This is a genomic window from Sporosarcina sp. P2 (assembly GCF_002743255.1).
Classification (GTDB): domain Bacteria; phylum Bacillota; class Bacilli; order Bacillales_A; family Planococcaceae; genus Sporosarcina.
This window is the reverse complement of the sequence record NZ_PDYY01000018.1, coordinates 1-57,671: the sequence shown is the minus strand read 5'-3', so window position 1 is coordinate 57,671 and position 57,671 is coordinate 1. Positions and strand designations below refer to the sequence as shown.

Genomic DNA, 57,671 nt, shown 5'->3' with positions numbered 1-57,671 from the left:
GCATACATGTACAATTCGCTCTTTCTCAATGGAAGAAGTGGACGTATAACTTTACCCAAGTCAATTGCCCGCTGTATTGGCATACCATTTAATGATTGCCCCTTACTCAATTGAATCATCACCGTCTCTAGTTGGTCATCTGCATGATGGGCCGTTGCGAGAACCGTGAACCCCTCGCTTTTCATCGTTTGTTCGAAACACGCATAACGCTGTTGCCGACACACTTGTTGCATATTACCGCCCTGGCTTTCCAAGATAGCCGGAATAGGTACTTGTTCAGAATAAAAGGGTAGCCCGAATTCCTCGCACAGTTGCTTCACAACAAACGCATCTTCAGCGGATTCAACTCCACGCAACATGTGGTCTACATGGATGGCCGCTACTTCAATGACCAGAGGTTGCTGATGCGTTGCAAGAAAGTGAAGCAGTGCCATGGAATCCACACCACCCGAACACGCGACCAATACACGAGAGCCGGGAGGAATCAACGTTTGCTTGTCAATAAACTTTAATACCTTCTGCTGCAAACTTTTCATGATCCATCTCCCTCCTCTCTCTATTCTACCATTGTTTAGCTAGAAATGATTCGAGGTTGCTTATTAGCTTTTGCCCACTTTGGTACAATATGACCGACTTTCATTACGAGAATCGTCCGATCATCTTCTACTGACTCAAATACCCGTTCCATCTCCATCATTACTTGATCGGCAATCGTCCGGCAATCCATATCTTTAAAACGTTCTATCGTTTGATTCATCACGTCTTCTTGAATATCAAGCGGTATATCCCCATTAAATATGCCGTCCGTCATCATAACGACGATATCACCGGACTTGAGCTTTTCGTTTTTCGCCTCTATAGAAAATGAAGGCAAGAAGCCAAATGGTACTGTTTTGCTGTCTAACCGGATACAATCATCACTTCTTTTAATGTAGGTACTCATCGAACCTGCCTTCCACGACCACAGTCGCCCTTCTTGTAAATCAATTAACGCCAAGTCGAGCGTTGCATACATATCATCCAGTCCATTTAACGCCATCATATAATGCAAGGTGTGGATCGCCGTTTCCGGATCCATTTTTTGACCCAGACATTCCCGCATCAGCCGGATTACCTTTCTACTTTCGTGGTATGCATTGATATCTTGTCCCATTCCGTCCGACAACAATACAGCCGACAAGCCTTCGTGAATCTTGAATAACTCATACGCATCGCCACCATTGAACGATCCCTTCCCGGCTGTTGTGACGATATCATAATCAAGTGAAAAGCGAACAGCGGAACTAAAGGTTAATTGCACATGTGGGAACGGGAATGGCTGATAAGTCGATTTTGAAATATGCATCGGTTCATCGTACATTTGCTCCAAGATGGGCAGTAATAAATATTCTCCAACCGTCGTTTCCGCTTCAAAATCCGCCTTTTTTTCCGGTACAGAAATCACAATTCTGCAAGCACCCCGTTCTTCCGATAATATATCTATTTGAAAAAACTCTATGGCTTGTGATTGTAAACGATTCGCAAGCTCTTCTTCAGCCAACTTATACGTAGTCAGATCTTCCTTTACTTCTCTCATAACTTTTTCGATATGCGTACTCATATCGCGTAATTGCAATGCTAGCATCTTTCGACCATGCTGTAACTGCCCCATCAATAATTTATTGGCCCCTCTCTCCTCCAATTCATTCATTAACCCCTTAAAACGTAGACATTTATATTTCATCTTCTGTTCAACACGTACACGAGCAGCTTTCTTCGTTGCAGAATAGGTGGTTTCCCATTCGTCAATCAACGGTTCTATACTGTCCTCTTCACTTTCCCAACACTTGCGGTAACGAAAACAGGATTGACAAATAGATGGTACTTGACTTGTCGCTGCCACTTCCTCTTCGGGGGACAGACGATCATTCACGAGCGTTGACATGAAATGAGCAAACTGTTGGAACTCCTCTAACTGCCCATCCAGTTTATCCGCGAGCCATTGCTGTCGTTTTTCTGATATTCCTTCTTGTTTCGGTAATAAAACTTGTCGTATTTGACTTAATTTGCGCGAAGGTATCAATATAAACAGTAAAGCTGCGGCGCCAACTGTGGAAAAATGAACGGTATCAAGAGGCAGCGTCGCATCATATAGAAGGAAAAAGAGCGAAACAAAGACACTGCCGGTGATGACCCCAAGCTTTCCAAAGCGTTTTAGTGAACCCGCCAACAAACCAGTCATACCATATAACGCCATCATGCCCGTAAAGGACAATTCTGATACACCTATGATCAACGCGATAATCATTCCGACGGTTGTAGCGAACGGCACTCCCCCAACAACTGCAGCTACAAATATCGCTAAAAACAAGAATACCCCAGCAACCGATACTGTACCGATTTGGAACCCTCCCATTCCGGTGGCTGCAAGCGCTCCCACAATACACATCGCACTGATCTGCTCGGGATTCCACGGCCCATACAGCATTCTTTCTATAGAAGGAAAAGCTAGTAACATGAAAATGGTCATAAACAATGCAAGCAATGCTTCTAACCCTATTGACAACTGAACCGCTAAAGGTAACATCCCGTCGCCGTATTTTACGAGCTGCCAGATTAATTGCGGAATAATCATTCCTCCAGCCACAGCGATTGGAATAGACCTTTTCACGACTGGAATCTTTATAATTGAATGAAACAGTAATAATTGCGCCAAATGAATGACAGCTTGTCCCACCCCAAGAAACGCGCTGCCCGCCATTCCACCTATAAATACGTAGATCATGTGTTGACGGTAGCGCATACTTGCTAATGCCCAGATTGGCAAGAAGAATGGTACTGCCATATCGAATACTACTGCTTGTGATAGAAAGAATGATCCTACCAAGAACAGTAGGGCAGTTAGCAAGTATACTTTACGATTCATAAATTCTTGCCAGTATGCCCTAAACATCTGCAAAATTGGTCGCTCCATATTGTCAATCATCTTCATTTCCCATACCCCCTATGTTCTCTTACGTAAAACTATACATGGGGTTCACGAGAAAATTTGTCTGTTTGTGGCGGCATATTCACAAAACATTTCGACGTATTCCGTATGTATATTTTTTAGTAAAAGATATGTTGACACTTCTCCAAATGCCTAGTATGATAAGAGACGTTGCGTATGGAATTACCTCATTTCATTGCATCAATATCTTGGCGGCGTAGCTCAGCTGGCTAGAGCGTTCGGTTCATACCCGAAAGGTCGTGGGTTCGACCCCCTCCGCCGCTATAATAGTAAATCAAAAAATCCTCTGGCTTAGGCAGAGGATTTTTTGTTGAAAAAAATGATCCGAGGAACGCTTATGAACTTTGGTTAACGTCGATTTAGTGCGATTTGGATTACGATTCTTTTATGGGTGCGTGAGGGGCGGTGTTAAGTTTTGTTTTGCCGACTACGAGCCAGAACATTAATCAAGTGTGCCTAGCTCTCAACTCCGAATTTCGCGCATAAAAAAACGCATGCTCCATAATAGGGAACATACGTGTAGGATGTCATCTGATTTTAGTTTACAGTTGAAACAGTCAGCAAGTTATCCTCTTCTGGCTCCACGACCGCCACGCTTGGACTCTGTTGCTCTCTTTAAGGTAGTTAGACGTTCTTCGCTGTCCTTCATGAACTTTGCCATCTTCTGTTCAAAATTCTCTGGTCGTTCAAAGCTCGGTTTGCTTCCTTGACGAGGTCTAGTTGGACGTTGTGGACGCTGTGGACGTTGTTCTGACTCAGGTTTCGCCTTACGGATGGAAAGACCGATTTTACCGTCAGATCCCACATTCATTACTTTGACTTCAACCATATCGCCGACTTTTAAATGATCATTAATATCTTTGACATAATTGTCAGCTACTTCACTAATATGGACTAATCCTGTGGACCCGCTTGGCAATTCAACAAATGCCCCAAAATTTGTGATCCCGGTTACTTTACCTTCTAACTTGCTGCCTACTTCAATTGACATAAAAAAAATGCTCCTCCTTAAGTTTTAAGCGGCTCGTAAGCCTATCAACCATATTGGCAGTGCCTGTATTTTACAGGCTCCTACTTATATTATAGCCAACAAAAAAAGAGTGTCAACATGACTACTCTTTTCTTATGTCTTTTTCTGACTCTTTTTTCTTATCAGGAATTGAAAAAATGATCTCATTGGACTCTGAAAGAAAATATTCTTTCCGCGCGAGTTTAGCAATATACTCGTCATCGTCCAATCGAATCAACTGTGTTTTCAGTTGTTCTTGCTGTTCTTTTAAATCCTCTAGTGTAGCCGTTGCTTGGGCTTTTTCCTTATGTTTGGCTGCCAAGATTTCTTTTTGACCAGCATTCATATTGAATAAACTTCCAGCAACCACACAGACGATGACAAAAAATACGGCCAACCGATTACGCAAGCGTTTTTGTTGTGCTTTTTTAAAATTTTCTTTTTTTTGCATAGAGCGCACATAGTCTGTATCGATTGATGTCACATTCTTTGTTGAAGGGTTCTGTGTTTTTTTCATGGCGCACACACCTTTCTGGCGTAGTTCTACTATTGCACTCTATTATATAGTACTCTGCATTTATTTTGAAGGAATTTCCCTATGTTCTTTACTAATCTTAGAAACGGTGATGTGATGAATGACAGAATAGAGACAATTACAGAGAAAATCCGTTGAATCGTTAGGTAGACAAGACGAATGATGAGCCAAATCGGCCTAAGCACCACAAGTAACAGTAGTCTACCTACGAATCTCACAGGATAATGGAAGATGGCTGCATACAATAACAGGCCACTAACCTGTGCGACGGGGTCATACATTCTCCATGCCCCGTCGCGTACCATCATTAATACCCAAAACGACATAATGCCTAACATAATCCAGATAAGGCATTCAAACCAGAATGCCCACCTTCTAGTGAACGAACGTTTATCGCACCCGGCGACAATGGTTCCGAATAAATCCAGTACAATTCCAGCAGTAATTCCTGTCCCGATCATCGCCAACAGACTGAAGAACTGGACGGATAGGCTCATCCGAATAGTTTATGGAGGAAATTGCGTGAGCCTGCTTCTTCGTCATCATATTGAAGTGTTTGGACTGTGCCTTCAAGCGTTAGCAGGCCCTTGTCCACGTCTAAATGTACAATACGCAGTTCCTCCCCACGGATTTGCAGTACGCCTAGCGATGTTCTAACGAGAAATTCCTCCTGGTCAAAGCGGTCGATCGTTTTCACGGATGTGAGGTCCATTCTTTTGCGATTGCGCATCGTCACTACGTGGTCTCCTGATGGAATAGTATACATGGAGCTGTCTGTTTGAATCTGCATATGCGTCCCCCTTCTCTAGTACGTTCCCCTTATCATATGCAGAGGCTTGGCCAAACATGACAAGCCGTTTTTAAGTTGAGGTGCAAATTCTATATTCTAAACCCTTTAGTCTGTCTCGTGGTTAATTAGTTTGCCTCTTCGTCATCCACAAACTCAGGCTCCACTTTCTCTAAGCGCTCTTCGCTAGTGATTGTGTACATACCTGCTGCATCTTCTTTTTTCGTTGACGCCTTCAGCTCATTTACCGTAGCATTAACGATCTTTTGGCCGAAACGTATTGAAAGTTCATCACCTGGTTTGACAACGGACGATGCTTTGGCTACTTTTCCATTAATCGTAATTCTACCTTGGTCAGCCACTTGCTTCGCAAGCGTTCGGCGTTTTATAAAGCGTGATACTTTTAAAAACTTATCGAGTCTCATTTAGTTCCTTCCTTTCGTTTAGCCTGTTTCCAGAATTCTTCTAGTTCGTCTACTGTATAACTTTCAAATTTTCCGCTTCCTTGCTTCACGGATTGCTCTACGGACTGAAAACGGGATTTGAATTTTTCGTTGGCATGCCACATGGCTTCTTCTGGTGAGAGCTTCAGGAATCTTGCGATGTTGACGATAGTGAACAATACGTCTCCGAGCTCGTCTAGCTGTTGCTCAGGTCCACCACTTTTTACTTCTTCCTGAAATTCTTGCCACTCTTCCTGGAACTTGTCGAAAGCCCCTTCTATAGATGGCCAGTCAAACCCCACTTTGGCTGCAGTCTTTTGGTAATTATAAGATGTCAGCAAGGATGATGCCAAACGTTCTTGTCCTTCTAACAGCGTAGGCGGTTTAGGTTTTTCCTGCTCCTTGATGGCTTGCCAGTTCGTCAACACTTCTTCGGTTGTATCAGCTTGCGTTTGCGCAAATACGTGTGGATGACGACGTATCATTTTGGACCCTACAGTTTCGAGTACGTCTTCCATCGAGAAGTACCCATTGTCTTCCCCGATTTGTGCATGAAGAAAGACTTGTAGTAAAACATCTCCCAGTTCTTCGATAATAGCGTCATCATTTTCTTCATCGATGGCCTGGATCAACTCAAAGGATTCTTCGATTAAATAGCGCTTTAAGGATTCATGCGTTTGTTCACGATCCCAAGGGCAGCCATTCGGCCCACGTAACGTTGCGATGATGTCCCTGAACGAACTCCACTCTTTTAGTCGTTGTTGGTGATCAGGTAGCGGTGGTACATATACAGTCGTCAAATTATTCAATGTTACTGTACGGTCAAGCTCAAACAGTGGGATTTCAGTTAATTTTTCATCTTGGGAACCGGCTGACGTAACAATGGTGACAACGTGATGATCGGGATATTTCTCCATCAAAGACAATTTCACATCTGAAGCGACGAATGCGTCATACACTTGTCCTATTAATACGTGCTGATCCATCCGTACATCGTCACGTTTCATGTCAGTCCCATCCAGCAACTGAAATCCTTCAATTGGATCAATACGCAACGCTGTAAAAATCGGATCTAAAAAGCTACTACCACCTGCGATATGAAGTTCAATATCACCTGCACGTTCTTTTTCAATTAATAGTTGGACTGTACGTTCCGCTACGAGCGGGTGGCCTGGCACAGCGTATGTAATCGGCCGATGCGTACTCAGTTCGAGAAGTTTATCAACAATTTGCCGATAGACGTCTTCAAATGCATCATTTGCTTCATAGATTGAATCAAAACTTTCCATCTTTAGCCCTTCCGAACGCAATTCTGCAATTACAGGATGTTCTTCCGTGCGAATATAGAGATGGTCCGCTTGTTTCAATAATCGGTACGTGCCTAGCGACAATTGCTCTAAATCACTTGCGCCAAGTCCGATAACAGTTATTTTGTTCACATAATTCACCTTCTATTTTTAGTTAGCCATAGTTGAGCAGTCGCCAATCGTTTTCCGAAAGGCAGTAAGTACCACTCTTTTTCTTTCATTATACGTGATTTCAAGATGACGAAAAGGAATATGATTGCTCCAATTGTAACAGCAGAAAATGCAGTGAACATTGAGCTAGTGCGTGAGGATAATCCATCAAATAGCCATGAATCGGCTAGAAGCATCCAAGGAATTAATACCCCCGCCATTGCCACGCCGGCAATAATCAGCACGATATAAAAACGTCGCGAAGCTAGTGGGAATCTCCAACATCTCTTAAAGTAGAGAATCAATAACACAGCAACGACTGCGAATGAAATAGTACCCGATGCAGCGGCACCTTCAATTCCATACTGGCGAACCATCAAAGGTGTAGTTGATAGTTTTATTACGATTCCAAGCAGCATGAGTAGCAACGGCCCACGCACTTTACCACTTCCTTGAAGAATTGCTGTTAGCGGTAAAATAATCGACAACCAGAAAATCTGTATACAGAAGATGATTAGCGCAACAGAGCCTGCTCGTGATTGAAATAGCATTTCATTGACGAAAGGAAGTACAAGAACCAATCCGATCGTCGCTGCCCAACCGAATAAAATGGATGTCCGGAACGTCAAGCCAATGAACGGTAAGGCACCCCGTCCATCATTTTTAGTGGCATGGTGCGCGATTAACGGCACGAGTGCTAGCGCCAATGTAGATGCTAGCAAAATACCCATTTGCGCAAGCGGCTGTCCCCTATCATAAACACCTTTCATTTCCATGGCGGTCTCACTCATTGCCCCTGCCTCGACTAATGCGTTATAGATCGTAAAAGAGTCCACCAATTGAAATACCAGTAAAATTAATGAACTTGCACTGACGCCAATGCTAATCTTGGTCAAATCTTTCATCACTTGCCATGGCTTTACAGTAGCTACCGCCAAACTTTCCCGCTGTAGGAAGAACCAAGTCAGGATCAAAACACCCACCACTTCTCCTGCAACCGCCGCCCACATCGTAATTTCCCCTATTTTATAAAGAGATGTTCCTGCACGTATCGCAATCCACGTACCTGCAAGTACGATGATCACCCTAAACAACTGCTCCGAGACGTTGGAAATCGCTACAGGTATCATTTGCCCTTCTGATTGAAAGACGCCCTTCAGTACAGCTAGGAACGGAAGTACGAGAACGATATACGCACCAGCCTGCAAAACGGGCGCCAATGCGGTATCTCCCATTAGTTCAGCAAAGAAAGATGAACCTGAACGCAATAATAGATAGGTTCCTACTGATAAAACGAGAAGATATGCGAGTGACACACGTAAAATCCCACGTGCTTCCCCAGGATTTTTGCTTTCTGCAAGCATTTTAGACACCGCGACAGCAAAACCCGAAGACGTCCAAACGATAAATATTCCGATAAACGGATACACTTGCTGATAAATATAGAAACCTTTATCTCCAACTAAGTTTTGAAATGGCACACGATAGACCGCACTCAGCACTTTGACGATGATGGCGGCAATAGTTAGAATCGATGCACCTTTCATAAACGACTTCATATTCCATTTAGTCAACGCCATATACGCGCCTCTTTCATTCGATGATGATTTCTAGTATACCATTTCATCACGTCAGAATAGGCGTGTGACCGCAATCAATAAAATAATAACTCCACTCATGAATGTTCCGAACTGCCCTACTGACATCTTGCCAATCCGCACGCCTGCCAGTCTTGCGCCCAGTCCTACGCCAATAGATAATGTAATATAACTACCGACAGCCGCTGATAATGCGATTGCAATCGGCGACAATGTTAGAAGACCTGCTCCGACACCATTCGTTAGTGCATTCGCGGAAAGCGCAATACCAAGCAATAAAGCTTCCCCAATACTAATATGTGAAGATCCGTCAAAGTCCATTTTTTCCGGTTCACTAAATACATTTGCTTGATGTTTTCTTGGTTGACGAAAGGCCATAACCATAATACGTATTCCGATCATGCTAAGTACAGCAAATGCTATAAGATCGGGTAGTAGGCCCGGTAACATTTCAGCCAGCCACGCACCGGCGACAATGCCTATTAAACTAAAGATAAAACAAATTGCTGCAATGAGTGCATTCGATGTAAATGGAATCCGGACTTGCTGTACACCATAAGAAAGTCCAACTCCAAAGTTGTCAATGCTAGATGAAACTGCAAAGCCTGCAATCAGTAGCCAAGTCATTTCGCTCCCCCATTTGGTTTTATCATACTATACGCGCGCAATGAGGCAGGCGTGTGTGCGCTAGGCGCGTAATAGAACCGGACTTTTCCATGAACGTGGGTAGACTGTGTGGTAAATGTAGATAGAAGGGGACGAATTTAGGTATCCGCTACAAACTATGGGTAATCTAGGACTTTATTATAGGTACCGCCTAATTTTACGACATGTAATTACTCGTTTACGGTCGGGATCTAATACGTTCATAAACGCATTGAGCGGTTACCAAACAAGTATGATCGCTTATAGAGTATGATAGAGCGCTTTGAATGTGGATAGAGCGGAATTTACACACTATAGGGCGCTTAACCATGAACTATGAGTGCTTGCAAGAATTTATGAGCACCGCTACCCTGCACTTATTCCTAGTCTGTGAGCCAATAACCAACGGTCCACCCAGAACGTCAAACAACGCCCCGTCCGCATCAACCACTCACTTTACAAATTAAAAAACGTCTTCCCTATACGTGATAGGGAAGACGGGTCTCTATTCATCTTCATCTGGGTGTAGGCAAAACAAATTCCTTCGCAACAGATACACCTGTACGCATCGCTGCCTTTCCTACTGCGTGCGCAACAATTGTCGGAATACGGTCATCAAATGGATCCGGAATGATGTAATCATCACGTAGGTCCTCATCTTTGATCAAATCAGCAATCGCATATGTTGCTGCAAGTTTCATCTCTTCATTGATCTCAGTTGCTCTAACATCTAGTGCTCCACGGAAGATACCAGGGAATGCCAAGACATTGTTGACCTGATTAGGATAATCAGAACGGCCTGTCGCGATAATACGTACGCCATACTCATCTGCCAATTCGGGCTTTAACTCGGGCATTGGATTTGCCAGTCCGAATACGATAGGATCTGTATTCATTAGCGCTATCAATTCCTTCGTCAGCAAGTTCGCAACAGATACACCAACGAATACGTCAGCACCCTCCATTGCAGCCTCTAATGAACCCTCTATTTTTTCTAGGTTTGTGATACGTGACATTTCATGCTTAATGTCATTCATCGCATTCTCGCGACCTTCAAAAATAATGCCTTTGGAATCACACATAATAATGTTTTTGAAGCCCATACTCAACAATAATTTCGTAATCGCAACTCCAGCGGCACCTGCACCATTTAATACTATTTTTACATCTTCTTTTTCTTTTCCTACTACTTTTAATGCATTTAGTAAACCTGCACCTACTACAATTGCCGTTCCATGCTGATCATCATGGAAGATTGGAATATTACATTCTTCACGCAATCTACGTTCAATTTCAAAACAACGTGGAGCCGAAATATCTTCGAGGTTTACAGCACCAAATGTCGGGCTCATAGCTTTTACGATATTGACAATTTCATCTACATCTTTTGTATCCAGACAAATCGGGAATGCGTCAATCCCTGCGAATTGCTTCAGCAATAGAGCTTTCCCTTCCATTACCGGCAAAGCTGCTTCGGGGCCGATATCTCCAAGACCTAGTACAGCTGTTCCATCTGTTACAACTGCAACCAAGTTCCCTTTGATTGTATATTCATACGCAAGTGATGGATCATGAGCAATTTCCACACAGGGTTCAGCAACTCCCGGTGAGTACGCCAAACTCAAATCCTCTTTATTCTCTAGTGGCACTTTCGAAACCACTTCCATTTTTCCATTGTGAATTTGATGCATGTGTAAAGAAGATTTGTATTTCCTGTTCATAATATCGCTCTCCCTGTCTGGTTTTTTATTGTTCATTCGTGTTGGTAGTGATTATAAGCGCAAATGCGAAGTAATTACAAGCATCAATTTTCTATTAACTCCAAAAATTAAAAATTCGTAAGCGGTTACATTGCCTTTGCCTGGGGTTTTTCAGGACATCAAAAATTTTTGAAAAAAGTTTTGACTTTTATGCTTTTTCGTAGTATGTGAAACCTTTCACTTTTCAATTTATGCCTTGTGAAGCCCTTCACTAAAGGTTTTTGTGAAAAGCTTCACGTAAAGAAAAGTGATGCCAAAAAGCGGTGTATGGATGTAGTATGTGAAAAACTTCACTTTTTAAGTGTTGGAAAATAGTAACTTGCATTTTGGTCACACGGACCAAATTAGGAACTATATTCAAGTAAAATTATTGCCTGACTACCAATTAATGGGTTAAACAATGTTCCTTTACATATCATGATTCTGATAATAAGATGCACAATTTAATTTATAGTAAATTACACATCAAAAAAACTCACAATAGATACATCTATTGTGAGTTTTAATTAAAAACTTAATATTTATATCAAATCCATTTAGCTTTCCATCTGTTTTGACAGGAAGTTGGCTGCCGTCTCTGCCGCTTTTTGCTCGACCTCTCCGACAAAATGAACTTTTGACAGCAAATAGACCGCACCGATTGCATCACCATTTGTAATGATTGGTACAATACAATAAGACTTAATCTGCTCTACTTGACCTGGCACCCATTCTACCGTCTTCTCATGCTTTTCCACGACAGTAGATCGGCCGTTCAGGATTTCTTCGCATATCGGGGCTAATTGTCTGTTCATATAGTCCTTTTTTGCAAGACCTGCTACCGCTAGCATCTCATCGCGATCACTGATCAGTGTAGGTGTACCAATTGTTTCATAAAGTGATTCTGCATATTCTGCCGCAAATTCGCCAAGCTCTGAAATAGGTGAATACTTCTTTAAAATGACTTCCCCTTCTCGATCAGTGAATATCTCCAAAGGGTCCCCCTCACGAATGCGAAGTGTCCTTCTAATTTCTTTTGGTATAACTACTCTTCCCAAGTCATCAATCCTGCGGACAATACCCGTTGCTTTCATGTATAATGCCTCACTTTCTCGAAATTAAATGTATTTCTGAGAATAGTATGCATCAACATTGGTCATTTTATGCAATCGAGGTGTTACGAGGCATCTGTAGATTCTACTTCCTTTGCTGTTTCCTGCATTGTGTGTACCATATCTTCTACCATGTCGAATTCCGTAAACTGATTAGATTTTTTTTCATTCACGGTTACGGTTATTTGCCCGTTGTCAATTGTAAGTCCAACCGCATGACCAAACTTCAATGAACGTTCCATCAGTTTTGCACCGTCAGCACGAGCCGTTCCCTCTGCCGACAAGCGGATCTCCACTATTCCTTGTACATTTTTAATGGATATCACACCAGCATCACGACCCCACGCTTTCATACGTCCAACACGGAGCAATAAATCAGCTTCGAATGGCATATCACCGAAACGGTCGATCATCTCGTCAACAAGCTCTAGATAATCCTCATCGCCTGTAATTGCTTTTACGCGTTTATACATTTGAATTTTTTGATAACCGTCTTGGATGTATGATTCAGGGAGATATGCATTGATAGGCAAGGAGATTTCAACATCCACCTTGTCTTCTTTTACAACACCTGTCTGTCTTTCTTCAATCGCTTCTTGTAGTAACTGCGAATACAAATCGAAACCAACAGAGTCAATGAATCCATGTTGTTGTGAACCAAGTAAATTCCCTGCTCCCCGAATGGATAGATCACGCATAGCAATTTTAAAACCCGAACCAAGCTCAGTGAACTCTTTGATTGCCTGTAAGCGATTTTCCGCGACTTCCGTTAGCACTTTATCGCGCTGATAGAGCATATAACTGTATGCTACGCGATTGGAACGACCAACCCGACCACGTAATTGATAAAGCTGTGAAAGTCCCATGCGATCTGCATCATGGACAATCAACGTATTGACGTTCGGAATATCGATTCCGGTTTCAATAATGGTCGTCGTAACAAGCACGTCAAATTCCCCTTGGAGAAAACTTAATATTACTGCTTCGAGGGCGGCCTCCCCCATCCTACCATGGGCAGAGGCAATACGTGCTTCTGGCACCAAGTCACGAATTTCCTGAACTTTGCGATCCATATCTTCTACACGATTATATAAATAGAAAACCTGGCCGCCACGTCCCATCTCCCGCTCAATCGCCTCACGAACGAGCCCTCCATTATGCTCCATGACATATGTCTGGACAGGGAAACGATTGGCTGGCGGTGTTTCGATTACGGATAAATCGCGCACCCCGACCATCGACATATGCAAAGTCCTTGGTATCGGTGTTGAAGTTAATGTCAGTACATCTACGTTATTTTTCAATTGCTTCAATTTTTCTTTATGCGTCACGCCAAAACGTTGCTCTTCATCAACTACGAGAAGCCCAAGATCCTGATAGACTACGTCCTTCGACAATAAGCGATGTGTACCGATGACAATGTCAACAGTCCCCGCTTTCAACCCTTTGATCGTTTCATCCTGCTCTTTCTTAGTACGAAAACGATTCAGTAATGAAACCGTCACAGGATAATCTGCGAAACGCTCTTTCATCGTCTCGTAATGTTGCTGTGCCAATATCGTAGTCGGCACTAAGAACGCCACTTGTTTACCGTTCGTTACCGCCTTAAACGCTGCACGGATTGCAACTTCTGTTTTCCCGTACCCTACATCACCGCATAATAATCGATCCATAGGTCGTATACGTTCCATATCTTTCTTAATTTCCTCGATGGATTGTAACTGGTCCTGTGTCTCTTCGTAAGGAAAAGCATTTTCGAATGAACGTTGCAAGTCATCGTCTTCACTGAAGGCAAACCCTTTTTCCGCTTCTCGTCTGGCATATAATTTGATCAAATCATCCGCAATATCCTGAATAGCCGCGGTTACTTTACGTTTGGTTTTTACCCAATCCGTGCCGCCAAGTTTATGTAGCTTTGGCTCTTTCTCTCCTGTAGCAACGTACTTTTGAATCAAATCAATTTGGTCAGCGGGTACGAAAAGCTTATCCTCACCGCGATAACGAATATCTAGGTAATCTTTCTGGATACCTTTAACATCTAATGTAACGACGCCATAATATTTTCCAATACCATGATGAACATGGACGATATGGTCGCCTGGCTTGATCTCTGAATAACTTTTGATCCGTTCGGCATTCGTTAGTTTAGGGGGACGTGCTTTGCGTTTTGGTTTGCCAGTAAACAATTCCGCATCTGTAATGACAGCAAGTTTCTGGAACGGCAATTCAAAGCCTACTGATAAATCCCCTTCTATAATGGATAACACACCATCTTTATTCGGCTTGCCGTCTATCACTGCTTCTATATCATACTCTCGTAAAATATCTTGGATTGTCTTCATTCTCTCGGTTGACGAAGCCAGAAGAAAAACATTATAGTTCCCCTGTCGCCAACGCTCAATTTCACTTTTCAATAATGGCATCTGACTATGAAACTGTTGCATCGGCTTACAAGAAATTGAAATAGACTTCTTGATAGTGAAGCCAGGTACTGAGCGTGTAAACAAAGACAAGTAGAGTTGCTGCTGATTAATATTTTCAAGTACTTGCTCGTATTTCCATGCCAGTTTCGCGTCATGCAACATTTTTCCATCTTCGAGCATCGCTAGCTGGTATTCTTGCTCCTCCGACTCCAATGTAGCTACAGACTCTTGTATTCGCCCCAATTCGTCAAATATTATGACACCATTAGCGGGGAAGTAGTCCGTTAACATGGCATTAGCTTCAGAAGAAAATGAGGCATATTTCTTTATTGTGTCTGGCACTATCCCATCTTTCATCATGCCGATATCTTGCATGATTGTCATCAATAATTGCTGTTGTAATTCTTCACTTTTGATTTTGGTCAAGCTCTCGCCAAGCGCTTGTTCCACTTTTCGTGAAACTTGCTGTAATTCTTCAGGCGTCCAGATGAATTCGGTCGCTGGCAATAACGTAATAGATTCCAATTTTCCTGTTGAACGCTGATCTTCTGCTGAAAATGTACGAATGGAATCAATTGTCGTATCGAATAACTCAATACGAACAGGTTCTGCCATTGTGAGCGGATAAATATCCATTATTCCACCGCGTAACGCAAATTCACCCGGTGCACTCACCAGGTCTTTTCGTATATAGCCCATAGATACTAAGTTCTCTAGCCAGACACCTATATCGATCTCTTCATCCGTTGAAGCGGTTACGTAGTGTGTCAACCACCGTTCCTTTGACGGCAACAACTTGCGCAAACCTGCAACAGGTGTGATATAAATACCACTACCAACACGCGCCATGTGATCCAATGTATCAATCCTGCCAGCACGTAATTCATAACTCGCGAATGAAAAGTCAGCGGCAACAAGTTCTTCTGCTGTATATAAGTGAAGATGTTCATCATTGACCAATTTGCTTAGATCTTCATACGTTCGCTGTGCTTGAAGCATATTTGGTGAAACAATTAGGACAGGGCGTGTCAGTGACTGCTGAATCAATTTAAAGAAGATCGCTTTGGATCCTCCTGCAAGGCCTGTGATCAACTGCCGATCCAGCCCATCTTCCAAGTCGTTCAGCAAGCCTTTAATCTCTTTCTCTTCTAGAAAAAGCTGTTCTATTACTCCCACTCAACTACTCCTCCTTATCTATTGACTAAGTGTATCTATCTATTGAACAGGATGCTTTATGCACAAAAAGCTTTGGCTATCAGCGCCAAAGCATCTGTTACTTATTGTAACCATTTTTTTAAGGTGTAATAATCCGGGAACGCCTGCAATGATTGCTCACAGTGTTCACAAATACATCGTATATGCAGGCCACCATCCGGATCTACAGACAAAAACGTGTTTTTATCAGCACCGTTTATTTGACTCAACGTATCTTTTGCCGATTCGAATGGAATGGAGCCGATCTCCGTATGACAGTGATTGCAAGAATAACGGATCATATTCTCTTCACCTTCCTTTTTCAAAGTATAGGCAAAGAATTGATATATTATGCTTTTCCGTTAAATTTATTCATCACTTCAAGAAATGGCATCTTTTTTATTGTCCATTCTTCACAGGCGTCTGCACTCTTTTGTATCGCATCTTCAATCAACGGTTGCTCGTCCTTGCTAAAAGGAGATAATACATAATCAGCGACCTTCATACCGCCCGCAGGACGATCGACACCCATACGAATGCGATTGAATTCAGAAGTACCTAGATGTGCAATGAGTGACTTCATACCATTATGACCGCCCGCACTTCCTTTTTGACGAAGTCGGATCTTCCCCGCAGGTAAATCCAAGTCATCGTATAACACGACTATTTCTTCATCGTCCACTTCAAAGTAATCCGCTAAGGGACGGACACATTCACCGGATAAGTTCATATAGGTCATAGGTTTTAATAATATTATTTTACCTTCAGCTGTATGGACAGTTGTAAATTGGCCATTGAACTTTTGCTGGAATGGTGGAGCTTGCCACCGCTCAGCCAATTCGTCAATGACTTGAAAACCAATATTATGCCGCGTGTTTTCGTATTTTTTTCCGGGATTTCCGAGACCGATTAGTAATTTCATGTTCTTCTCTTCCTTTTCTAAATGATATATATACATAGAAAAGGAGCGCACGATTCAAACACGTGCGCCCATTTTGTAACTTATTTCTCTTCTTTATCTTCGCCAATTACTTCCGGCTCAGCTTCAGTGCTTTCAGTTGCTTCATCTAATGCTTCCATTTCTTCTTCAGTACGTGGAGCAGAAATAGTTACTAACCCTACTTCGTCCTCAGTCAAGATTTCAAACTTCACTTTGTCGCGGATATCGCTAACAAGAATTGTTTCACCAATTTCAAGTTCTGAAACATCTACGTCGATATGATCAGGAATGTCAGATGGCTTTACGCGAATTGTAACTTCCCATACCGGTTGTTGAATTGTTCCGCCTGCTTTTTCACCTGGCGCGTTCCCAACAAGGTTGATCGCTACGTCTACTTCAAGCTCTTCTGTCATATTGATCGCCAAGAAGTCAGCATGTGTAAGGAAACCAGTCAAAACGTCAGATTGATAATCGTTTAATACGACGTTTACATCGTTGCCGTCAACAGTCAATTTGATTACGCCGTTTCTTCCTGTTTCACGAAGTGTATCTAGAAGATCACGCTCTTTTACTGCGATTGGCGTGCTTTCTGTTTTATAACCGTATACTACTGAAGGAATCCATCCGCTTTTTCTTAATTCGCTTACTGTCTTCTTGTCAGTTTCTCTTAAGTTCGACTTAATTGTGCTCATTTGTATAGTCACCTATCCCATCAAAAGTTTTTTATACATCTTTGGATATTCAATATCAGAAGATATCAGTTAACTTATTATCACTCAAATAATGTACTTACAGACTTGTTCTCAAACACACGAATGATTGCAGATGCCAACAATGGCGCAATCGATAGTTGTTTGATTTTTGGAGATTGTTTACTTTCCGGCAATTTAATAGAATTCGTAATCACTAATTGCTTGATTTGAGAATTATTAATACGCTCAATCGCTGGTCCGGATAAAACAGGGTGTGAACAACAAGCATACACTTCTTTTGCTCCACTTTCAATTAGAGCGCTCGCAGCAATTGTTATAGTTCCGGCTGTATCGATAATATCATCAATTAAAATAGCCGTTTTTCCTTCTACATTGCCAACAATATTCATCACTTCCGCTACATTCGGACGCGGACGACGCTTATCAATTATTGCAATTGGTGCCTTCATACGATCTGCCATTTTACGTGCACGCGTAACACCGCCATGGTCAGGTGAAACGATAACAAGATCATCGCTTGCTAATCCTTGACTCTGGAAGTATTCCGTTAGGATGGGTTCTGCAATCAAGTGATCGATTGGAATATCGAAGAATCCTTGAATTTGTGGCGCATGTAGGTCTACTGCGATTACACGGTCAGCGCCTGCTTTTTCAAGTAAGTTTGCAACTAGTTTAGCCGTTATAGGTTCACGTGAACTCGCTTTACGGTCTTGGCGCGCATATCCATAATAAGGCATGACCACGTTAATCGTACGTGCAGATGCACGCATTAAGGCATCCAGCATAATGAGAAGTTCCATTAAGTTGTCGTTGACCGGATTAGAAGTGGATTGAATAACAAATACTTCACAGCCACGGATGCTTTCGTCGATATTGATTTGAATTTCCCCGTCACTAAAACGTTTGACTGAGAGCTTGCCGAGCGGAAGCCCGACTTGATCTGCTACTTCTTTAGCAAGTGGTTCGTTCGCAGTTAAAGAAAAGATTTTCAGTTTGTCGTTTGGATATTGATTTGCCATGATGGCCCTCCTGTTGGTTGGGTAAGATTAGTTTTTTACGTATCCTTCTTTATTCTCTTGCCGAACACGTCCAATTGCAAGTGAATTTTCCGGGACATTTTTTGTGACTGTGGACCCCGCTGCCACAATCGCATTCTTTCCTATCGTGACCGGTGCGACCAAGTTGGCATTGCAGCCAATAAAGGCATTGTCTTCTATCTCTGTTTTGTGCTTGTTTTTACCATCGTAATTCACTGTAATCGTACCACAGCCAACATTAACATTCTTACCTATTTCTGTATCCCCTATATAACTAAGGTGGGAAACTTTACTAGCGTCACCAAGCTGAGATTTTTTCACCTCAACAAAATTGCCTACTTTTACATGGTCACCGAGCTGTGTTTCGGGACGTAAGTGCGCAAATGGACCAACTGCTGTCTGACTTCCCACTGTACTATCACGAACAACTGATGAATGAATCGTCGTGTTGTCGCCCACTGTACTGTTTTGGATGTGACTGTTCGGACCAATGACACATTGTGATCCAATTTTCGTAGCGCCCTCAATGAGTACACCAGGTTGGATGACAGTATCACGTCCAATTTCAGCCTCCGCACTGATCACTGTCTGATCAGGGCTAATAATGGTAACGCCGTTGCGCATATGCTTCTCCGCAATCAATTGACGCATATTTTTTTCTGCTTGTGCCAGCGCTACACGGTCATTGACACCCAGCGTTTCATGGAAATTCGGCGTCGTATAAGCTGAAATCCGCTGTCCTTCAGATTTTAAAATCCCCAATACATCCGGAAGATAATACTCGCCTTGCGCATTTTCGTTAGTCACTTTTTTCAGTGTGTCGAATAACACGCGATTGTCGAAGCAGTATGTGCCTGTATTAATTTCCTTAACGAGGCGCTCTTCGTCATTCGTGTCTTTATGTTCGACGTTTCGCATTACGTCACCGTTCTCCGCACGAATGATGCGGCCATAACCAGTTGGATCATCTGCTATTGCAGTAAGTATGGTCGCCTTTGCTTCCGTTTCATGGTGGTGTGCAAGAAGCGCTGCCATTGTCTCAGTACTGATTAACGGTGTATCACCACAGACGACGAGCGTAGTACCTTCAAGATCCGCAAGTACCCTCTCAGCTTGTTGCACGGCATGTGCTGTGCCCAACTGTTGTGTCTGTAGCGCATATTCGCTTTTGTTGCCCAGCGTCTGCTCTACCGTCTCGGCACCATGACCGACGATCGTGACAATCCGATCTGAGTGAAGATCGCGAATGTGGTCGATCACGTGCTCTACCATCGGTTTGCCACAGACTGGATGAAGCACTTTATAAAGATCCGACTTCATTCGCGTGCCCTGTCCCGCTGCTAGGACGATCGCATATGTATTTGTCATCTGTCAGCCTCCATCCTTGTTTGATAAATTCATAATTGACTATATCGGAAATGACTGTTTTTTTCAAGCATACCCCCTTGACAATTACATAACTTTATTTTATGATTGTTAATCTTTTTGCGATTATATTGGTATAGGAATAAGAGCGGTAGGTAAATATAGATGATGTGTTCAAATGCAAGTGATTAGGAGTGGTGAGCCTACTAGTCACTACGTTCCTTTAGTTGTCTCGCCTTATCAGTCTGATCTCCTCCCCCATCCAGCTGCCAGCTTCTCCACTTATATTTCAAGACGATAAAAAGGCCATCGAATAGATGGCCTTTTTATGAATATGAAGAATGGAAACGCTTTCCCAAACGATATAAAATTATAGAACAGCCTCTTGCAATTCCCCTTGCTGTTCGTCTACTTGATGATAAGCTGCCAGGATGGACTCCTGTACTTTTGTTCGTGCATCTGAATTAATCGGATGCGCCACATCGCGGAACTCCCCATCCGGTGTGCGTTTGCTCGGCATTGCCACAAATAATCCGTCATTCCCCTCGATGACTCGGATATCATGGATGACAAATTGATCGTTAAGCGTAATGGAAGCAATTGCTCTCATCCTACCTTCTGTGTCTACCTTGCGTAATCTCACATCTGTGATTTCCATTTTCCCCACTCCCTTGTTGTCATTTTCACACTAAACGTATTCTAGGTTAGTTGGTATGATTACTTTTTTAACCATAATACTGGTGCTCATTCTATAATACTAGTTTTCACCTCGAATGAAAATAGAATCTTTTGTGAATTTTTAAAATTTGTATATTCATTTACACATTTATCTACTTTCTACCTATTCTTTTTCTACTCACGAGAAAAAACCGCCCTGATCTAGATGCTGTCAGGGCGGGCAACACATTCAATTACTTACAAATTGCAATCGCTTCGATTTCTACTCGTACATCTTTAGGAAGACGGGCCACTTCCACTGTCGAGCGTGCCGGTTTATGCTCTCCGAAGTGTTCTTCATAAATGGCATTTAGCGCTCCAAATTCATTCATGTCTTGAATAAATACTGTGGTTTTAATGACTTGTTGTAAACTTGAACCCGCTTCCTCAAGTACTTTGCCCAAGTTTTGAAGAACTTGGTTTGTCTGTGCCTCTATTCCGCCACTAACTACTTCACCAGCAAGCGTCAGAGGAATCTGTCCTGACGTGTACACTACCCCGTTCACTTTTACAGCTTGTGAATAAGGTCCAATCGCTTGTGGTGCATTTTCTGTTTTTACATATTCCATAATTCATTCCCGCCTCTCGTGAAATAATTCCCTTCTTCCAACTCAATCTTACGGCGCTTTTCATCAACTGCATGTAGTTTCACTAATGAAAGATAATCATCTACTAGTACTTCCTCAAGATGTTCGGCTTCTACTAAGACTGCCACACCACCAAGTTCGCAGTTGAATTCTTCAAGTAAGCTTTTCATGCCTTGCATGGTGCCGCCAACTTTCATAAAATCATCTGTTAACAATACTTTTTGACCGCTCTGCATACTTCTCTTTGACAGCACCATTGTCTGGATCCGGCGAGCAGAACCAGATACGTAATTAATGCTGACGGTAGGACCTTCCGTCACTTTGCTGTCCCGTCTAACCACGATGACAGGCACGTTTAAATGACGTGCTATCGCATGAGCAATCGGAATACCTTTTGTTGCAACTGTCATGATTGCATCGATTTCTCTATCAAAGAAAGCTGTCGCAATTACCTTACCGATTCGATCAAGAAACCGGGGATTTCCCAATAAGTCAGTCATATACAAATAACCGCCAGGAAGTAATCGATCCGATTTCCTTAGTTCATTCATTAATGAATGAATAACTTCCTCTATCTCCTCACGGCCGGCTAACGGAATATATTTAATACCGCCAGCAGCACCTGAAATCGTCACTAAACGACCCGTGCTACTCTCTTCAAATGTCTCTTTCAAAATACCAAGATCTTCACTAATTGAGGACTTGGCCGCTGAATACCGGTTTGAAAAAAACGTCAAAGAAATGAGTGTGTGCGGATTCTCCAGCAAATGACGTGTCATATCGACAAGCCTTTCACTTCTTTTCCATTTCATATAATACCGACTCCTAAACCCGAATGTTTTATAAGTAGGTTATCATAATCGTCCGGCATTAATCAACTACAATAGGTTCCCCAAGCATACGCACGGCATGTACGTCCTGACAAAACCCTTTCAACGCATTGACAATTTTCGGTACACGCGATTCATGTTTCACTAGTCCAAATACCGTTGGACCGCTACCGCTCATTAAAACAGCATCCGCACCAAAACGCTCCATTTGTTCCTTGAGTGTGACAACTTCCTCATGAATACCCATTGTTACAGGCTCCAATACATTCCCTAGTGATGCGCACATCTTGTCATAATCACTCTCTTGCAACGCTTCCATCATACGGTCCGTTTGCGGATGTACGATAGAAGACAAGTTCAACTGACCGTAGATATTTCCGGTCGATACACCGATTGTTGGTTTCGCCAGCACGACCCAGCAGTTAGGTGGAGCAGGTAGATGTGTAATGTCTTCTCCTCGCCCTCTCGCAATTGCAGTGCCGCCGTACACGCAAAATGATACATCTGATCCTATTTCCGCACCCAGGGTTGCTAACTCGTCTAAAGTTAAGCCTAGTTCCCATAGACGGTTTAATCCACGAAGTGTCGCGGCTGCATCTGAACTACCGCCAGCCAGCCCCGCCGCAATCGGAATGTTTTTATCCAGAGTAATTTCAACTCCGTAATCCAAGCGATAGCGTTTGCGTAATAAATCTGCTGCTTGGTACGCCAAGTTTTTGCGATCATTTGGCACAAATCGATGAGATGACTTAATCGTAATGGCATGATCCGTCGTAGGACATAGCCAGATACGATCAGCCAAATCAACCGTTGTCATAATCATCTCGACATCATGATAGCCATCCGGCCGTTTACTTAACACATCTAATGTTAAGTTGATTTTCGCAGGCGCCTTTTCGTAAATCATGATAAAAGCTCCCTCCCCACTGCATTGTTCTTGCTCATATATTACCACAGAATGGATAGAACATAAGAGGATTAAATAAAAAAGACCTGCAAAAGCTTTGCAGGTCTCTTTGTCACGTGAAATTCCGTACCACAGTTCTGTAGTAGATGATTCCTACAGTTACTTTTGCATGCCTAACATTTCATTCGTTATTTTCGCAAGATTTTATCCATCGCTTTTCCCTTTGCCAACTCATCAATCAGTTTATCCAAATAACGTATTTCTTTCATCGTTGATTCTTTCATTTCTTCCACTCTAATCCCACATATAACACCTATGATTAGCGTCCGTGAAGAATTCAACTTAGGAGCCTCCGCAAAGAACGTTTTGAAGTCTGTCTGTTTTTCCAACTGTGCTTCCAGCTCTTCCTGGTTGTACCCTGTCAACCAACGAATGATTTCATCGACCTCCAGTTTCGTGCGCCCTTTTTTCTCCGCTTTGTTAATATAGAGCGGGTTCACTTTGGCAAAACTCATTGTATATATTTTATGTGTAGTCATCGTTACTCTCCAATCATCTGTTACTTAGGATAGTTTCTACTTGAAAAACGATGTGCGACAGCAAATCCGCGGCATTTCGTCTCGCACTTAAGCGAGGTGACTGGCCGCTCCAAAGATGAATCCATTCGGGACGATTTTGCTTGGCAGCTTCACTACGAATCCCTGCCGTCAATGTATTCATTATAGGATAATCCGGTAGTTCTTCTTCGTAAGGTTTTATGTCACGGATAAAGGCATTTTGAATACCTCTTGCTGGTTTACCGCTAAATACTGACGTGACGACGGTTTGGTCTTCTGTACTTTGGAGAATGGCATCAATATGTTGTGTTTTTGCACCACTTTCGATGGCCGTCACAAAAGCGGTCCCCATTTGAACCGCTTGCGCTCCTAGTGTGAGAGCTGCTAAGACACCTCTTCCGTCCATAATTCCTCCTGCAGCAATAACTGGAATCTGCACATGGTCCACTGCTTGAGGAACAAGCGACATCGTTCCGATCATGGAATCATCGAAGCTTCCTGAAAATGTACCACGATGCCCGCCCGCCTCGCTTCCTTGCACCACGACCAGATCAACCCCGTACTTCTCATTGATCATAGCTTCTCTCACAGTTGTGGCAGTCCCCATAACGACGATATTCTCTTCTTTTAATCTTTGGATATTCTCTTTAGATGGCACGCCGAATGTGAAACTGCAAATCGCTATCTTCTCCTCAATTATGACTTCCACTTGTTTATCAAAGTTCGCGCTAGATGCTTGCTTTACTTCAGGCTCAGCTACGTGTAACTCTTCACGATAAGGTCGTAATAATTCATTGGCCTTTTTAATCTTATCTGCGGATACCTCTGACGTCTCCGGAATAAACAAATTGACACCGAAAGGCTGATCCGTTAATGCCTTTATCTTCTTAATCGCTTCTCGCATATCTTCCGCCTGCATATAGCCTGCCCCAAGCGTACCCAGACCACCTGCATTGGAAACAGCAGCTATTAATTCAGGCGTGGTCGTACCGCCAGCCATTCCTGCTTGAATGATTGGGTATGTAATTCCAAGCTTTTTTGTTACATCATTTTTATTCCACATCTTTACTACCCCCTCGAAAGATTATGTAGTAGTTTTACTGTTTCTCTTTTCCTCATGTCTCATCAATACTTTATTTCCCAACCAATAACCGATTAAAGCAGCTGCTACCATAAGTGCAATCGAAAAAAATGAATTCAAACCCGAAAAAAACAACTCCTTGATCAAGCTGATGATACCGACAAAAACGCCAGTGAATAGCCCTCGAACTATATTTCCTTTCTTCACACTTTCTCCTCCTACTGCCATTCTAGAGACCTACAAAGGCCCTAAGAATTCGAATACGTATAATGAATGTTCACTCCATCATATCGTAAATCATAGAAGATTGAAGTTTCCACCATCATTCTATGTATTAGAAAGAGTTACAAAGTTATTTCACTCTGCAACTCTAATAATTCATCTGTTACTTTATCATCGAATTCGGTAAGTATACTAAGTTCGCCGTTGTACTTACATTATCATCGTTCACTGTCAGTATTACCACATAGCCGGTCTTTTCCCATCCCGAATTAAACGTGGTTTCATAGTCAGTTTCAGAATAATGGTCCACTCCAAATTCACGTTGCGCGTGCTCGTTTAATTCATTGTACATCGCAAACATTTCATCCGAAGTATGATAGTGATCCTCGCCTCCCATAAAATCATAGGTTATAAACTGCAACTTGTTGTTTTCGAAGTAATAAATTAAATCTGTATAGTAATTATATTTTGTAGTTCGATAAATCAATAATCGTTTATTTCCTTCACGTAAATTAGAAAGTAATATTGCCGGTGACTTCGATTCAACACTCATCACTTGAGCCGGGTCCATTCCAAAGTGAATTCCTCTTGTCACCATGACTGGCGGTGCAGGTCGGAATGCGGGATCCATGGCTCTTGCTACGAAAGCGGCAATATGAGACCGGGTTAATGTTTCATTTGGTTTAAATGTACCGTCTGGATAGCCTGAGGTGATGTTTTCAAAAGCCAGTTTACGCACCGCATTATAAGCAGTAGAACCCTTTGGTACGTCTTTAAATCGTATGTCTTTTTCTTTCGTCAGTTTGAACGCATTCGCAATGAAAGCAGCCATATGTCCACGTGTTACCTTTTGGGTAGGTTTGAAAGTACCGTCTGGATATCCATTAATAATTCCCGCATTCACCGCGGAATTGATATAGCCAGAGGAATATCTGCTAGAAGGAACATCTTTAAACTTCGTCTTCGTTTTCTTTCCATTAAGACCCGTAGCTTTAGCCACCATGACCGCTACTTCTTCACGTGACACTTTGTCATTCAATCCAAAGCGCGCGCTAGGTTCAATCACTTTGTTTTCTAACAAATACATAATTGCAGTATAATTCGGATGATTTTTCGGTACATCCGTAAATACTTTAGTGGAAGCCTGTGTTTTAGGAGCTACTGAAAACGTTAAAATAAGTAGTAGAATTACTGCAAAAACTTTCTTCATACGTGTTGATCTCCTTTTCGCCATAAGATGTAATGACTATATCACGTTCATTAAGTGAAAAGTTGAATACGTTAAAAGACGTTGTTTTACTACACAAATGTACCAAATTCGCTAAGTGCAAAATCATAATTTATCTATATACATTGACGCAGTTCTATTATCTAAAGACTTCAACAGTACACTGCTATCACATAAAAATTTAGTAGTCAGAATTAACTTTCTATAATGTGTTGTGCAACACAACGCTAAAAAAGTAGTCGAGCATAATATCCTATTTTCACTCAAATTGTAAATGAAACTTCTATATATATAGACTCCTAGTCGTAGGTATATAGTGTTGACTATTATCCATTTTTACTGTTAAAAATTTCTTTCACGCCATATTTACGTTAATTACTAAACAAGTCTCCCATACTAGTGCTGTTTTTCAAACATTGATTCTTAAAAGAAATGCTTCTATGATGAATCTATATTGAACCTAGTTATTCCAAACTACAAGGAGGAAGAAAGAAATGAAGTTACGAATGCCCCATATAACTATCGTGCCTATACTATTCGGTGTACTTTTTGTAATAGTATTCACTTTTCCATTTACAAATCAAGTCTCTGCACACGGCTATGTAAGCCAGCCAGAAAGTCGAGCACTACTATGCAAGCAAGGCGATAATAGGAACTGCGGGAGAATCATCTATGAGCCACAGAGCCTAGAAGCGTCCGGGAACTTTCCAATTGGCGGACCAGCCGATGGTAAAATTGCCAGCGCAAATATTTTCTTTGAGTTAGATACACAAACCCGCCTTCGTTGGCACAAAGTCGCATTGAAAAGTGGTGACTATCAATTCAAATGGAAATTCACAGCACCACATGTTACAAGTTCATGGGAATATTACATAACACGTACAGGATGGGATACGAACCAACCGTTAAAACGTGCAGATTTTCAGAAGTTTTGTGCAGTAGATGGCAAGAAACAGAAACCCCCTTCAGAAGTAACGCATACTTGCAACTTACCTGAACGTACGGGTTATCACGTGATCCTCGCTGTATGGAATATAGGCGATACACAGAATGCATTCTATAACGTCATTGACGTAGATTTCGGTGGAAAGCAAGCATTACCAACCGAGTTGGACAAGACTTTGGAGATGACTCCTATTCTACCTAGCAAACCAGTACCTGAAACGAAGCCAGAAAAATCTACTATAGAGAAGCCAATCCAACAAGTGGGCAAATGGGATAAAGGCATGGTTTATGTTGAAGGAAATCAAGCACGATTTGAAGGTTCTTTATATGAAGCGAAATGGTGGACCCGCGGAGACCTTCCCGGTGATTCGGCTGTATGGAAGCTAGTAGAACCTGCCAACTCAAACTTACGTGACTGGAGGATGAAAAATGTTTACACAGTTGGTGAGCAAGTGGTTCACGAGGGTATCGTATACGAAGCACAGTGGTGGACGAGCGGTGACACTCCAGAAAAGAAAGATGTTTGGAAATTCATTAAGATCATTAATGCCAATGTGAAGAACTGGGAAAAGAAACTTGTTTATTTAGTAGGAAATCAAGTATTGTATGAAAATAGTTTATATGAAGCAAAATGGTGGACTCGTGGTGATCTTCCAGGAGATTCGGCAGTATGGAAACTAGTAAAATCCGCCACTACCGGCGTACCGCAATGGCGCACTGCGAATGTATACGTTGCTGGCGATCAAGTAATCTATGACGGCAATCTATATGAAGCGAAATGGTGGACCCGCGCGAATGTTCCGAGTGATAGTAAACAGTGGAAACGTAAATAATTCCATATGATTGCAGGGCTATCTACCAGTTATAATGACTGGTAGATAGTCCACAATTTTATCGTAAAAAAGAACTGCAAAGTAATTTCTCCTTTGCAGTTCCATTTGTCAGCCTGTTTTGGATTCTACGGACATCGGTTGGATTATTTTCTTTCCTCCGCTTGTCTACTTGCCATTTCAATTGCATGTTTTACCATGTTCCCTGCATCACGAGAGCGGATACCGCCCCAGCCTTCTTTCTGTACTACATCATAAAAGCCAAGCTCTTTCGCGATTTCAATTTTCAATTGATCTGACATGACGCCTTTTCTCGCCATTTTAGTTTCCTCCTTTTCGGCTGACATCTATAGTGTGCGCCAAACAGAGAAAATTACACTCCAATTAGTTAACGTAATAAAAAATCCGCCTGAACGTTCTGGGCGGATTCACTAGGAAATAAATTAAAATAGCATGATAAATTATTTGATGATAAAGGCCGTTTGGTCTGAACCATCAAGGACTGTTATTTCAACCGCTTCGGTTAAAATATCAGCATAGCTGTAAGAAACTCTTTCAAACGCATTGTCATCCTGGTCCAACTCTACTACGAAAACGGCACGATACGTATCGCGCAAGACTCCAGCATGTTCGATCGTCTTCTTACGACCACCATTTGCTTTCAAGTGGAGACGTTTCCCTAAATGAGCGTCCAGTGACTTTTTAATGTCTGCTAATGTTTTTGGCATGTTACTTACACCTCACTAAATACAAGCATAACATTTTCCCAAGCGTTTGTCAACAAAATTTTTATTTTAACAGTTTGTATATGTCTTTGTCAATCACTTTATGATGAAATTCACTATTTTTTCGTATGAAATTGTCATTAATTTTATTCCAGTTTTGTCTTGCCAAAGTAAGGGTATAGTGCATTGGCCAGTTTGATGAATTCCGGAATCGATAATGTTTCCCCTCTTCTGACTGGATCTATTCCAGATTGTTCAAACGCTTGCTGAATCAATTCCTTTTTTTCCTTACCTTCAGGAAGTGAGGACTGGAGATTGTTCCACAGCGTCTTACGACGATGCAAGAACGAACCTTGTGTCACAGTGAATAAGAAGTCTTCATCCACTACAGGAGCGTGTGCCACTTCTCTGCGCGTCAGACTAAGTACGGCAGATTCGACATTCGGTTGAGGAATAAACACCGTCTTAGGCACAATCATAGATACTTCTGCATCCATATAGTACTGGACAGCGATTGACAATGACCCATATGCCTTTGTACTTGGTACTGCTGTGATTCGATCTGCTACTTCTTTTTGCATCATGATGACAAGCTGACTTACGCGGGCTTTTTCCATCAGGAACTTCATGATGATTGGTGTTGTTATATAATACGGTAAATTGGCGACAACCACGATATCCTCATAGTCTGCAAATTGCTCTTCAATCACTTGATGAATATCCGCTTTTAGTACATCTTGGTGAATCACAGTGACATTCGAATAAGGAGACATCGTATCTTCGAGTACAGGTAACAGTCGACCGTCTATTTCAAATGCCACAACTTTCCCTGCTTGTCGTGCGAGATGTTCAGTTAATGCACCGATTCCCGGTCCCACTTCAATGACACCTGTCTCTTTCGTGATCGCTGCGTGAGAAACGATATTATGCAATACGTTCGAATCTACTAAGAAGTTCTGGCCTAAACTCTTCTTGAAGGAAAACCCGTGTTTCTGTAAAATTTCTTTCGTTCTCACTGGCGTTGCTATATCTTTATACATCTGTTTTCATTTCCTCCTCATCAAGAACTTGTATCGCTTCATTCAACTTTACGATAGAAATTCGGAACATCTCCAGTCGTTTCTTCAATCCTTTGCCGTTTACCTGCCCAATATTTAATAACTCCGACAGACATTCTCTACGCTTTCTTGAGTCGGTGTGACCGATTAATTTAGCTTCCAATAATATTGCCATCGGTATCACTTCTATTGTATGCTCACTCACCGTATAAACAGAAGCCAACGCTTGACGAATCGCTTCATCGTTCGCATGTTCAATTCCTACTCCCCGTCCATTTCTTGCTATAGTTTCTTTCTTTGGTAAAAATGCATGCTTCACATCGGGAATCTGTTCTTCGATAATTGCCCGAATACGTCGGCCCGGAAAGTCGGGGTCAGTAAATACAATGACTCCACGCGTCTGCTGTGCATGGCGTATGCGCTGGATCGTCTTATCTGAAATCGCTGAACCGTTTGTTTCAATCGTATCTGCTCCTGTCGCTCGTTTGACAGCAATAGTGTCGGATTTCCCTTCCACCACGACTACTTCTTCTATATTCACACTATTCCTCTTTTCTTACGATATCATTCTTCCCATTTTACTGTGTTTTTTCAATTCTGTACATCCATACCGGTAGGAAACAGAAAAAACCGACAAGAGAGAGAGTTTTTCTCTTCTTATCGGTACATTGCTATTAGTTAATAACTTTAATTTTCACTTGACGACGACCAAATGAGTAAGCCGCTTCTTTGGTAGGCATGTGTAAATCGATACGGTTTCCTTTGATAGCGCCACCTGTATCTCCAGCGATGGCATAACCATAGCCTTCCACCCACACTTTAGATCCTAATGGAATCACTCGTGGATCGACTGCGATTAATTTCATATTCGGGTTCGCACGCAAGTTAATACCTGTCGCTGTAATACCCGAACATCCATTACAATAAGCCGTATACGCACTTGCATTGGCGTAGAATTCTTTGCCGCCGCTTGGTTCACCATCGTTACCACGTGATACTGCAACTTGCGCCCGTGCTGGTGTACTTGAAGATTTTGCTGTTGTATTGGTAGATGCTTTTGCTATAGCCGGCGTTGCAGTTGCAACTTCTACTTTCGGCGCTTTAGCTCCTACGTGAACTACTTTATGTGTAGGTTCTTCTACCATTGTCTTACCAATCAATTCACGAGAAACTACTTTTCCATTCTTTTTCGTAATTTGGAATTTCTTTTGTAGTTTACCCTTTTTACCATTCGTGACAACTTTCTCTTTACCTTTGAGCATAGTCATATCTGTTTTTCTTTTTGTTTTGAAGTCCGCTGTTTCTTCAATTACATCTGTGATCTTTTCAACACGTGCAATGTTAACCACTGCATTAGATGCCGTCAATTTTGCATTTGTGTCGCCTTCTACTTTATCCAAGTTTGAAAGACGGATTTTTTGATCTGTCAAAAACTTTCTGACGGTTGTTTGTGTTGACCATACAGTATGCTCTTTACCGCCGTCTTTAACAATCACAGGGAATGCTTTAGCAATCGTAATTGGTTGATTTTCCGTAATCTTCGTCTCTAGAGCGGGTTCAATTTCGTCATGTGTAGAGACTTCAATTTTTGCTGTTTTAAGTACATCATTCACTGTAGCTTCTGTTGTCCAAAGTTCTTGAGTTTTGCCATCTACGTCAATTACTACTTTGTTTGCTTTTTGCCATTTGATCTCTGTATCATTTTCAATGGGTGTGTTCACTGTTGGTTCTACTAGATCATGCTTTTGTACGTTTACATCATTTGCTGCTAGTACTTCTCCGACTGTAGCCGCTGCTGTACGTAATTCTATTTGCTTGCCATTAAGATCCATTGAGATATTCTTCTTTTTTCCGTCAATCAGTACGAGTGACGTTGTGGTTACGAATAATGCTATCGCCATAAATAAAAGCGCAATGCGCATAACCTTTGTATTCTTCTGAGACATGTTAAAAAATTCCCCTTTCATTACACGGCTGAGTATAAAGCGTTTGTTTTACACTGTCAAACTTCTAAACTACTAATCATTCTTAACTTGAGGCATTCCAGATTTATTAAATAAATAATTGCCGTAAGTCGTTCACTGAATCTTAAACAGTTGTAATGCATTCGCAGTCGTTTGTTTTGCTACTTCTTCAACCGACACTTCTTTCAACCGCGCGATTTCCTCCGCCACTAATGGGACATAGGAAGGTTCATTGCGCTTCCCTCTATAAGGATGTGGTGCCAAATACGGTGCATCCGTTTCGATCAGCAACTTGTCTAGTGGTATCTTTGTTGCTACTTCTTTTGGCATTCTAGCATTCTTAAACGTTACAGGTCCGCCTAGCGAAATAAGAAAGTTCATTTCTATACATTGTGCAGCTGTTTCAACACTACCGCTGTAACAATGCATAATCCCACCGACCTCTGCCGCATTTTCTTCTTGCAAAATCCGAACTACGTCTCCTGTCGCATCGCGATTGTGAATGATGATTGGCAAATCTACTTCTTTTGCTAGTTGGATCTGTTTACGAAACAACTCTTGCTGTATATCTTTCGGTGATTTATCCCAGTAGTAATCGAGACCGGTTTCTCCAATGCCGACGACTTTCGGATGGGCCGACAACTCTTTGATCCATTGTAGATCACTTTCCGTGCAATCTACTGCATCAACAGGATGCCAACCAATAACACCATAGATGAATGGGTATTGTTCTACTAATTCCATAGCCTTGTTGATAGTCTTTGTATCAAACCCAACTACGACCATTTTTTCTACGTTTGCATCAATTGCACGTTGAATGACTTCTTCCACGTCTTCTTCGTATTGATCTGCATTTAAATGAACATGTGTATCAATAAACATAGTATCTCTCCTAACACTGTTTTCTATTCTATTGTCTTTGATTGTGTCTTTCATCTCATTTATATTACAGTTGTGTAACAAATAGTTTGTTTATTCCGTCTACTGTTTTCGAAACGCTTTACTACTAGACGTGCAAAAGTATTAGGGGGTATATGGAAGAATTTTGACATTTATAAGTTTGTTGTAACATTTGCGACATAAAATCAAGTAAAGTGGGTATATCGCTTTCTAGGTTGAGTGAAATTGTTTTTTTCTAGACCAAGAAAGTGCGATCGAAAAGGTAAACACTTCTTCCATTTCTACACTAGACACATCGCGTAAGTCTCCCGGCAGAACCAGTATCCTTGTAAAAAAACTAGTCTGAGGATTCATCCGACAACTGTCTCCTACTTGCCAAGTCTCCAAACCATTACAGGACAGGCATAATCACTCATGCGCAACAACATAACTCCGCATTCTACTCTCCAATGACCTAATTGATACCTAAACGCAAAAAACTGCCACCAGAAGTCGTTGATTCCGACCTCTAATGACAGCTTTATTACGCGATCAATTATTTTACTTGTGCGCCATTCTCTAATGCTGGATCAACTGTCGCAAGTTTTAGCACGCCATCTTTTTCGCCTGCCAAAATCATGCCTTGTGATAATTCACCACGTAGTTTAACCGGCTTCAAATTCGCAACGACAATGACTTTCATGCCTACTACATCCTCAGCATTGTAATATTGTGCAATGCCAGATACTACTTGACGCTGCTCATAGCCTAAGTCTACTTGTAACTTTAACAGCTTGTCGGCTTTTGGTATTTTTTCACACGCCGTGACAGTCGCTACACGCATGTCTACGTTCATGAATTCTTCAAACGTGATTTCATTTGTTTCTTCTTCCAGTTTCTCTTCCATTTCAGCAGGTGCAGTAATAGCCATTTGCTGGCGAATGTACTCAACTTCTACTTCTGTCTCCAGACGCGGGAAGATAGGAACACCTTTCTTGATGACTGTTGTGCCTGCTTTGATTGCATAGCCTTCATCTAAAGTATTCCATCCTAATGAATCTTCGGACAGACCTAGTTGTTCGATCATCTGTTTCGGTGCGTTTGTCATGAATGGCTGTAAGAGAACCGCTGTATGATGAAGGGATAGCGCTAAGTGATACATAACTGAAGCCAATTTCATGCGATCTTCTTCTGACTTCGCCAATATCCACGGAGATGTTTCATCAATATATTTATTTGTACGGGAAATTAATGCCCATACATCAGAAAGTACGACGCTAAATTGCATCTTTTCCATAGAAACCTCATATTTCTTCACTGTATGCTGAATCATGTCGCGTAATGGTGCATCAAATTCAGTTGGTACAAGACCTTCAGTCAGAACCTCGCCATCAAAGTATTTATTGATCATTGAGATGGTTCGGTTCAATAAGTTTCCTAAGTCATTCGCTAAGTCATAGTTAATACGCTCTACAAATGCTTCCGGTGAAAATACACCGTCTTGACCAAATGGTAATTCACGAAGCAAGAAATAACGTGTAGCATCAAGGCCATATCGTTCAACAAGCATTTCTGGATAAACTACATTGCCTTTAGATTTCGACATCTTGCCATCTTTCATCATGATGAAACCATGTGCGAATACTTTCTTCGGCAATGGCAAGTCAAGTGCCATCAGGAAGATTGGCCAATAAATCGTATGGAAACGAACGATATCCTTACCTACCACATGAACATCCGCAGGCCAGTACTTATCGAATAAAGACTCGTCATCGGACATATAACCAAGTGCTGTAATGTAGTTCGTCAATGCATCGACCCAGACGTAAATAACATGTTTTGGATCTCCAGGCACTTTAATTCCCCAGTCAAATGACATACGGGAAACAGATAAATCTTCAAGACCTGGTTTAATAAAGTTATTGATCATTTCATTTTTGCGTGATTCCGGCTCAATGAATGTAGGATTCTCTTCATAATACGCAAGCAGACGATCTGCATACTTTTTCATATTAAAGAAGTATGACTCTTCTTCTACTCGGTGAACTGGACGACCACAGTCTGGACAGTTTCCATCTACCAGTTGCGATTCGGTGAAATATGATTCACATGGAACGCATTTCCATCCTTCATACTTTCCTTTATAAATATCTCCATTATCAAGAAACTTCTTAAATATCTTTTCAACGATTGTCTTGTGACGATCTTCCGTCGTACGGATTAAGTCATCATAAGAAATATCCATCAGTTTCCACAAATCTTTCGCAATATCTGCAATGCCATCGACGTATTTAATTGGTGACAGACCTTCTTCTTCTGCCTTTTCTTGAATCTTCTGGCCATGCTCGTCCATTCCAGTCAGAAATCTGACATCGTAGCCACGTAAACGCTTATATCGCGCCATTGCATCCGATGCAATTGTCGTGTATGCCGTTCCTATATGAAATTTCCCACTTGGATAATAAATAGGTGTTGTGATATAAAATGTTTTTGATTGATTCTCCACGCGTAATTCCTCCAAATAATTAATGTATATTTTCATTTTATAGGATGTTGCACGAAAGTGCCATGTTCTCCTCCGAACCTTATATTTTTATAACTTCTTTCAGCTTGCTCATTGGCTACGATCCCCATACCTTCAGCATCTCTCATTTTTTACCTATCAAATAATTAATAAATATTAATAGTGTTTATTTGAGTTATGATGATTGACGGTTATTGGAAGAGTTGGTATGATATTTAACAGGCAAGAGAATCCTGTCGAATTTTGACGAATGTTAAATCTGGAGTGTAGGAGGAATTTTTTCCATGAAGTCTACTGGAATTGTGAGAAAAGTTGATGAGCTAGGTCGTGTTGTGATCCCGATTGAACTTCGTCGTACGCTCGGTATTGAGCAAAAAGATGCGTTAGAAATATACGTGGATGACGACAAAATCATCTTAAAAAAGTACATGCCTAATATGACATGTTCGATTACAGGAGAAGTGTCGGATGATAATCTTCGTTTGATCGATGGTAAGTTAATTTTGAGTCCTGAAGGTGCAAAGCAATTGATGGATGAAATTCAAAATAAAATCAATTAATTTGTAAAAATCCTGAACGTGTACACGTTCAGGATTTTTTCTTACCCTACATGATAGGCTTGATAAACATCTCGTTTACTCAACTCACGGACATCTGCCACTTCTTTGATCGCATCTTTCGAACGAATTTCCTTTTCTTCTATTATACGTTCTACATGTTCCTTAATGGATAGGTCTGTCCACCAAGCAATTGCGGCTTCGTGTTGCACGTTCTGATTACCTTCCACAATCAAACAGAACTCCCCTCTGATTTCATTGGATTCTGCCCACTCTATTGCTTCTGCAATCGTTCCTCTCAAGAACTCTTCAAATCGCTTCGTTAATTCACGGGCCATCACAATTTTTCGTTCATCTCCAAATTGTTCTACTAAACCGCGCAATGTCTGTTTTAAACGATGTGGAGCCTCGTAAAATATTATTGTTTCCTCATAGTGCTGTAAGTTCTCAAGCTGTGTTTTTAATTCCTTTTTTTGACGCGATAGAAATCCAAAAAACAAAAACGGTTGCGCTGTAATACCTGAAGCTACTAATGCTGTAATAGCTGCGTTCGGTCCCGGAACGGGAACGACAGCGAATCCCTGTTCAATCGCTAATTCTACAAGATCTGCGCCGGGGTCTGAAATACATGGCATCCCTGCGTCACTGACAATAGCAATGTTATTCCCATCTTGAAGGAGTTCTATTATTTTTTCTCCCGCCACACGTGTATTATGTTCGTGATAACTGATCATTTGTGTAGTAATCTCAAAATGATTACATAATTTAATCGTATTACGCGTATCCTCCGCCGCAATATAATCTGCTTCCTGTAAGATCCGAACTGCACGGAATGTCATATCTTCGAGGTTGCCGATTGGTGTGCCTACGATGAACAACTTCCCGAACTCTGTTGCTTCAGCACTCTTTTGTGACGTAATCATGTGGACCGCTCCTTTTTTATATATTGTTCTTTTTGTTTTCGGGTTAATTGCTTAAACTGATACTCTGCTTGCATCGCTTGCCGTTGAGTTTCAAATAATTCTTGATAAATATACTTTACAGGTAGACGCCCTCTCGTATACTTTGCGCCTTTTCCTTCATTATGTACACGTAAGCGGCGTTCTAAATCATTCGTATATCCAGCGTAATATGATCCGTCATTGCATACTAGTACATAGAAGAAGTGCTCAATTTTCCCCATACAATAGCCGCCTTACTTCATCCGTATATTCTCCATTTTCACGGTAGACATATAAAGGAGGTAGAATTTTAAGATCAGGTTTTCCATCCTTAATTGCTTCGATTAATAGTGTATTTGCTTCTTTCCCTTCTTTCGGATAGACGAAACGAATACGCTTTGGTTCTAAACGATACTGCCTCATGGATGTGATGATGTCAAGAAGTCTACCGGGACGGTGAACAAATGCTGCTTTCCCACCTTGTTTCAATAATTCACTTGCAGATTTCACTGCTTGATCTAGTGTTAGCTCTACTTCATGCCTAGCGATCGTGTAATACTCACTTTTGTTTCTAGCACTTTTTTCATTTGCCGGGAAATAAGGAGGATTGCATGTAACCGTATCATATAACTCATAACCAATTTTTTTTGCAATATTTATGACGTTTCCATTTTCAATCGTGATCTGTTGTTCTAGACCGTTAAGCACTACACTTCTATGCGCCATATCCGCTAGGCGTTCTTGCAATTCAATACCTATGATTTCGCCTTTCGTCCGGGCACTCATGAACAAAGGGATTACACCGTTACCTGTGCATAAATCAACAATCTTTCCTCCTCGGATCGGCATATAGGCAAAACGTGCCAACAGCACTGCATCTAGTGAAAAGGAAAAAACAGAAGAGCTTTGAATGATGCGCAAGTCCTCTGCCAATAAATAGTCCATTCGTTCATCATTTTCTAAGTTCACAATCTACACTCCTTCAATCAAAAGAAAAAGCCAATACCTAAAAATAGGAATTGACCTCTCAACCGTTCTGTTTATTTAAGAATGACAGGCAGAATAGACAATCTTCGCCTTTACGGCTGCTGCCGTAGTGCACATTGCACACATGAAAACCTTCATTGTACAAACGAGCTAGATTGTCTACGCCTTCGCCCACGTCAAGCTTCTTTGGACGTTCATCACGCGCGGCCTCTTCTATTTCTTGTGTAATCTTATCGATTTCATCAAGTCGCGTTCGCAGATGATGGTTTTCCAGACGAAGCGAGTGGTTTTCTTCAGTCATCTTTGCAACAAATCCAATGAGTTCCCGGAATTGTTTTTGCATAGAATCCAACTGTTGTTCAAAATCCATTACCCTGTCAAGAAAGTTCACTTCTTTCAACTGTTCCACCTCATCATTTAGTCAATTGAGCTGTTTCTTTCTGTAAATCCTCAATCTCACTCCACGCATATTCCACTACTCGTTCAAATGCCGGCATATTCACTTGAAGTACACGCTCCAATAAGTTCAGTCCGACTACTTTTCCTACTCCATCTTGTGTAACTACTTGTTTACCAAGATCGGGCATTAGCGCTTTCGCTTCTTCATATGCATCATTTTCATACTTCAGACAACACATCAAACGACCACATAGACCCGAAATCTTTGATGGGTTCAATGAAAGGTTCTGATCTTTCGCCATCTTGATAGATACCGGCTCAAAATCACCTAAAAATGTTGAACAGCAAAGCATTCTACCACATGGACCGATACCGCCTAGCATTTTCGCTTCATCACGTACACCGATTTGGCGCAATTCAATTCTAGTCCGGAAAATTGCAGCGAGATCCTTTACTAGGTTGCGGAAGTCCACTCGGCCTTCAGCGGTGAAGTAAAAAACAATTTTATTACGATCAAATGTATATTCCACATCTACTAAACGCATATCTAATTGATGTTCTGTAATTTTTTCAACGCAGACATCAAATGCTTCATTTGCCTCTTGCTCATTCTCTTTGACTCGTTCACGATCACCCTCATCTGCAAGACGAATGATCTTTTTCAGTGGCAAGACGACATCTTCATCATCTATTTCATTACTTCGACTGGCTACCTTACCGTACTCTACACCTCGTGCTGTTTCCACAATGACATAGTCGCCAATTTCAATCGGCATATCCAATGGGTCAAAATAATATAACTTTCCCGCTTTTTTAAAGCGGACGCCTACGACTTTATACAAACGATAACCCCTCCTGCATAGTAAGCACCAATTGTTCTAGTAAAAGCGTACGATTCATATTTTGATGCAATCGTTTTTTCGCCTGCAAGACGGCATCTATTTTAACAGTTAAACTGCTATAAGTATTTTTGACAGAATGTCCTGTGAAGACTTCTAATTGATCGGGATACGATATAGTTGATTGCAAACCTGCTTTCACCGCCACAATATCACGGTACGCGAAGAGAAGCAAATCAAGGCCTTGTTCACAATCACTTTTTTCCTTCATGACAGGCATCCAATCTGTCTGAATGAACAGCAACGCCTCACCTGGGGATCGCTGTTCGATTGCCTCTACTAATTTTAACACTAATTTCCGTCTCTGTACAAAGGAATCTTCTTGAGCCATCCTATAAGCCGCTTCAACATTTGCTGTCATCATCGTTACAGTAGATGCCATAGAAGCTGTAACTCCTTTTTCCACGAGACTTTCAATACTATTTTGGCGATTCATCGGCTGAAGCGAAATTCGCTGGCACCGTGATTGAATTGTTGACAAAATGGATGGATAGGAATCCGTAAGTAAAATAGCTGTGACATTTCCTTCAGGTTCTTCAAGGAACTTCAGCAATGTATTGGCTGCTGAGGCATTCATTCTCTCCGCATGAACAATCACATATACTTTCCGTCCCTCTTCATACCCTTTTTTCGTCATTTTTATAATTAATTCAGACATTTGATCCTTTTTGATGTCCTGTCCATCAGGTCTGATCCAGACTACGTTCGGATGATTACCTGATTCTATACGTTTACACGAGTGACATGTTTCACATGGAACATTTTCTTTCGGATTCATGCATAATAGCAGTTTCGTGAAATATTGTGCAACTGCCTCTTTGCCTGCACCATTCGAACCTTCAAATAAATAGGCATGTCCAATACGCTGTCTTTTGTGAATCATAGTTAATTTGTCGATAACTTGCTTCTGAGACTGCAATGCATGGTCGTGCAACGTCTGTGACATGCAAGCTCCTCCTTAGTTAGTAAAGATGTTGCAAAAAACCCCGTGCTACATGTGAGTGCGGCACGGGATCACGTATATAAATTGATCAGAAGACCTTTGATTTCACCAATTTTGGCGAGTAAATCAATGGATGATTCTTCTTCATCCAACAGTGCCTCCGTCAACGCGATTAGTTTTTCATCTATTGTTTGGACCAAATTCAACCGGCGACCTTCACCGAACTGGTTCCATGTATGAGATTGTGTTAACTCAATACCTGAATCTACTGCCTCTTTCAAAAAACGTTTGATCAGCATCTTGTATTTCGCCATGTCACGTAAGTTTCGAGACCTTGCGAGACGATCTCCAGCACTTGAGATATCCCCAAACAACCGGGCAATCTGTTCTCCTTGCAGACGTGATCCTTGTTTTTCTACCATTTGTCCAAACTTGGGATTACCCTGTGCATGCCGAAGAGGATCAGGCGATAATTTATCCATCCCTGTACGGTATTCACCATTGACTTTCATCAGCATTCACCTCTAAATCAAAAATGGTGGAACTGCTCAATTGGCAAGACAAATACAGTAGCTCCGCCTACTTCTACTTCAATTGGATACGGAATATATGAGTCCGCATTACCACCCATTGGTGAAACCGGTGCAACCATTTGATCCCGAGAACGGCAATTATCACGAATTAAATCTAGTGCTTTGGAAACTAACTCATCTTCCACACCCATTAGAAATGTTGTGTTACCTGCGCGTAGGAATCCACCAGTACTGGCTAATTTTGTATTCCGAAAATCACTTTTAGTCAATGCGGAAGATAATCGGTTACTATCTTGGTCCTGTACGACTGCTACAATCAGTTTCAATGTACTCTCCCCTTTTCCGATTTCTCATAAAACGTATTTCTTCTTTATTATATCATGAATTCTTATGTAAGTTGACTTCCATACTTACAATTTCCCAAACATTTTCAATTACTTGTGCTGGTAATTGTTGTGCGTCAACTATCTGTATTCGCCCTTCATCCCGTAACATCACTTCTTGATAGCCTTTGTACACTTGCTCATGAAATTCCATTTTTTCTAAATCCAGACGATTCTGTTCACGTTCCTTATCTCTCCATATCCGGGCTAGTCCTACTTCGGGCGGCACATCGAAGAAAATGGTACAATCCGGCATATACTCTTCAATCGCGAATAAGTTGATTGCCAGTACTTCGTCGATGCCTAATTTACGTGCGAACCCTTGATATGCCAATGAACTATCAATAAAACGGTCGCATAGAACAATTTTATTCTGTTGTAGTGCAGGTATGATTTTTTCTACTAAATGTTGTCTACGTGCAGCTGCATACAACAGCGCTTCCGTCTTACCGTCCATCGTACTGTGATTTGAATCCAAGATGACTTCACGAATTTTTTCTGCAATAGGAATTCCACCCGGTTCTCGTGTCATGATTACATCTTGTCCTTGTGCCAATAAACGTTCCGCAATTGCTTGCAATACAGTCGTCTTGCCGGCTCCTTCCGGCCCTTCAAAACTAATGAATAATCCAGCCATCTTCTTATCCCCTATCTATTCCAAAACTACTTTAACTTGTTTCGTCTTTCCATTGATTGCTCCTTGAAATCTACAGCCGGACGTCAATAGATCCTGCATTTGTTTCATGTGCTCTTGACAAATACGCTCTCCCGCACATACTAGTGGAATGCCCGGCGGATACGGAATAATCGCGTCCGCTGCCACTCTTCCAGTTGCGTCTTGCATACTCACCCATTCCATATCCATCCTATGAAGCTGAGTTGCTGTGTATACTACCGTTGACGTAGAATTAATTGATGAAAAGCTGTTAAACCGTACTGAAGTAGCTTCTTTCCCTTCTATCCACTCCATCGCTATCTTAAATTTGTCCACTAGGTCAATGCCATGTTCCGCGTCCCCCGCTTTCACTAAGGGCAGTACCAGCAACACTTGGTATAGATCGGCCAACTCGGGATAAATACCCTGTTGCTCCAATGCTTCCTGCAAGACGTATCCGGTATGACCTGTTGCGCGAATGAGCAACTTCAGTTGATCATCAGTCTCTACTACTTCGATACGCGCTATGTTGCATAGATTACGGACTACATTACTTCTGTATAGTCGAAAACTCTCATAGTGCTTTTCGTCATACGTTTCTGCATAATACCTTGCATCATCCAAGGATGCCATCAATAAATAAGACGGACTGCTGGACTGTAACATCTGAAGATAATGTGCAACTCTTTCCACTTTTACAAATTGCGAATGTATATGTAAAAAAGAGGCCATTGTCATCGCGGGTAATGTTTTATGCGCAGACTGAACGACCAGATCTGCTCCGAGTTCAAGTGCGCTCGTTGGAAATGCATCATTCACTATAAAATGTGCACCATGCGCTTCATCAATGAGAATCGGTATACTGTAGCTATGACATACTTCTATAATCTGTTTTAAATCTTTATTTATTATTCCGTAATAAGTAGGTGTGGTGAGAACGGCTGCTTTCACATTCGGATACTGCTTGAGTGCTTCTTTTACTGTCTTCAATGATACCGTTCCAGCCGTCTGCGTCTGTTCATCCCAATCCGGAGATAGAAACACTGAATTGGCACCTGTCAGTTCCAGTGCATTGAATATCGATTTATGTGCATTACGTTGCACAATTACCAAGTCTCCCCGCTGAACTGTTGCATACAGCATAGCCAGGTTTCCCACAGTCGAACCATTCACTAGAAAGAAACTCCGTTCACTTTTATAAAGATGTGCCAATTTGTCTTCTGCTTCTCTAATCGCTCCTGTCGGTTCATGCAAGTCATCTAGTCCTGTCAGCTCCGTCAGATCATAAGCAAGTGCTTGACGCACAGCGGACGGCAAATCAGATAATGTGCCCCCTTTATGTCCCGGCACGTGGAATGAAACAGGTTTTCGGTTATGAAAATTCTGCAATGCTTGCACAAGTGGACGATCTTGATATTTCATTTATTACGCACTCCTTTACCTTTACTCAGTATAGCAAAAAGCGACACTCCTGACTAAAGGAGTATCGCTTTCAAGTCACACTCTATTGTTTATACGCTGTTAACCTAACTTGTATTTTTTATTGTCACTTTTTTTCGCGTAGTGTCAGCAACACTATGATAGAATTCTGTTATTTGTTGCCTGTACTAGTCGATCTACATAGAAATACGGAACGTGCGTCCAGTTCACATCATGTTGTTGTTTACGAACTCTGACATATTCCTTCAACAGTGAACCTATCGTCTCTTCTTTGATAAATAACTGCGCATATTCATATTCTTTACTATAAACCATGGCTTCATGTAAAGAATGTGCCATTTCCAACCAGTGCTCTTGATAGGCGTAACATAAGCTTTCTAAAATTGTTGCTTCGATAAATGTCTCAACTTGCCCTTCCTGTAACGCTTCAATTTTCACATGTACTACTTTCTTTAACGCTTCCCCCCATTGGCCTTTTTGCAACAGTAGTCTTACATCTACGAGTGTGACAAATGGATGTTGAAGATTATCCACGAAATCCTCCTTCAATCTCAAAAAGGAGATTTCTGCTTCTTCTAGACGACTTTGCTTCAAGTAAATAAATGCTTCAAATGCATATAAAAAGTCTTTCCAGTAGCTATCTTCTGTATAAAACAGGGCACTCTGCAACGTTCCATGCGCATTTTCCATTTCGCCATTTGCCATATGTAGCTTACAACTCAATACATACATAGGAATTAGCAGACCCGGATCTTGGAAGTGATGGGCTGACAGAAGTGCTTCTACTTGGTGTTCTCTAGATTCTTTCATCAAGCCTTTCATGTACAATGTTTCCGCTTGAATTCCGTGATAGTAACCAATTATAGAAAGTTTATTTGCTTGGCAAGATTGCTTTTCCAATAGGTATTTATGTTGTTCAGGGGTTGCTGACATTTTACGTGAACCTAATGGTGTACGTGATAACGTAGGCTCGGTTTTATTGAACTGAAGTGGCAATAAATATAGCTTAGAGCGTTTTTCTACGTTAAAATCAAATCCTTTTTGCAGCCACTCCCCTACTTCCGTCACACCGCCCATTCGAATGATCGTAATGTAGGACTTGATTAAGAAATAGTCGTAGGGAGCGGATGGGCTTCTACTGGTAAAAGCATTCCATTCTTTTCGATTCTCTTGTGTTGTCATTTTACTTGTGACAAGATCCGCTGCATCTATTTGGTGCTCGGAAAGAAGAGAAAAAGCATACAGTAACTGAAGATCCAAAGTTAATGGAATATGAGCTTCTTCAAATTCACGGCACCAAGATATGAAAGTAGAGGTTTCTCGACTTTTGATAATGTCCACGCCGTGATTCATCATCCAAGTACTAGCAAGTGGATACGCCTTTCCTATCAATGCGTGTGTGATTGCACATACAATATCACCTTGCTGGAAGTATACACCTGCTGCTTTTTTATGAAGCTCTAATACAAACTCCTTTGAATAGGTTTGTTGCAACTTTTGCTGTAAGGCTATAGAAAAAAGGGGATGATAACGATAACATGCGTTTTTTTGCGTGTCCATTTCTATGAAAAAGCCTTTTTCCTCTAAATTTTGTAAATGGACCAGACTTTCATTATTCCCGAGTAATGCGTCGCATATTCTTTGATCCATTGTATTCAAGATGGATGTTGTTAAAAGGAAATGCTGTGCCGAGCTTGAAAATTCACCCCATAGATCATTCATTAACACATTCATAGTGTACCTTCTAGAATGCTGCAGATCATACGTATTTTGTGACTGCACAACATTTCGTAGTGCCGCAGGCCAACCTTCTGTCTGCACGAATTCTTGCCATACTGATTGTTGCTGTTCGGGTTGGTTTTTCAAATATTTTTTCATATCTACGACCGTAAAACGCAGATGCTGCATTTTCACTTCAGTAACAGTGAATAAGGATTGCCAGAGTGCAAGTGTAAAAGGAGGGAGGTGGCGACTAGCAAAGCATATCTTCAAGGATTCGGGTAAATCCATTACAAAATACTGAATCATTTCCAACAGTTCTGGAGCAGTAATATGATGAAAATCGTCAATAATTAATCGAACCCGCTTTGTCATTACATTACCTAGTTCTTTGTAGAAATTCCACATCGTGTTCAAATCGTTGCGGTCTGCATCGACAAGTTTTAGCTGTAATTTTTCTTGCGGAAGCAAATTGCACGCCGAGTAGACTGTATAGAGGATATATCGGAAAAATTGCTCTGCATCATTATCAGTTTCATCGACTGTCAACCATGCGACGTTTTCATTCAAATTACCTGACCAACTAGTCAAAAATGTTGTCTTTCCATAACCTGTTGGAGCAGTAATGAACAGTACTTTTGATTGCACTGCTTCATGTTGGACAGCAATCATATTCTCTCCGCTAATCCACTCATCACGTACGGTAGGTTTTTGTAATTTTGAGGCTAGTAATGTGGTCATGACCGTCACCTCCTAATCAATAGTAGTATATTTTGTTCTACTGCCAATCCTTGACTTGCAGTATTGCTTGAGTCCGTGAGCTAACATTGAGTTTTTTATAGACTTTCGATAAGTACACTCTAACGGTTCCTTCCGAAAGAAAAAGCTGTTCCGCAATCTCCCTGTTGGATGAGCCGGTTGCGAGTGCCTTAATCAACTCTTCCTCGCGGGGAGTTAAATTGGGTTTACTACTTTGATGAGCAGCCGCACGATGAGCGATATGATCCGTCCGTAGCGACTGTGCAAAGACAAGCGGAACTGTCTTCCAATAAGGTTGTTCAAAGTTCATTCGACATTTTATATAACTCATTAGCACTGGATTCAATGCTTTTTCGTCCAGAAACATGCGTTTAAAGCCTGACTTTACCGCTAATTCCAATGCTTCATGAAGTATATCGATTGCTAGCCTTTTTTTGCTGTTATTCCACATACAGATGGATCGCAATAACTTTGCCTCAATAGTAGTTGCTATATGCAATGCTTCTTTAGCTTCTTGCGTAACTTGATCAATACAATAAAGGGCTTTTCGCGTATTGCCTTTGGCCATATGCAGTCGCGCTTGTACAAGCACTCGGAACTCCATATCAAATTTCGCTTGCCGATGTGTTAAATTATATGATCTGTTCAATTCAATTTCCGCCCGGTCGAAGGATCCTTCACGAATATAGCCTAGTGCTTTCATTATAATTAAAATACATTGCCAGTTAGTATTAACCGTTGATTCCATCGCGTGGTTTAATATGGCCTGAGCTTTAACGAACTGCTGATTAGCCAGATACATTTTAGCCTGTAGAATGTACATGGGTATAGACAAGCCTGCATCACTATGACGATCAGTATATTCCATAGCCTTTTTCATATAATGTGTGGATTCGGATAATAGATTCATTTCATAGAAGGCTTCCGCTTGTAGACCCTGACTGTATCCTGCCAAATTGTGAGCAAGGAATTTATCAGTACGTAAGACGTCACTCAATGTAGACAGTCGTTTGATAGAGTGTAGTCCACCTCTATTGCCTAAACTAGTTCTTAGCAATTGAGATTGAAAGTGATTATACGTCATCAATACGTTTTTCCATCGCGAATCAGCGGAAAATGAATGATTGTTAATTCGCCCTTGCGAACCTAAGTCTTTTTTCTCTGTCGGACCGCCCTGTGTAAACAACATAAACACTTTTACAATGTCTAAAATTAGTGTGGCATCTTCTAAAGAGTCTTCCTTTTTCCAACCTGTTTTTTGATCCCTACGGTCAAGCTCTCGAATAATCACTCCCGCTTTTTCCATTTCAAACTGAATGGCTAGATTGAACGCATATACTGCAAGCGTTTCCGCATGGAGTTCGAAAGAGCTTTTACGTAGTATCAACATCCATCGCATGAATGTCTCGGTCTGTTTGGATAAAATGATGTTTACCAGATTCTCTTTAATCCAACGATCAGCTACATCAAATAACTCCCCTTTAATCGCCAACTCAATTCCTGTTGCATAATCGCCTTGTCCATAGCGGATATGTGCTGCTTTAACATACACCTCATTTATACAGTCATTCGAAAAATGTCGACGTCTTTCATTCTGTAAGGCAATTGAAAATAGACTATGGTACGTGTACGTCAGTTGGCTGTCGGTTAACTGATTAAGAAACAAACCTCTCTTTTCTATTTCTCTCAAGACTTCTTCACTATCATTACGATTCAATAACTGATTACAACTTTCGGGTGTTACATATTGTAATACCGATGTATGCATGAGAAAGTCTTGCATGAAGGGAGTGAGACTGCACAATACTTCATACACTAAGTAATTTGCTACGACAGGTGATAGGACGGAAGATTCCTCCACATTCCATTGGGGATCTTCTGCTGATCCGATGAGACTTATCAATTGAATACCTAAAGGCCAACCTTCTGTAATACGTAATACTTGCTCGTAGAAAAATATTGAATATCTCGATAGTGAAGAACGCTTGTCGTAAAACTCTCGGATTTCATTCAATTGGAATTGCAGTTGTTGGATACCGATTTCGTACACCCAGCCCTTTGTCCGCCACTTGGAAACGGATAGAGGCACTTCGTTTCGGCTTGTTATGAAAACCTTTATATGATGCGATATAGAATCGATGAATTGGTTCATCATGTTATGAATGACAGGATTCGTGATCATATGATAATCATCTAGAATCAGTGTAACTCTTCTTCGTTGAGCATTTAGTTCATTCAACAGCATATCGACAATCATGTAATAGGGCGGGCTTGTTTTGATGAAAGACAATACCTTTTCTGCATCAATCATATTGCCGCTTTTCTCTAATGACGTAATCACATAGGTCCAAAAACGAATGGGATCGTTATCCATTTCGTCTAATGTGAGCCAAGCCGTCGAATCTGTTATTTGGGAGAATGATTTACTTAGCAACATGGTCTTTCCATATCCCTCCGGTGCGCGAACAATAGTAAGTCGCACCAACTTCGAGTGAATAGGAATTTCTATATCTTTTCTACTGATTACTTCTTCGTTTGCTATAGGCATTTTAATCTTTTCATCAGCTATATATACTTTCACAAATCTTCACTCCCTTCGATTGCATTACGACTCCCACTAGAACTCAACTATACGTACTGGTTTTACGCACCTTTACGAAATGTCAGTGTTGAAAAATATTTCGCCAATTGGCTTATTGAGCACATCCGATATTTTCTTCATGGTCTTAGCACTTGGATAGTAAGCGCCATTCTCTATTTTGGATAAAGCTGTACGGCCGATGCCCACCCGCTCAGCCAATTCAGCTTGCGTCAGGTTCATTTGTTTCCTGAGTTCCTTTATATGATTGGCAAACATCTCGTTTTCTCCTTTCACTTTCGCTTTATAATTGACTGCGTTATTTAGAAATTTCAATGTGGTGTCTTCCATGCCTCCCATTCGCCATAGGGAAACTCTCATTTGTCCCTCTTCAGCCGCAACTTTCATCCATTGATACAAGGTTTGCTGATCTCCGTACCAAACTGTGTACGTATCACCGTGTTCATCTTGATAATCAAAGTACATACCGCCACTAGATGGATCCCGTATGGGCTTCACCTCACTTTTTCTAGCAAGTTCTTCTGCCTCCTTTTCAGTGAGGGTTTTCGTTTCATCCTTTCCATGTTGCCAACTAAAACCGCCAGCCGACAATGCGATAACTGGTTGCCCAGGAAGGGTATTCATTTTACTTACTACTTTGCGGATGAATTCATCGTCTGCTTTTGGCCCTGGACCTGAATGGCCGCCAAATAAGTTATAGGCCATCATGACGTAGACTGGTCCTACAGGAAAATTGTATTGTTCGACGTCTAAGTTGGGTTCCAATATAATACGCAATGGCTTTCCTTGTGCTAACAGAGCATCATATAGTTCTTTATAAAATTGAAGCAAGTTTGGCAGATCTTCCCCATCTACATTTTCATAGTCTAGTTCTAACCCTTCAAATTGATAGGCGTTGATGTATTCCAAAATATTATCAATATGCCGTTTTCGACTTTCCGTCGTTTCTACCAAGCGTCCAATTAGTTCGGAGTCTTTGTGAACGACCGTTCCATCAGACAGAAACTGATCATTAACAATGGTTAAATCGAGTGGGATATTACGTTCCTTTGATAGTATTTTCATAGCACCAATGGCATCGTCCATTTTGTCCCGTAAATATATGTGATCCTCCCCGTCAAAATAGGCTGCAAAAACCTGTGCCCTATCTAGACCTTGAACTTGTCGGAGGTCTCCCACTCCACTTTGCCACTGCCACTCAGTCACCCAAGCCGAAAGTTCCAATTCATCTAGAATGGATAAATCTACGGTTTGCTGTTTTTTATCCTGACATCCACTAAAAAAGAGGCAGGAAATCATCATGAATAGTATTTTTTTATTAGTAAGCATTGAAATCCCGCCTTTTCAACTGATGCCGATTATTAGAAGTTATCGACTACCCAGTTCATTGCTGACTTGATAGAACCAACAAATGTATACATCAGTTGCTGTGGCTTTTGTATTTCATTTGTGAACAAGGTCGTCTGCTCAACACCACTGTCTGCTAATGAAGCAATCGTCACTTCACTAAACTGTGCATCATGAATTGGATCATTGAAGCCTCCCGGTATCCAGGTAGAACCCAGTGCTAGCTTTCCAGCTTGAATGTCTTGATTGACTTCTAGATTACTTACAATTTTTTTGTTATTTAACCTGATGTTTAATGTATTATTCTGAAGTTTGATGTCTATGCTTTTTTCATTAGGCAGTCCTTCGCTCCGTGCTTTATCTTCTTTTCGTGAAGTGGGGTTTTCATTATTTGTTGTTTGGACGATTTCAACTTTTGGTATGGACTTTTTTACAAGTAGTTCTTTCAATTGTCCCTCTACCTTTTCCTCGATCACTAAATAATCATTTTCAACTGTAATTTTCACGTAAGAGTCACCATTATCGCTATGTCGTAAGAAAATGGATTGTTGGCCCTCGATACTCCCCCCCACTTTTCCTGTAAACTGTATATCCTTTGCGGTATTCTCCTTCAGTACCAGTTTTCCAGCCTCTTTTGATTTTGAAGTAAGGGTGATCAGACCATCACGAAATTCCGCTGCGCTTTCAATTGCTTTCCATTGGTTGGCTTGTTTTTCGTCACCTTTTACAAAATCTACTTTTTGATTTGTATCATTTTGTATTTTCATGAGTAAATGATTCGTAGACCAAGATGGTTTTGGCTGAACGCGGGTTAGGTTATATAATTCTCTTCTTTTAGTGTTAAGTGCATTTCCTTCTTGATTAAAGTGCATGTCAAATGTTTTTCTAATCTCATTGTCATTGACGTCTGTAACCAATTTGTTTGCTGTATTATACAAACTATTTGCATGCATAATCATGTAGACCCCAGGAATAGCACCCAATTTTTCTTGATAGATTTTGCGCATCGCTTTGTAATCATTTGTGATGCGCTTCTCCATCTCCAATCGATTCTCACTTGGAATCAAATATTGATCGCGGATGAAGTCCATCGAAAAGTGATTGTACGATTCGATTTTATCTTTACTTAGCACTTCTTCATCATCACGAATATTCAAGAACGTGCCTTCCTTATTAAAGATATTGATGTATGTTAAGCGGTTACCGTTACTACCTAATTCCCAAAACCCACTTTTTTGCATTTGCTTTAGGTGTGAAGGTTGAAGAAAACGTTTATCGTTCTCATCTAACTTGTTGGCGAAAGAGAGCAATGTCGCTTTGTAGTTATACTTCTTCAACAGTGGATTGACGTAAACGCTCGTGTCTGTACGTCCATCTTCAAATGCAAGAAATAATGCTTTCTCAGGTAATGGTTTCTTGTTTTTGTAGAAATTCAGTATATCTTGTTGAGAGATCGTCTCATATCCTTGGTCTCTCAATGCTTCCAACTGCCGTTGCAATTGCTTTTTTGCAAACAGAGAATCTGATCCATCCCTTGATACACCTGGATATGAAAGTGCTATAAAACCTTGCCTGTTCTTCCATTTTTCATTATTCAATGCATCATAACGATTCATTTCAACAAACGCTTGGAACACAAGAAATACAATGACCAATAAAATACCTACTTGAAGAATTGACCGTCTGACTTTCCGTCGGTTTTTCTTTTCATAATCTAATATTTCATCACTTTTTCGTTTCATACGTCATTCTCCTTATCTACAAACTCATATAGTTATGATTTAATAGTTAGAGGATCTTTTTTCAACTTCTTGCCCAACTTCTTATCGCGCGCTTCAATATCTTGTGGCGTATCGCGTGTTCCCCATGTAGATTTCCAGAATGTCACCCATGCAATAGGCATCTGCCATAATAGAACGGCTTCATACATCAAAACGAAGACAAATCCGAAGACCCACAGACTGCTTTTCTTAAAGAACAAGTAGGCGGCACTCATCATGAAGGCCATAAGAAATAGTCCCAGCAAGAAGGTGGTGGGGAATATACCGTAAAACAGCGGCACATAGAGTAAGTTGTACAATACGACGACTGGTGCAGCAATTGGTACAATCAATCCTACGTAAAAGAACAAAGCCATAAATACTTCTTTCCTCCAAATAAATGTTCCTGCTCGTAGTGATTCACGTAACCAAGAGCGTTTCCAGCGCATTTGTTGCTTTAAAAACACGCCAAATTTATCCGGGACAACTGTTGAACAGATGGCCCTATCTTGGTATGCGGTGCGGTGTGTTTGTAGAATATAGTTGGTCATACTGCGATCGTCGCCGAAAGTCGCTGGCTGACCTAAGAAAGTTTGATTAAGCCAATCCTCTTGGTGATCTAGAATCAGAGACTTTCTATAACAAGATAATGGACCCGATAAACAAGTGACACAATCGAAGTAAGATTCTGCTGCTTTCATGACACGAAAAGCGATATAGTAACGGACAACTTGTAATTTTGTAATACTATTTACATATTTATTTTCCACATCTGTGCGTCCTGCAACGCCACCCATTTTAGGATCTTGAAATGGTTGGACTAAATTCAGAATGGCATTTGGTTCTAAGAAACTATCTGAATCGACAAAAATAACAAGATCATGTTTGGCCATTGCCACGCCATCTACTAATGCTTTGCGTTTCCCGCCGTTTTGCGGCATTACGTATACTTGTAAACGTTCTTTGATTTTGTATACTTCATCTTCTTGTTCTAACCTTTCTACTGCTTTCCAGATATTCTCGACTGTGAGATCTGTAGACTGGTCATCTACGACGATTACTTCCAACTTATCGATTGGATAGTTTTGATTCAGGCAACCATATATCGTTTTATGAATCCACTCTTCTTCATTAAAGACCGGAATAATAATGGAGACACCTGGACGATAATTAGAATTGATTGGTACATTCCTATAGAAAGCTCCAAATATATATCGAGTGAGCAAAAATGTAGCTGCAATCAAACTATAAAAGTAAATAAACTTATTAAATTTAAAATAGACTAGACTTTCAATGCGCATCAATACAATAAAGAATGCAACAAGTAAGAGACTGGCAAGGGTGAAGGTTGTGATAAACTTCCACTTCGTTCTCCGGAAGTAGGAATCTAGTGACTCGACGAATGTAAAGACCATCTTCCAAGTGATTTCGTCATTTGGCATTTTCACTTCCTGCCAACTAACTGTTCCACGGATCCTCACTGTCGACTCGTATCCTTCTTCCATCGTTCCTCTAGGAATTTTAAAACGTAGGTTTACTACATCGCCGGCTTTCAGTGAATTCATAGATGGGTCGAAGTCGACAAGTAGGTCTGTCTTGGATAATTCAATCGCTTTTGTTTTCATTTTTTTACCAACATTTTTATTTTTCATTGTGATAGTAAAATTACATGAGTAGGAATTCTTTAACAGGCGATTTGTTTCGACCATTTTACCTTCGTCATCTCTTTGCAGTATTGGGACGTTTGGAAGAAGGGTCGATTCACTAGTGTGTCTAATTACTGTTTTGGCATTTGATTTTTCTTTCACCATAATTCCACACCTTTCTTATAGACTCCAATACCGGATATTCTGATCTTCAAATTCTTTTTTCTCGTAGATTCCTTTAACATCCACCAGTAGTTGAGTAGTATCCGTTTCGAACATTTGCTGGAAGTCCTCCAACGTGAGTCCTCTATATGCTTCATGTGGTACTGCTACAATGACTGCATGCAATCCTTTGAATTCCTCTGTGGAGACAAGCGTGATACCACACTCTTCTTTAACGGCTTGGGGATCCGCCAATGCATCTGCGACAATTGGCTCGATTCCGTACTCTTTTAATTCCTTAATAATATCGAGTACTTTTGTGTTACGAAAGTCAGGACAATCTTCTTTAAAAGTAAGACCTAATACACCTACTTTGATATTTTTCAGATTCACTTTCTGCTGTACAAGGATCTTAAGGATTTGCTGGGAAATATATGCCGCCATCGAATCATTGATATGGCGACCCGCAAGTAATATTTTAGATCGGTATCCGCAATCTTCTGCTTTAAACGTTAAATAATAGGGATCGATCCCTATACAGTGACCACCTACTAATCCCGGAGAAAAGGGTAGGAAGTTCCACTTTGTTTTTGCTGCACGCAATACCGCTTGTGTGTCAATTTTCATTTGATTGAACAACATGGAGAGTTCATTCATGAATGCGATGTTAATATCCCGCTGCGCATTCTCGATAACCTTTGCCGCTTCTGCTACCTTTATGCATTCCGCTCGGTATACACCAGCTTCGATAATCATTTCATAGACACTTGCGATAGTATTTAGTGTTTCCTCATCACTGCCAGAAACAATTTTTACAATGTTCTCTAGTCGGTGGACTTGATCACCTGGATTAATACGCTCTGGCGAATAACCTACTGTAAAGTCTGTACCGAATTTCAGGTTAGATGCTGCCTCTAGTTCGAGAATGCACACTTCCTCTGTAACTCCGGGATATACAGTTGACTCATAGACTACGACTGACCCCTTCTCCAAATTTCGACCTACCACTTGGCTGGCCAACTGAAGGGCTTTCAAGTCGGGAAGGTTTCCAGACTGAATAGGTGTTGGGACGGCAACAATGAAAAACTTTGCGTCCTGCAAATCCGTTTCATTTGATGTAAAGAGCATACTCGTATTGCGGACTCGTTCATCCCCAATATCACCTGTTACGTCAATACCAGCAAATAACTGATCAATTTTTTTTTCACTAACATCAAAGCCAATGACATCAGCTACTTCAGAAAAAGCTATAGCTACCGGTAGTCCGACGTAACCTAATCCAACTACTGCAATCTTTTCTTGTCTATACATGATTCGCTCGTATAATGAATTCACCATTCATACCACCTCTGTCATTTAGTTATTCTTCATTCGCATTAACTCCGTCATATGTTTAAATGTGTAGCCTTCTTCGCGTAAAGTATGGATAACTTTGGGGAGGGCTTCGATAGTGTGCGTGCCGTCTAGGATGTGAAGTACAATGACACTTCCATCTCCGCGTTTGTTGATGATACGTTTAACGATTTCATCGGCATCATTTTCTATATCCCAGTCAAATGGCGTGACATCGTACAATGCAATGCTTTTGTAACCTGTTGCCATAGCTATTTTTGCTGTCTTTTCATCTATTTCACCTGTAGCTGGACGGAATAGCATGGTCGGTTTTGCTTGAATCGCTTCAGTAATGACTTTATGCGCTTTAACCAAATCCTCTTGCAGTTCTTCAGGTGTGATTTTTGTCACTACTTCATGACCGTATGAGTGACTAGCCACTTCATGACCTTGCTCATAAATTGCTCTAGCTAAGTTTGGATTTTTCTCTACCCCTTTACCAATCAAGAAGAATGTGGAGGGAACTTTCTCTTCTTTCAAGATCTCAAGAATCTTTGTAACTGTGTAATCACTTGCCCAGTCATCAAATGTCAGTGCGATCACTTTTTCTTCTGTAGGTGCTTCGTAAAAGATATTTGGTTTAATATCGCTATAGTTTGGATTGATTTTAATTCGATCATAGCCGGCTATTTGTTCGAATGGTTTACGCTTGGTACCTTTATTAACTAGTTCATTTAACGGGATTAATTTATAACCTGTATTTTCAACAGCCTTCGCGATATACGGTATGGCTCCAACCACCTCGGGATTAATATCCGTATGCATGGAAATAATTGATCCACGCGTTATATACCTTTCAATATATTTGCCGATTGTCTTAGCTCCTTGCATCTCCCCTTCACGTGGGTTGATTGTGTAATTAATAACGGCATCCATACCAAGTTGTGCAGTAACGGCTTGAAGATCCTCATTGTATTCACCCGATCGTGTTCTGACATAACGGGGCGTTATACCAGTTTCTTTTCGAATTACTTCATTGCTGAGTTTGACTTCTTTATACAATTCCTCATAACTCATATTCTGAAGATCCAATTGATTTAGTGTGTTGTTTTCTATTTCATGACCGCGATCCAAAATCATTTTGGCAATTTCGGGCTCTTCTGCTACTCGTATACCTGGTAAAAAGAATGTAGCTGGAATATTGTTTTCCTCTAGTGCATCCAAAAGCTCCACCATTGTCTTTTTGTCAGCCATACCATTAAACGTAAGGGATAACTCCTTCCTAGTAGTCCATACATAAGAAAGAACTTCACTTTTCCCTTCCACGTATGGAGCGACCTTTTCACTAGCTAGAGCAACGGCTGCTGAATCACCACTCTTTTTACCTTCAAACAATGGAGAACATCCACCTACTACCAATAAAGAACTTAGAAGTAATAAAAGAGAGGTAGATTTCAATTTGTTAAGATTATGAGATTCCCGATATTCATAACGCATTCTCAACACCTACACTTTCCGTATCATCATAATTTTTATACTTTTATGCGTAATTCTTGAAAACAAACGCATTCCTTGTATGTGTATTCTGATCAACCAATGTTAATAGAGAATTTAGAGCAGCTGTTATGCTAATTTATTAGTACATTTTCTTTACTTAACAACTTTTACACTATCTTTTTATCGTAATAATGTAGTTTATGTCTTTCACCACTGGCGCTGTTGTTAGTAAGTAGAAAACCTTGTAAATACGGATAAAAGTCAGGGCAGACATTTGCATATTACAAGAGCGTGTTCAATTATAATCAAGTTTTTTACCACCTCCTTTTTACCATTAACTTTCGTGTTGTTTTTCTAAACAAACAGGTTAAAAAAACCATTTGTTTAGCGTTACAACACATATTAAATTGGTTTGTTCTTTTTGTCAACACATTTGTTAGTTAATTCTGCCAATTACTTTTGGAATACCACGGACATCTATTTTTTAGTCCTAGTTTATTCTCAATGCACTGAACATTACACTAAAGGTCATTAAACTTGGGGCTTTGGAGGATAGTTGCACTTAAACAAGTTGTAAAATGATAATGCCGCTCACAATATAATGTGTTAGTGATAGAATATACAACTTTTTTCTCAGATTCTATCCACTAGTAATATAGACTTTTAAATTAAATTCAAAAACTGCTTTACGATTTTTCATTTAAAGTCTTTCTACCTAAAAGTGTTAGGTAAGTATTTTCTGCTTTTTATAAGTAAATAGGTTATGATAGAAGTACATACTTTGCAATATTAGTCATGAAGAAGTTAAGGAGGGAATATGTTTGAACAAATTTGGAATTCGCCTACGAAAATTACGTGAACAAAGACAAATGACTTTACGTTATTTAGCTGATCTAGCTAATCTGAGTTACTCCTTCATCGCTTCATTGGAAAAAGGTAGATACAATCCTTCTCGTGAAACGATTTGTGCACTAGCAGCTGCCTTGGAGGCAGATAAGAATGAGTTACTAATATTGGCAGGTTACCTACCGAATGAAACAGTAGATCAAGCCATTTCATCTTCAAAAAGTGATGAGGCGTCCAAAGAAATTGAGCTAGAGAAATTATTGCAAAAACCAGTATCCTTTAATGGTATAAAGTTATCCAACGCTGATAAAAATGCTTTGTTGGCATTCATGCAAACTATGTATAATTTTAAAAATTAATCTTTTTTACCATTTTAAATTTTTCGACAATACTCAATAGTATTTTGTAACATTTTACTATATAATAACTGTACAAAGATTCTTCTATTCGCAAGTATAATTTCAGCTTTATATTTGAAGCCTTTTCTAAAATACTTGCTGAATAGGCAATCGTTTACTCTCCTTCTCCCGTCGCTCAAGTCTTCATTCTATTTGTTTAGGAGATGAGCAGTATGCCGGCTTATATGGTCAATGAGTATTACGTTTTTACGTCGTACGAGGAAATGTCTTCGCTTATTCATGATATTATCCACTATTCTCTTTTGCCTCCACAACAAGATCGCCATTTATTTTCTATTCTAACTGGTTATCTGGACACAACTACACTTAAATTCAAGTCAGACAATGGACTATCCATTGCATTACGCTATGAAAGCGAAGACGATATTTACTACCCCGTATGATTAGTTAGCCAGCTTCAATCATCTCGAATAGAAACATACGCTGTCTAATCCATGGGCTTTCCGACATGGATTTTTTTATCGTCTCACTACGGGGAATGATTGATTGGTGCTTGGTTCGCAAGGTTTATAGTGGGTAAGTGGCAAGGCGATAGTGTGCCTGGTGTGTTTCATTGAGCGGTTAGGCAGGGTGATAGAGCGCTTAGCACGACTCATTGAGCAGATATGCGAGACAATAGAGCGCATGCCATGCCTCATTGAGCGAGTAAGCGAGACGATAGAGCGCTTAACAAGATTTATTGAGCAACTAACTAAAATCTACAATCACTCAACTCTAAATTTAGCTCATATTCATAATTAAACACAAAAAAGCCACTCCCCAAAGGGAATGGCTTCGCATGCCTAGCAACGTCCTACTCTCACAGGGG

54 protein-coding genes and 1 tRNA gene (1 of these 55 running past the window's edge) are annotated in these 57,671 nt (G+C 40.9%); 5 read left to right on the top strand and 50 right to left on the bottom strand.

From position 1 onward, the window contains the following. Both tilS and CSV67_RS15725 read right to left on the bottom strand, forming a co-directional pair. Positions 1-536 carry the 5' portion of a tRNA lysidine(34) synthetase TilS gene (tilS, locus tag CSV67_RS15730; protein WP_099632538.1) on the bottom strand. 874 nt of this gene lie to the left of the window's left edge, so only the first 536 of its 1,410 coding nucleotides appear in the window; its start codon is at positions 534-536; its stop codon lies off the left edge, out of view. A 35-nt stretch (positions 537-571) separates the two neighbouring features. Further along, positions 572-2,971 carry a SpoIIE family protein phosphatase gene (locus CSV67_RS15725; RefSeq protein ID WP_099632537.1) on the bottom strand — a complete coding sequence of 800 codons (2,400 nt, stop codon included), beginning with the start codon at positions 2,969-2,971 and terminating at the stop codon, positions 572-574. Between the two features lie 208 nt (positions 2,972-3,179). Between CSV67_RS15725 and CSV67_RS15720 the strand changes: the two genes are divergently transcribed. Then, a tRNA-Met gene (locus CSV67_RS15720) sits at positions 3,180-3,253 on the top strand. A gap of 301 nt (positions 3,254-3,554) precedes the next feature. On the opposite strand, the gene CSV67_RS15715 is transcribed toward CSV67_RS15720, so the two are convergent. From CSV67_RS15715 to CSV67_RS15600, 24 genes are all read right to left on the bottom strand, one after another. Beyond that, complete coding sequence (locus CSV67_RS15715) at positions 3,555-3,980, bottom strand: S1 domain-containing RNA-binding protein (protein WP_029054887.1); 426 nt, start codon at positions 3,978-3,980, stop codon at positions 3,555-3,557. A 121-nt stretch (positions 3,981-4,101) separates the two neighbouring features. After that, on the bottom strand, positions 4,102-4,515 hold the full coding sequence (locus tag CSV67_RS15710) for an FtsB family cell division protein (protein WP_099632536.1): 414 nt from the start codon (positions 4,513-4,515) through the stop codon (positions 4,102-4,104). Between the two features lie 29 nt (positions 4,516-4,544). Continuing rightward, positions 4,545-5,030, bottom strand: coding sequence for a spore cortex biosynthesis protein YabQ (gene yabQ / locus CSV67_RS15705; protein ID WP_099632535.1), 486 nt, complete (start codon positions 5,028-5,030; stop codon positions 4,545-4,547). Next, the gene (gene yabP / locus CSV67_RS15700) at positions 5,027-5,323 is read right to left on the bottom strand and encodes a sporulation protein YabP (RefSeq protein WP_029054884.1); all 297 of its coding nucleotides are present in this window, start codon (positions 5,321-5,323) and stop codon (positions 5,027-5,029) included. The genes yabQ and yabP overlap by 4 nt, the downstream gene beginning before the upstream one ends. A 125-nt stretch (positions 5,324-5,448) precedes the next feature. Continuing rightward, positions 5,449-5,745 (bottom strand): RNA-binding S4 domain-containing protein, encoded by a 297-nt coding sequence (locus CSV67_RS15695; RefSeq protein WP_099632534.1) that lies wholly within the window; start codon positions 5,743-5,745, stop codon positions 5,449-5,451. Beyond that, complete coding sequence (gene yabN / locus CSV67_RS15690) at positions 5,742-7,202, bottom strand: bifunctional methyltransferase/pyrophosphohydrolase YabN (protein ID WP_099632533.1); 1,461 nt, start codon at positions 7,200-7,202, stop codon at positions 5,742-5,744. Before yabN ends, CSV67_RS15695 begins: the two co-directional genes overlap by 4 nt. Positions 7,203-7,207: 5 nt before the next feature. Further along, positions 7,208-8,800, bottom strand: coding sequence for a putative polysaccharide biosynthesis protein (locus tag CSV67_RS15685; RefSeq protein WP_099632532.1), 1,593 nt, complete (start codon positions 8,798-8,800; stop codon positions 7,208-7,210). Positions 8,801-8,851: 51 nt separating this feature from the next. Continuing rightward, on the bottom strand, positions 8,852-9,445 hold the full coding sequence (ytaF, locus tag CSV67_RS15680) for a sporulation membrane protein YtaF (protein WP_099632531.1): 594 nt from the start codon (positions 9,443-9,445) through the stop codon (positions 8,852-8,854). A gap of 533 nt (positions 9,446-9,978) precedes the next feature. Beyond that, positions 9,979-11,184 carry an NAD(P)-dependent malic enzyme gene (locus CSV67_RS15675; protein ID WP_099632530.1) on the bottom strand — a complete coding sequence of 402 codons (1,206 nt, stop codon included), beginning with the start codon at positions 11,182-11,184 and terminating at the stop codon, positions 9,979-9,981. 575 nt (positions 11,185-11,759) lie between these two features. Next, complete coding sequence (gene spoVT, locus CSV67_RS15670) at positions 11,760-12,296, bottom strand: stage V sporulation protein T (protein ID WP_099632529.1); 537 nt, start codon at positions 12,294-12,296, stop codon at positions 11,760-11,762. An 83-nt stretch (positions 12,297-12,379) separates the two neighbouring features. After that, positions 12,380-15,913, bottom strand: a complete 3,534-nt coding sequence (mfd, locus tag CSV67_RS15665; protein ID WP_099632528.1) for a transcription-repair coupling factor — start codon at positions 15,911-15,913, stop codon at positions 12,380-12,382. A gap of 101 nt (positions 15,914-16,014) precedes the next feature. Further along, a complete protein-coding gene (locus tag CSV67_RS15660) occupies positions 16,015-16,233 on the bottom strand; it encodes an anti-sigma-F factor Fin (RefSeq protein WP_099632527.1) in 219 nt (72 codons plus the stop codon). Positions 16,234-16,280: 47 nt separating this feature from the next. Continuing rightward, complete coding sequence (pth, locus tag CSV67_RS15655; protein WP_099632526.1) at positions 16,281-16,853, bottom strand: aminoacyl-tRNA hydrolase; 573 nt, start codon at positions 16,851-16,853, stop codon at positions 16,281-16,283. An 80-nt stretch (positions 16,854-16,933) separates the two neighbouring features. Further along, a complete protein-coding gene (locus tag CSV67_RS15650; RefSeq protein WP_099632525.1) occupies positions 16,934-17,563 on the bottom strand; it encodes a 50S ribosomal protein L25/general stress protein Ctc in 630 nt (209 codons plus the stop codon). A gap of 80 nt (positions 17,564-17,643) precedes the next feature. Then, positions 17,644-18,603, bottom strand: coding sequence for a ribose-phosphate diphosphokinase (locus CSV67_RS15645; RefSeq protein ID WP_099632524.1), 960 nt, complete (start codon positions 18,601-18,603; stop codon positions 17,644-17,646). 27 nt (positions 18,604-18,630) lie between these two features. Further along, positions 18,631-19,989, bottom strand: a complete 1,359-nt coding sequence (gene glmU / locus CSV67_RS15640; protein ID WP_099632523.1) for a bifunctional UDP-N-acetylglucosamine diphosphorylase/glucosamine-1-phosphate N-acetyltransferase GlmU — start codon at positions 19,987-19,989, stop codon at positions 18,631-18,633. Between the two features lie 367 nt (positions 19,990-20,356). Then, entirely contained in the window at positions 20,357-20,644 is a 288-nt protein-coding gene (gene spoVG / locus CSV67_RS15635; protein ID WP_099632522.1) for a septation regulator SpoVG, read from the bottom strand. Positions 20,645-20,897: 253 nt separating this feature from the next. After that, entirely contained in the window at positions 20,898-21,272 is a 375-nt protein-coding gene (locus CSV67_RS15630; RefSeq protein WP_099632521.1) for a RidA family protein, read from the bottom strand. Continuing rightward, entirely contained in the window at positions 21,260-22,102 is an 843-nt protein-coding gene (gene purR / locus CSV67_RS15625; RefSeq protein ID WP_099632520.1) for a pur operon repressor, read from the bottom strand. The genes CSV67_RS15630 and purR overlap by 13 nt, the downstream gene beginning before the upstream one ends. Positions 22,103-22,160: 58 nt before the next feature. Next, positions 22,161-23,027, bottom strand: a complete 867-nt coding sequence (gene ispE / locus CSV67_RS15620) for a 4-(cytidine 5'-diphospho)-2-C-methyl-D-erythritol kinase (protein ID WP_099632519.1) — start codon at positions 23,025-23,027, stop codon at positions 22,161-22,163. Between the two features lie 188 nt (positions 23,028-23,215). Further along, positions 23,216-23,566, bottom strand: coding sequence for a DUF2200 domain-containing protein (locus CSV67_RS15615; protein WP_099632518.1), 351 nt, complete (start codon positions 23,564-23,566; stop codon positions 23,216-23,218). A 13-nt stretch (positions 23,567-23,579) separates the two neighbouring features. Then, a complete protein-coding gene (locus CSV67_RS15610; protein WP_099632517.1) occupies positions 23,580-24,647 on the bottom strand; it encodes an NAD(P)H-dependent flavin oxidoreductase in 1,068 nt (355 codons plus the stop codon). A 21-nt stretch (positions 24,648-24,668) separates the two neighbouring features. Then, positions 24,669-24,872, bottom strand: a complete 204-nt coding sequence (locus CSV67_RS15605) for a hypothetical protein (RefSeq protein ID WP_099632516.1) — start codon at positions 24,870-24,872, stop codon at positions 24,669-24,671. Positions 24,873-25,050: 178 nt separating this feature from the next. After that, the gene (locus CSV67_RS15600; RefSeq protein WP_158232964.1) at positions 25,051-26,097 is read right to left on the bottom strand and encodes an S-layer homology domain-containing protein; all 1,047 of its coding nucleotides are present in this window, start codon (positions 26,095-26,097) and stop codon (positions 25,051-25,053) included. Positions 26,098-26,609: 512 nt separating this feature from the next. Between CSV67_RS15600 and CSV67_RS16570 the strand changes: the two genes are divergently transcribed. Beyond that, positions 26,610-27,893 (top strand): lytic polysaccharide monooxygenase, encoded by a 1,284-nt coding sequence (locus tag CSV67_RS16570; protein ID WP_143560719.1) that lies wholly within the window; start codon positions 26,610-26,612, stop codon positions 27,891-27,893. A gap of 143 nt (positions 27,894-28,036) precedes the next feature. Here the strand turns inward: CSV67_RS16570 and CSV67_RS15580 are convergent, their stop codons facing one another. The 7 genes from CSV67_RS15580 to metG form a co-directional block, all read right to left on the bottom strand. Then, on the bottom strand, positions 28,037-28,210 hold the full coding sequence (locus CSV67_RS15580; RefSeq protein WP_099632514.1) for a small, acid-soluble spore protein, alpha/beta type: 174 nt from the start codon (positions 28,208-28,210) through the stop codon (positions 28,037-28,039). A gap of 141 nt (positions 28,211-28,351) precedes the next feature. Further along, complete coding sequence (gene veg, locus CSV67_RS15575; RefSeq protein ID WP_029054863.1) at positions 28,352-28,618, bottom strand: biofilm formation stimulator Veg; 267 nt, start codon at positions 28,616-28,618, stop codon at positions 28,352-28,354. A gap of 143 nt (positions 28,619-28,761) precedes the next feature. After that, complete coding sequence (rsmA, locus tag CSV67_RS15570; protein ID WP_099632513.1) at positions 28,762-29,655, bottom strand: 16S rRNA (adenine(1518)-N(6)/adenine(1519)-N(6))-dimethyltransferase RsmA; 894 nt, start codon at positions 29,653-29,655, stop codon at positions 28,762-28,764. Then, complete coding sequence (gene rnmV, locus CSV67_RS15565) at positions 29,648-30,214, bottom strand: ribonuclease M5 (RefSeq protein ID WP_099632512.1); 567 nt, start codon at positions 30,212-30,214, stop codon at positions 29,648-29,650. Before rnmV ends, rsmA begins: the two co-directional genes overlap by 8 nt. A 133-nt stretch (positions 30,215-30,347) precedes the next feature. After that, entirely contained in the window at positions 30,348-31,619 is a 1,272-nt protein-coding gene (locus CSV67_RS15560) for a G5 and 3D domain-containing protein (RefSeq protein WP_233189631.1), read from the bottom strand. 132 nt (positions 31,620-31,751) lie between these two features. Beyond that, complete coding sequence (locus CSV67_RS15555; protein WP_099632510.1) at positions 31,752-32,519, bottom strand: TatD family hydrolase; 768 nt, start codon at positions 32,517-32,519, stop codon at positions 31,752-31,754. Between the two features lie 553 nt (positions 32,520-33,072). After that, on the bottom strand, positions 33,073-35,058 hold the full coding sequence (gene metG, locus CSV67_RS15550) for a methionine--tRNA ligase (protein ID WP_099632509.1): 1,986 nt from the start codon (positions 35,056-35,058) through the stop codon (positions 33,073-33,075). A gap of 266 nt (positions 35,059-35,324) precedes the next feature. On the opposite strand from metG, the gene CSV67_RS15545 reads away from it, so the two are divergent. Next, entirely contained in the window at positions 35,325-35,600 is a 276-nt protein-coding gene (locus CSV67_RS15545; protein WP_029054857.1) for a transition state genes transcriptional regulator AbrB, read from the top strand. Positions 35,601-35,641: 41 nt separating this feature from the next. Here the strand turns inward: CSV67_RS15545 and rsmI are convergent, their stop codons facing one another. The 17 genes from rsmI to CSV67_RS15460 form a co-directional block, all read right to left on the bottom strand. Beyond that, positions 35,642-36,517, bottom strand: coding sequence for a 16S rRNA (cytidine(1402)-2'-O)-methyltransferase (gene rsmI, locus CSV67_RS15540; protein ID WP_099632550.1), 876 nt, complete (start codon positions 36,515-36,517; stop codon positions 35,642-35,644). Next, entirely contained in the window at positions 36,517-36,780 is a 264-nt protein-coding gene (locus CSV67_RS15535) for a GIY-YIG nuclease family protein (protein ID WP_099632508.1), read from the bottom strand. The genes rsmI and CSV67_RS15535 overlap by 1 nt, the downstream gene beginning before the upstream one ends. Then, positions 36,767-37,510: a tRNA1(Val) (adenine(37)-N6)-methyltransferase gene (locus CSV67_RS15530; RefSeq protein WP_199173206.1), complete on the bottom strand. Its 744-nt coding sequence runs from the start codon at positions 37,508-37,510 to the stop codon at positions 36,767-36,769. Before CSV67_RS15530 ends, CSV67_RS15535 begins: the two co-directional genes overlap by 14 nt. Before the next feature lie 55 nt (positions 37,511-37,565). After that, on the bottom strand, positions 37,566-37,925 hold the full coding sequence (gene yabA, locus CSV67_RS15525) for a DNA replication initiation control protein YabA (RefSeq protein ID WP_099632507.1): 360 nt from the start codon (positions 37,923-37,925) through the stop codon (positions 37,566-37,568). 13 nt (positions 37,926-37,938) lie between these two features. After that, entirely contained in the window at positions 37,939-38,766 is an 828-nt protein-coding gene (locus CSV67_RS15520) for a PSP1 domain-containing protein (RefSeq protein ID WP_099632506.1), read from the bottom strand. Next, on the bottom strand, positions 38,759-39,769 hold the full coding sequence (gene holB / locus CSV67_RS15515) for a DNA polymerase III subunit delta' (protein WP_099632505.1): 1,011 nt from the start codon (positions 39,767-39,769) through the stop codon (positions 38,759-38,761). Before holB ends, CSV67_RS15520 begins: the two co-directional genes overlap by 8 nt. A 68-nt stretch (positions 39,770-39,837) precedes the next feature. Then, positions 39,838-40,278 (bottom strand): YaaR family protein, encoded by a 441-nt coding sequence (locus CSV67_RS15510; RefSeq protein ID WP_099632504.1) that lies wholly within the window; start codon positions 40,276-40,278, stop codon positions 39,838-39,840. 17 nt (positions 40,279-40,295) lie between these two features. Beyond that, on the bottom strand, positions 40,296-40,625 hold the full coding sequence (locus CSV67_RS15505; RefSeq protein WP_009499399.1) for a cyclic-di-AMP receptor: 330 nt from the start codon (positions 40,623-40,625) through the stop codon (positions 40,296-40,298). Positions 40,626-40,677: 52 nt separating this feature from the next. Next, entirely contained in the window at positions 40,678-41,319 is a 642-nt protein-coding gene (gene tmk / locus CSV67_RS15500) for a dTMP kinase (RefSeq protein WP_099632503.1), read from the bottom strand. Between the two features lie 15 nt (positions 41,320-41,334). After that, positions 41,335-42,759, bottom strand: a complete 1,425-nt coding sequence (locus CSV67_RS15495) for an aminotransferase class I/II-fold pyridoxal phosphate-dependent enzyme (protein ID WP_099632502.1) — start codon at positions 42,757-42,759, stop codon at positions 41,335-41,337. A gap of 153 nt (positions 42,760-42,912) precedes the next feature. Beyond that, a complete protein-coding gene (locus tag CSV67_RS15490) occupies positions 42,913-45,237 on the bottom strand; it encodes a winged helix-turn-helix domain-containing protein (RefSeq protein ID WP_099632501.1) in 2,325 nt (774 codons plus the stop codon). Between the two features lie 37 nt (positions 45,238-45,274). Then, positions 45,275-47,836 carry a helix-turn-helix transcriptional regulator gene (locus tag CSV67_RS15485; RefSeq protein WP_099632500.1) on the bottom strand — a complete coding sequence of 854 codons (2,562 nt, stop codon included), beginning with the start codon at positions 47,834-47,836 and terminating at the stop codon, positions 45,275-45,277. A gap of 72 nt (positions 47,837-47,908) precedes the next feature. Further along, the gene (locus CSV67_RS15480) at positions 47,909-49,183 is read right to left on the bottom strand and encodes a helix-turn-helix domain-containing protein (RefSeq protein WP_158232963.1); all 1,275 of its coding nucleotides are present in this window, start codon (positions 49,181-49,183) and stop codon (positions 47,909-47,911) included. A gap of 32 nt (positions 49,184-49,215) precedes the next feature. Next, positions 49,216-50,943, bottom strand: a complete 1,728-nt coding sequence (locus tag CSV67_RS15475; RefSeq protein WP_099632499.1) for a polysaccharide deacetylase family protein — start codon at positions 50,941-50,943, stop codon at positions 49,216-49,218. A gap of 32 nt (positions 50,944-50,975) precedes the next feature. After that, positions 50,976-52,772, bottom strand: a complete 1,797-nt coding sequence (locus CSV67_RS15470) for a glycosyltransferase family 2 protein (protein ID WP_099632498.1) — start codon at positions 52,770-52,772, stop codon at positions 50,976-50,978. 15 nt (positions 52,773-52,787) lie between these two features. Further along, the gene (locus CSV67_RS15465) at positions 52,788-54,107 is read right to left on the bottom strand and encodes a nucleotide sugar dehydrogenase (protein WP_099632497.1); all 1,320 of its coding nucleotides are present in this window, start codon (positions 54,105-54,107) and stop codon (positions 52,788-52,790) included. 18 nt (positions 54,108-54,125) lie between these two features. After that, a complete protein-coding gene (locus CSV67_RS15460) occupies positions 54,126-55,496 on the bottom strand; it encodes a polysaccharide deacetylase family protein (protein WP_233192634.1) in 1,371 nt (456 codons plus the stop codon). 923 nt (positions 55,497-56,419) lie between these two features. Between CSV67_RS15460 and CSV67_RS15455 the strand changes: the two genes are divergently transcribed. Together CSV67_RS15455 and CSV67_RS15450 are read left to right on the top strand one after the other, a co-directional pair. Further along, positions 56,420-56,803, top strand: a complete 384-nt coding sequence (locus CSV67_RS15455; protein ID WP_099632495.1) for a helix-turn-helix domain-containing protein — start codon at positions 56,420-56,422, stop codon at positions 56,801-56,803. 212 nt (positions 56,804-57,015) lie between these two features. After that, positions 57,016-57,246 carry a hypothetical protein gene (locus CSV67_RS15450; RefSeq protein ID WP_099632494.1) on the top strand — a complete coding sequence of 77 codons (231 nt, stop codon included), beginning with the start codon at positions 57,016-57,018 and terminating at the stop codon, positions 57,244-57,246. Positions 57,247-57,671: the final 425 nt, after the last annotated feature.

Bases quoted from the DNA above. Each gene is read 5' to 3' on its own strand.
- CSV67_RS15610 (WP_099632517.1), bottom strand. From the start codon at position 24,647: ATGTGGAATAAAAATGATGTAACAAAAAAGCTTGGAATTACATACCCA.
- metG (WP_099632509.1), bottom strand. From the start codon at position 35,058: ATGAAAATATACATTAATTATTTGGAGGAATTACGCGTGGAGAATCAA.
- tmk (WP_099632503.1), bottom strand. From the start codon at position 41,319: ATGGCTGGATTATTCATTAGTTTTGAAGGGCCGGAAGGAGCCGGCAAG.
- CSV67_RS15450 (WP_099632494.1), top strand. From the start codon at position 57,016: ATGCCGGCTTATATGGTCAATGAGTATTACGTTTTTACGTCGTACGAG.
- ytaF (WP_099632531.1), bottom strand. From the start codon at position 9,445: ATGACTTGGCTACTGATTGCAGGCTTTGCAGTTTCATCTAGCATTGAC.
- CSV67_RS15495 (WP_099632502.1), bottom strand. From the start codon at position 42,759: ATGAAATATCAAGATCGTCCACTTGTGCAAGCATTGCAGAATTTTCAT.
- spoVT (WP_099632529.1), bottom strand. From the start codon at position 12,296: ATGAAAGCAACGGGTATTGTCCGCAGGATTGATGACTTGGGAAGAGTA.
- CSV67_RS15555 (WP_099632510.1), bottom strand. From the start codon at position 32,519: ATGTTTATTGATACACATGTTCATTTAAATGCAGATCAATACGAAGAA.
- CSV67_RS15710 (WP_099632536.1), bottom strand. From the start codon at position 4,515: ATGAAAAAAACACAGAACCCTTCAACAAAGAATGTGACATCAATCGAT.
- CSV67_RS15475 (WP_099632499.1), bottom strand. From the start codon at position 50,943: ATGAAACGAAAAAGTGATGAAATATTAGATTATGAAAAGAAAAACCGA.
- CSV67_RS15580 (WP_099632514.1), bottom strand. From the start codon at position 28,210: ATGGCGAGAAAAGGCGTCATGTCAGATCAATTGAAAATTGAAATCGCG.
- yabP (WP_029054884.1), bottom strand. From the start codon at position 5,323: ATGCAGATTCAAACAGACAGCTCCATGTATACTATTCCATCAGGAGAC.
- CSV67_RS15600 (WP_158232964.1), bottom strand. From the start codon at position 26,097: ATGAAGAAAGTTTTTGCAGTAATTCTACTACTTATTTTAACGTTTTCA.
- ispE (WP_099632519.1), bottom strand. From the start codon at position 23,027: ATGATTTACGAAAAGGCGCCTGCGAAAATCAACTTAACATTAGATGTG.
- CSV67_RS15470 (WP_099632498.1), bottom strand. From the start codon at position 52,772: ATGGTGAAAGAAAAATCAAATGCCAAAACAGTAATTAGACACACTAGT.
- CSV67_RS15650 (WP_099632525.1), bottom strand. From the start codon at position 17,563: ATGAGCACAATTAAGTCGAACTTAAGAGAAACTGACAAGAAGACAGTA.
- veg (WP_029054863.1), bottom strand. From the start codon at position 28,618: ATGCCAAAAACATTAGCAGACATTAAAAAGTCACTGGACGCTCATTTA.
- yabQ (WP_099632535.1), bottom strand. From the start codon at position 5,030: ATGAGCCTATCCGTCCAGTTCTTCAGTCTGTTGGCGATGATCGGGACA.
- CSV67_RS15545 (WP_029054857.1), top strand. From the start codon at position 35,325: ATGAAGTCTACTGGAATTGTGAGAAAAGTTGATGAGCTAGGTCGTGTT.
- CSV67_RS15725 (WP_099632537.1), bottom strand. From the start codon at position 2,971: ATGAAGATGATTGACAATATGGAGCGACCAATTTTGCAGATGTTTAGG.
- CSV67_RS15480 (WP_158232963.1), bottom strand. From the start codon at position 49,183: ATGCTTACTAATAAAAAAATACTATTCATGATGATTTCCTGCCTCTTT.
- CSV67_RS15715 (WP_029054887.1), bottom strand. From the start codon at position 3,980: ATGTCAATTGAAGTAGGCAGCAAGTTAGAAGGTAAAGTAACCGGGATC.
- glmU (WP_099632523.1), bottom strand. From the start codon at position 19,989: ATGACAAATACATATGCGATCGTCCTAGCAGCGGGACAGGGCACGCGA.
- CSV67_RS15560 (WP_233189631.1), bottom strand. From the start codon at position 31,619: ATGTCTCAGAAGAATACAAAGGTTATGCGCATTGCGCTTTTATTTATG.
- CSV67_RS15535 (WP_099632508.1), bottom strand. From the start codon at position 36,780: ATGGGGAAAATTGAGCACTTCTTCTATGTACTAGTATGCAATGACGGA.
- holB (WP_099632505.1), bottom strand. From the start codon at position 39,769: ATGTCACAGACGTTGCACGACCATGCATTGCAGTCTCAGAAGCAAGTT.
- CSV67_RS16570 (WP_143560719.1), top strand. From the start codon at position 26,610: ATGAAGTTACGAATGCCCCATATAACTATCGTGCCTATACTATTCGGT.
- CSV67_RS15490 (WP_099632501.1), bottom strand. From the start codon at position 45,237: ATGACCACATTACTAGCCTCAAAATTACAAAAACCTACCGTACGTGAT.
- CSV67_RS15660 (WP_099632527.1), bottom strand. From the start codon at position 16,233: ATGATCCGTTATTCTTGCAATCACTGTCATACGGAGATCGGCTCCATT.
- rsmA (WP_099632513.1), bottom strand. From the start codon at position 29,655: ATGTATAAAGATATAGCAACGCCAGTGAGAACGAAAGAAATTTTACAG.
- CSV67_RS15630 (WP_099632521.1), bottom strand. From the start codon at position 21,272: ATGGAATATGTAAAAACAGAAAATGCACCACAAGCGATTGGACCTTAT.
- CSV67_RS15465 (WP_099632497.1), bottom strand. From the start codon at position 54,107: ATGGTGAATTCATTATACGAGCGAATCATGTATAGACAAGAAAAGATT.
- pth (WP_099632526.1), bottom strand. From the start codon at position 16,853: ATGAAATTACTAATCGGTCTCGGAAATCCCGGAAAAAAATACGAAAAC.
- CSV67_RS15645 (WP_099632524.1), bottom strand. From the start codon at position 18,603: ATGGCAAATCAATATCCAAACGACAAACTGAAAATCTTTTCTTTAACT.
- CSV67_RS15510 (WP_099632504.1), bottom strand. From the start codon at position 40,278: ATGAAAGTCAATGGTGAATACCGTACAGGGATGGATAAATTATCGCCT.
- spoVG (WP_099632522.1), bottom strand. From the start codon at position 20,644: ATGGAAATCACAGATGTGAGATTACGCAAGGTAGACACAGAAGGTAGG.
- CSV67_RS15675 (WP_099632530.1), bottom strand. From the start codon at position 11,184: ATGAACAGGAAATACAAATCTTCTTTACACATGCATCAAATTCACAAT.
- purR (WP_099632520.1), bottom strand. From the start codon at position 22,102: ATGAAATGGAAAAGAAGTGAAAGGCTTGTCGATATGACACGTCATTTG.
- CSV67_RS15615 (WP_099632518.1), bottom strand. From the start codon at position 23,566: ATGACTACACATAAAATATATACAATGAGTTTTGCCAAAGTGAACCCG.
- CSV67_RS15685 (WP_099632532.1), bottom strand. From the start codon at position 8,800: ATGGCGTTGACTAAATGGAATATGAAGTCGTTTATGAAAGGTGCATCG.
- CSV67_RS15695 (WP_099632534.1), bottom strand. From the start codon at position 5,745: ATGAGACTCGATAAGTTTTTAAAAGTATCACGCTTTATAAAACGCCGA.